The organism is Methylorubrum suomiense (genome assembly GCF_022179765.1).
Classification (GTDB): Bacteria; Pseudomonadota; Alphaproteobacteria; order Rhizobiales; family Beijerinckiaceae; genus Methylobacterium; species Methylobacterium suomiense.
The window spans coordinates 1-45,649 of the sequence record NZ_BPRE01000025.1 but is presented as its reverse complement, the minus strand read 5'-3'; the positions used below and the strand labels follow the sequence as shown (position 1 = coordinate 45,649).

At 62.4% G+C, this 45,649-nt stretch carries 42 protein-coding genes; 23 read left to right on the top strand and 19 right to left on the bottom strand.

Translation table 11 applies throughout. The features are described 5' to 3' along the window. Window positions 1-1,092 precede the first annotated feature (1,092 nt). Window positions 1,093-1,497, top strand: a complete 405-nt coding sequence (locus tag MFF26_RS25350) for a hypothetical protein (protein ID WP_238308843.1) — start codon at window positions 1,093-1,095, stop codon at window positions 1,495-1,497. Window positions 1,498-1,670: 173 nt separating this feature from the next. Then, window positions 1,671-2,081: a lysozyme inhibitor LprI family protein gene (locus MFF26_RS25345; protein ID WP_238308842.1), complete on the top strand. Its 411-nt coding sequence runs from the start codon at window positions 1,671-1,673 to the stop codon at window positions 2,079-2,081. A gap of 286 nt (window positions 2,082-2,367) precedes the next feature. Here the strand turns inward: MFF26_RS25345 and MFF26_RS25340 are convergent, their stop codons facing one another. Next, on the bottom strand, window positions 2,368-2,574 hold the full coding sequence (locus MFF26_RS25340) for a hypothetical protein (RefSeq protein WP_238308841.1): 207 nt from the start codon (window positions 2,572-2,574) through the stop codon (window positions 2,368-2,370). Window positions 2,575-2,807: 233 nt separating this feature from the next. Here MFF26_RS25340 and MFF26_RS25335 point away from each other — a divergent pair, with 233 nt between their 5' ends. Further along, entirely contained in the window at window positions 2,808-3,020 is a 213-nt protein-coding gene (locus tag MFF26_RS25335) for a hypothetical protein (protein ID WP_238308839.1), read from the top strand. Between the two features lie 17 nt (window positions 3,021-3,037). Here the strand turns inward: MFF26_RS25335 and MFF26_RS25330 are convergent, their stop codons facing one another. After that, complete coding sequence (locus tag MFF26_RS25330) at window positions 3,038-3,295, bottom strand: DUF6894 family protein (protein WP_238308838.1); 258 nt, start codon at window positions 3,293-3,295, stop codon at window positions 3,038-3,040. 218 nt (window positions 3,296-3,513) lie between these two features. Between MFF26_RS25330 and MFF26_RS25325 the strand changes: the two genes are divergently transcribed. The 4 genes from MFF26_RS25325 to MFF26_RS25310 all read left to right on the top strand — a co-directional run bounded on the left by MFF26_RS25325 (window position 3,514) and on the right by MFF26_RS25310 (window position 8,115). Continuing rightward, the gene (locus MFF26_RS25325; RefSeq protein ID WP_238308836.1) at window positions 3,514-4,305 is read left to right on the top strand and encodes a Crp/Fnr family transcriptional regulator; all 792 of its coding nucleotides are present in this window, start codon (window positions 3,514-3,516) and stop codon (window positions 4,303-4,305) included. A 49-nt stretch (window positions 4,306-4,354) separates the two neighbouring features. Further along, window positions 4,355-6,964, top strand: a complete 2,610-nt coding sequence (locus MFF26_RS25320; protein ID WP_238308835.1) for a PAS domain S-box protein — start codon at window positions 4,355-4,357, stop codon at window positions 6,962-6,964. Between the two features lie 68 nt (window positions 6,965-7,032). Then, window positions 7,033-7,413, top strand: coding sequence for a response regulator (locus MFF26_RS25315; protein ID WP_283207427.1), 381 nt, complete (start codon window positions 7,033-7,035; stop codon window positions 7,411-7,413). Window positions 7,414-7,569: 156 nt separating this feature from the next. After that, window positions 7,570-8,115: a YciE/YciF ferroxidase family protein gene (locus MFF26_RS25310; protein ID WP_238308833.1), complete on the top strand. Its 546-nt coding sequence runs from the start codon at window positions 7,570-7,572 to the stop codon at window positions 8,113-8,115. A gap of 214 nt (window positions 8,116-8,329) precedes the next feature. Here MFF26_RS25310 and MFF26_RS25305 read toward each other — a convergent pair whose 3' ends face one another. Both MFF26_RS25305 and MFF26_RS25300 read right to left on the bottom strand, forming a co-directional pair. Then, window positions 8,330-9,508, bottom strand: a complete 1,179-nt coding sequence (locus MFF26_RS25305) for a diguanylate cyclase domain-containing protein (protein ID WP_238308832.1) — start codon at window positions 9,506-9,508, stop codon at window positions 8,330-8,332. A 553-nt stretch (window positions 9,509-10,061) separates the two neighbouring features. Then, window positions 10,062-11,747 carry a methyl-accepting chemotaxis protein gene (locus MFF26_RS25300; RefSeq protein ID WP_238308831.1) on the bottom strand — a complete coding sequence of 562 codons (1,686 nt, stop codon included), beginning with the start codon at window positions 11,745-11,747 and terminating at the stop codon, window positions 10,062-10,064. 408 nt (window positions 11,748-12,155) lie between these two features. Here MFF26_RS25300 and MFF26_RS25295 point away from each other — a divergent pair, with 408 nt between their 5' ends. Next, window positions 12,156-13,304, top strand: a complete 1,149-nt coding sequence (locus MFF26_RS25295; protein ID WP_238308830.1) for an IS3-like element ISMch5 family transposase — start codon at window positions 12,156-12,158, stop codon at window positions 13,302-13,304. Here the strand turns inward: MFF26_RS25295 and MFF26_RS25290 are convergent. From MFF26_RS25290 to MFF26_RS25240, 11 genes are all read right to left on the bottom strand, one after another. Beyond that, entirely contained in the window at window positions 13,296-13,745 is a 450-nt protein-coding gene (locus MFF26_RS25290; RefSeq protein WP_238308829.1) for a PAS domain-containing protein, read from the bottom strand. The genes MFF26_RS25295 and MFF26_RS25290 overlap by 9 nt on opposite strands. Before the next feature lie 220 nt (window positions 13,746-13,965). Then, entirely contained in the window at window positions 13,966-14,361 is a 396-nt protein-coding gene (gene cyoD / locus MFF26_RS25285; RefSeq protein ID WP_238308827.1) for a cytochrome o ubiquinol oxidase subunit IV, read from the bottom strand. Beyond that, window positions 14,358-14,984, bottom strand: a complete 627-nt coding sequence (gene cyoC, locus MFF26_RS25280; protein WP_182556767.1) for a cytochrome o ubiquinol oxidase subunit III — start codon at window positions 14,982-14,984, stop codon at window positions 14,358-14,360. Before cyoC ends, cyoD begins: the two co-directional genes overlap by 4 nt. A gap of 3 nt (window positions 14,985-14,987) precedes the next feature. Continuing rightward, window positions 14,988-16,991: a cytochrome o ubiquinol oxidase subunit I gene (cyoB, locus tag MFF26_RS25275; protein ID WP_238308826.1), complete on the bottom strand. Its 2,004-nt coding sequence runs from the start codon at window positions 16,989-16,991 to the stop codon at window positions 14,988-14,990. 23 nt (window positions 16,992-17,014) lie between these two features. Continuing rightward, the gene (gene cyoA / locus MFF26_RS25270; RefSeq protein WP_231347168.1) at window positions 17,015-18,193 is read right to left on the bottom strand and encodes a ubiquinol oxidase subunit II; all 1,179 of its coding nucleotides are present in this window, start codon (window positions 18,191-18,193) and stop codon (window positions 17,015-17,017) included. A 141-nt stretch (window positions 18,194-18,334) separates the two neighbouring features. Continuing rightward, window positions 18,335-19,678 (bottom strand): MFS transporter, encoded by a 1,344-nt coding sequence (locus tag MFF26_RS25265; RefSeq protein ID WP_238308825.1) that lies wholly within the window; start codon window positions 19,676-19,678, stop codon window positions 18,335-18,337. A 405-nt stretch (window positions 19,679-20,083) separates the two neighbouring features. Further along, complete coding sequence (locus MFF26_RS25260; RefSeq protein WP_238308824.1) at window positions 20,084-20,935, bottom strand: Crp/Fnr family transcriptional regulator; 852 nt, start codon at window positions 20,933-20,935, stop codon at window positions 20,084-20,086. A 439-nt stretch (window positions 20,936-21,374) separates the two neighbouring features. Next, window positions 21,375-22,486, bottom strand: a protein-coding gene (locus MFF26_RS25255; RefSeq protein WP_238308823.1) for an IS3-like element ISMex1 family transposase whose coding sequence is annotated in 2 segments (ribosomal slippage) — window positions 21,375-22,237 and window positions 22,237-22,486 — 1,113 coding nt in all. Because the reading frame shifts where the segments join, the coding sequence is not laid out codon by codon here. Between the two features lie 30 nt (window positions 22,487-22,516). Further along, entirely contained in the window at window positions 22,517-23,260 is a 744-nt protein-coding gene (locus MFF26_RS25250; protein ID WP_238308822.1) for a GAF domain-containing protein, read from the bottom strand. A gap of 203 nt (window positions 23,261-23,463) precedes the next feature. Next, window positions 23,464-26,415: a MobF family relaxase gene (mobF, locus tag MFF26_RS25245; protein ID WP_238308821.1), complete on the bottom strand. Its 2,952-nt coding sequence runs from the start codon at window positions 26,413-26,415 to the stop codon at window positions 23,464-23,466. Next, complete coding sequence (locus tag MFF26_RS25240) at window positions 26,412-26,699, bottom strand: hypothetical protein (protein WP_238308820.1); 288 nt, start codon at window positions 26,697-26,699, stop codon at window positions 26,412-26,414. The genes mobF and MFF26_RS25240 overlap by 4 nt, the downstream gene beginning before the upstream one ends. Window positions 26,700-27,014: 315 nt before the next feature. Here MFF26_RS25240 and MFF26_RS25235 point away from each other — a divergent pair, with 315 nt between their 5' ends. From MFF26_RS25235 to MFF26_RS25225, 3 genes are read left to right on the top strand one after another with little or no spacing between them, the layout of a single operon-like run. Further along, window positions 27,015-27,548 carry a hypothetical protein gene (locus tag MFF26_RS25235; protein WP_238308819.1) on the top strand — a complete coding sequence of 178 codons (534 nt, stop codon included), beginning with the start codon at window positions 27,015-27,017 and terminating at the stop codon, window positions 27,546-27,548. A gap of 6 nt (window positions 27,549-27,554) precedes the next feature. Beyond that, window positions 27,555-28,364: a chromosome partitioning protein gene (locus tag MFF26_RS25230; protein WP_238308818.1), complete on the top strand. Its 810-nt coding sequence runs from the start codon at window positions 27,555-27,557 to the stop codon at window positions 28,362-28,364. Beyond that, window positions 28,348-28,941 (top strand): hypothetical protein, encoded by a 594-nt coding sequence (locus tag MFF26_RS25225; RefSeq protein ID WP_238308816.1) that lies wholly within the window; start codon window positions 28,348-28,350, stop codon window positions 28,939-28,941. The genes MFF26_RS25230 and MFF26_RS25225 overlap by 17 nt, the downstream gene beginning before the upstream one ends. Before the next feature lie 167 nt (window positions 28,942-29,108). Here MFF26_RS25225 and MFF26_RS25220 read toward each other — a convergent pair whose 3' ends face one another. After that, window positions 29,109-30,662 (bottom strand): type IV secretory system conjugative DNA transfer family protein, encoded by a 1,554-nt coding sequence (locus tag MFF26_RS25220; protein WP_238308815.1) that lies wholly within the window; start codon window positions 30,660-30,662, stop codon window positions 29,109-29,111. Between the two features lie 781 nt (window positions 30,663-31,443). Further along, complete coding sequence (locus tag MFF26_RS25215) at window positions 31,444-31,812, bottom strand: hypothetical protein (RefSeq protein WP_238308814.1); 369 nt, start codon at window positions 31,810-31,812, stop codon at window positions 31,444-31,446. Window positions 31,813-32,070: 258 nt separating this feature from the next. Between MFF26_RS25215 and MFF26_RS25210 the strand changes: the two genes are divergently transcribed. Both MFF26_RS25210 and MFF26_RS25205 read left to right on the top strand, forming a co-directional pair. After that, a complete protein-coding gene (locus MFF26_RS25210; RefSeq protein ID WP_238308813.1) occupies window positions 32,071-32,655 on the top strand; it encodes a recombinase family protein in 585 nt (194 codons plus the stop codon). Between the two features lie 5 nt (window positions 32,656-32,660). Continuing rightward, entirely contained in the window at window positions 32,661-33,101 is a 441-nt protein-coding gene (locus MFF26_RS25205; protein WP_231347163.1) for an HNH endonuclease signature motif containing protein, read from the top strand. A 147-nt stretch (window positions 33,102-33,248) separates the two neighbouring features. On the opposite strand, the gene MFF26_RS25200 is transcribed toward MFF26_RS25205, so the two are convergent. Then, window positions 33,249-33,755 (bottom strand): tudor domain-containing protein, encoded by a 507-nt coding sequence (locus MFF26_RS25200; RefSeq protein WP_238308812.1) that lies wholly within the window; start codon window positions 33,753-33,755, stop codon window positions 33,249-33,251. A gap of 635 nt (window positions 33,756-34,390) precedes the next feature. Between MFF26_RS25200 and MFF26_RS25195 the strand changes: the two genes are divergently transcribed. The 4 genes from MFF26_RS25195 to MFF26_RS25180 all read left to right on the top strand — a co-directional run bounded on the left by MFF26_RS25195 (window position 34,391) and on the right by MFF26_RS25180 (window position 38,383). Further along, window positions 34,391-35,389: a helix-turn-helix domain-containing protein gene (locus MFF26_RS25195; RefSeq protein WP_238308811.1), complete on the top strand. Its 999-nt coding sequence runs from the start codon at window positions 34,391-34,393 to the stop codon at window positions 35,387-35,389. Window positions 35,390-36,501: 1,112 nt separating this feature from the next. After that, a complete protein-coding gene (locus MFF26_RS25190; protein ID WP_373324534.1) occupies window positions 36,502-37,050 on the top strand; it encodes a YsnF/AvaK domain-containing protein in 549 nt (182 codons plus the stop codon). Next, a complete protein-coding gene (locus tag MFF26_RS25185; RefSeq protein ID WP_238308810.1) occupies window positions 37,019-37,963 on the top strand; it encodes a YsnF/AvaK domain-containing protein in 945 nt (314 codons plus the stop codon). The genes MFF26_RS25190 and MFF26_RS25185 overlap by 32 nt, the downstream gene beginning before the upstream one ends. Window positions 37,964-38,080: 117 nt before the next feature. Next, window positions 38,081-38,383: a hypothetical protein gene (locus tag MFF26_RS25180; RefSeq protein ID WP_238308809.1), complete on the top strand. Its 303-nt coding sequence runs from the start codon at window positions 38,081-38,083 to the stop codon at window positions 38,381-38,383. A 1,238-nt stretch (window positions 38,384-39,621) separates the two neighbouring features. Here the strand turns inward: MFF26_RS25180 and MFF26_RS25175 are convergent. Beyond that, window positions 39,622-40,032 carry a helix-turn-helix domain-containing protein gene (locus MFF26_RS25175; protein ID WP_238308808.1) on the bottom strand — a complete coding sequence of 137 codons (411 nt, stop codon included), beginning with the start codon at window positions 40,030-40,032 and terminating at the stop codon, window positions 39,622-39,624. Between the two features lie 545 nt (window positions 40,033-40,577). On the opposite strand from MFF26_RS25175, the gene MFF26_RS25170 reads away from it, so the two are divergent. The 6 genes from MFF26_RS25170 (at window position 40,578) to MFF26_RS25145 (ending at window position 45,379) form a co-directional block, all read left to right on the top strand. Further along, complete coding sequence (locus MFF26_RS25170) at window positions 40,578-41,252, top strand: hypothetical protein (RefSeq protein ID WP_182556781.1); 675 nt, start codon at window positions 40,578-40,580, stop codon at window positions 41,250-41,252. Window positions 41,253-41,866: 614 nt separating this feature from the next. Continuing rightward, window positions 41,867-42,076: a hypothetical protein gene (locus MFF26_RS25165; protein ID WP_238308807.1), complete on the top strand. Its 210-nt coding sequence runs from the start codon at window positions 41,867-41,869 to the stop codon at window positions 42,074-42,076. Further along, the gene (locus MFF26_RS25160) at window positions 42,073-42,399 is read left to right on the top strand and encodes a DUF3768 domain-containing protein (protein WP_238308806.1); all 327 of its coding nucleotides are present in this window, start codon (window positions 42,073-42,075) and stop codon (window positions 42,397-42,399) included. The genes MFF26_RS25165 and MFF26_RS25160 overlap by 4 nt, the downstream gene beginning before the upstream one ends. Before the next feature lie 733 nt (window positions 42,400-43,132). Next, window positions 43,133-43,795, top strand: a complete 663-nt coding sequence (gene parA, locus MFF26_RS25155) for a ParA family partition ATPase (RefSeq protein ID WP_182556789.1) — start codon at window positions 43,133-43,135, stop codon at window positions 43,793-43,795. Further along, a complete protein-coding gene (locus MFF26_RS25150) occupies window positions 43,792-44,097 on the top strand; it encodes a plasmid partition protein ParG (protein WP_238308805.1) in 306 nt (101 codons plus the stop codon). The genes parA and MFF26_RS25150 overlap by 4 nt, the downstream gene beginning before the upstream one ends. Before the next feature lie 49 nt (window positions 44,098-44,146). Further along, window positions 44,147-45,379, top strand: a complete 1,233-nt coding sequence (locus MFF26_RS25145) for a replication initiator protein A (protein ID WP_238308804.1) — start codon at window positions 44,147-44,149, stop codon at window positions 45,377-45,379. Window positions 45,380-45,649 lie beyond the last annotated feature (270 nt).

Below are 45,649 nucleotides of genomic sequence, written 5' to 3'. Positions count from 1 at the left end.
CAAGCCGTACATCATAAATCTGAGGGCCGTACTTCGCCAATCAAGGATGGCCTCAAGTCACTGATTTTAACCAATGATTTTTGTCAGAGGGGCAGGTCGCTAATGCCTAAAACTCTTAAAGTCTTTTAAAACACTCTAAAACACCGGCTCTGTGGATAACTTCGGGATTGCACCGTTAAGAAAACTGGTGCAGCAGCCCGATTCGACCTATCTGGCAAATCCGGTACAACGGAAAGGCCCCCCCTTTTTGGCTCCGCCAAAAACCCGCTCCCCCACCCAATGCGGAAGCCGCCTCCGGCGGCTGATTCCAAAATGGGTCCGCCTAACGGCGGACAAGAGGGGCTGCCGGGAGTGTGGGTGGCAGATCGGCCTCAGTGGCCCCTGGAGACGTTTTGGGCTGCTCAGCCGACAGAGAGCGGCAATAGGCTTGAAAAACCCGCTACAGCCCTCCTGAGAGGCTTTGTCCCGCGCCTTGCGTGTATCGAGGCACAACGCTTGTGCGGCCGGCGAGTTACCCGGTCCGATGAGGCTGAGCACCGCAGCGGCATTCCGCTCGGAACGACTATGAAAGGTGGTCGGCGGGGCCGAATTCGGCTCTATCGATGTGTAACGCTACAGCATGAAGTCCGGCTTAGATCATCTCCCAGCACCGTCTCACTCGAAGTAATAGAGAGCTGCCAGCGTGACGATAACAACTAGGGCTGCCCACCACCAGTGCCTGGACCGATGCTTGGTGTCCATTTCTGTCTCGTAGTCGTACCAGAGTGCGTGGTTGTCAGGAGGCATGCGTACAACTCGCTCAGATAGCCAGCCACTACTCCATATGCCTCTATGCTGGTGCATCCGGCTGTGAAGTTAACAGCTTGTCAAAATCGCGCGCCATCCCCAGTCTGCGCTCACATCTGAAGCCTAGGACTTGTCTCGTGCTGCCGCCCGCGGCGCGAGCAAGCGGTGTCCCACGGGTGAATGCCCTTTCGATAAAGTTTTATCTAATCCCGGCAGGCTGAGTTGACCGGTGCGCGCTAGGGAAGCGGGGCCAAAGACTAACAGACTGGCAGCGTCAGATGCATGAGCTGCCACGAGGTGTGTTCCATGGACCGTTTCTCAACGACAACAATCGCTTCATCCCTGATGCGGCTGAGCCTGATCGGCGCATGCGCAATCACGCTCTCAGCCTGTGTGACGGCCAAGGAGCAGCAGGCCATGGACCGCAACCAGTGCGCTGGCTTCGGCTTTGAGCCCGGTACCGACGGGTTTGCTCAGTGTATGATGGGTGTGGTGCAGCAGCGCGAGGTGCTGGAGGAGAACCGGCGCATGCAGCGTCAGGCGCAGCTGGCTGAGGAGAACCGCCAGCGTGAGCAGCAGCACGAGGTCTATAAGATCCTGAGCCAGCAGCGCAGTGGCGACAAGCGGTTTCCGGTCTGCGGGGCTTCGAGCTCGGGCGGCATGGATCGCAGGACCATGACTTGGTACGGCTCGGACTGCCGCGCCCGATGAAGCTGCACACACGCTAGCAAGCCAGCCCCGCAAACCACTCGGATGCATCAATCTTCATGAGCAGGCTCTTCGCTGCCGCTGTCCTCGGCGCTTGTGCCGGCATGCTGGCAACCGTGAACGTCGCGCCGCAGGCTATGGCCGCTCCTCGGGGGCCTACGCCTGAGACGTGCAGCATGGACGATCCGACAGCCTGCCTGGACCGCCACGGCGAGGTTGCGGCCCGCGCCCTGGACAAGGCCCACGCGGATGCAGCCAGCACGCTCAGCGCGGCCTGTGCTGAGGTTATCAGCCCAGGGATTGGGGCCTGCCTGGAGCGCGCCCGGCAGATCGCAGACAAGGAGCTAAACGACACCTACGCCCGTGCCATGAAGTCAATCGACAACGATGAGGCAGGCCGAAAATGGCGCGAGCAACTCAAGCTGGCACAGCAGGCTTGGCTGCGCTTCCGTGACGCTGACTGCGGGGATCTTGTCTTCTCCGAGTGGATGAACGGCACAGGAGCCGGCGCGGCCGCCGTGGCATGCCAGGTCGGGCATACCGTAGCCCGCACCGCTGAACTCCGCCGCCGCTATGATCGCAGATGATACAGCACGTGGGCTGAAGCCGAGCGCTCACTGAAGGCTGCGGATCAGGCTGTCGTCATCGACCACCAAAGCGCAGAGGAAGAGGACGAAAGCGAGCTCGTAACTTCCACAGCGGATCAATGCGCAACCTGCTGGAAAGGTCCCACCGCCCGAGTCATAGGCTGGCCCGTCTCCGGCGAGGCTAGCGCCTTCGTGATGCGGGCGAACACTCGCGTCTGAGTGGCCTGCATCGGGCATTACAAATGCGCCGCGGCGGCATCTTCAATCGCCGTCATTATCAGGGTGCTCACAGCTGTCCCGACGGATCGATCCGTAGCTTCTGGCGACGCAAGGCTGTTAGCGCTTCCAACTCACGCCACATCGTGATCTCGGCCTCGGTCGTGTCGAAGCCCGCTCCGGTTAGGGATAACACCGTCTGGATCCGCGCAGAGACACGGATCTCGCTGGCCCGGATCAGGCGTCCCAACTGCATGAGGAACTCGTCGTCTGTCATCGTCGTGCCTTCGCATGCACCTGACCCCAAATACGCCACTACTATCTCAGGTTCGTCGGCTGAACCAACCGGCCAGCGCCAGCAGGATACTGCTAAGTTGTTGTGCAAATAGGGCAAGCCCGAGTTGAGTTGGGTGCATCAGACATCCTCTTGTGAGGGGGACAGTCATCGCCACCTCCAGCACACCTCACTCCCTTAGACGGCGACAGATGCCCGATCGGCGCAGGCAGCGTATGGACGCGACCATCCTTGAAATCGTCGAACAGGAAGGCATGGCGCGAGAGATCGCTGAGATGGCGCACAGTCTCGCGCAGGACGGCCATCATGCAACTGCAGACATGCTCCGGGCGATGGGCCGCCGCCGCCGGATCATAGGCATGGAGCTCCGCGCTAACCTGGCCGTGCTCAAAGCCGAAGATCGTGAAGCCGCCGGAGACGGTGAGTAGTGCCCATACAACCGGGTTCAGCGATCCGCGTTCTGACGCTCAGGATGGCATTCTGCGGCTAGGTCCAGGCGCACGGTACAAAGTTCCGTGCCGTGCGTGTCGCGCACAAAGGCTACGAACTCGCGCCGGCCGTCCTGAGGGGGAACTTCGCGCCCAATGTCAGGCAGCGCCGCGATCGCAGCGTCACGTGCAGCTTGAAGGTTTTCGTACTCCTGGCCCTCCTCGTCCTTCAGCCACAGTGAACCGTCCTGAAAATCAAGAAAATAGCGAGGCATGGCAACGCGCGAGCTGAAACGGGCTGGTCTTCACAAACCTAGAAGCGCTTCAGATGCAGATGGTTGCATGGGCTAGCCCCCATCCGGGATGAAGTGGCGCAAGCTCATGAATTCCGCTGAATTTCTCAGCATCTGTGCAATTGTGGACAGACAGGCGGATAAGCGTCGCGATAAGGGTTGGGGCATACGCAACCCAAGACAACTCGCTGCCGCCTGTTATGCTCCCCGACATCGACGCCCTGCTTCGCGGCAACCTGCTCCTCAGCGCCCTGCGCCTGTCGGATCAGGCGGTGCTGAAGCCCCATCTGGAGGTGCGGGAGCTCCAGCGCGGCGAACTGCTGTTTGAGGCCGGCGAGGACGTTGGCTTCATCTCTTTTCCGCTCGGCCAGTGCGTGGCGGCCCTCGTCATCGGGCTGCAGGACGGGCGCGCGGTCGAAACCGCCACGGTTGGCCACGAGGGTGCGATCGGTGGTGTGGTGAGCCAGGGCTCCCTGCCCGCGTTCAGCCGGGCTGTTGTCCAAGTTCCCGGCTCGGTGCTGCGCATCGAGGCGGCAGTGCTGCAGCAGATCAAACAGACCTCTCCGGGCCTGCGCAATCTGATGACCCGCTACTCGGATTGCCTGCTCGCCCAGGTGCTGCAGTCGGTCGCCTGCAACGCCAGCCATACCATCGAGGCCCGCTGTGTCCGTTGGCTCCTGAGCTTGCAGGACCGCATCGGCAGCGACGCCCTGCCCATCACACATGAAGTGCTGGCGGAACTGCTGGGCGTGCAGCGCTCCTACCTGACGCGCACGCTCCGGACCTTGCAGGAGCAGGGCCTGATCCAGATCCGGCGCGGGCGCATCATCATCAAGAGCCGTCCGGCGATGGAAGAAGCGAGCTGCGAGTGCCACGGCGCAGTCAAGCGGCACTTCGAGGCTGTTCTGGGCGCTGTCTACAATGCCAGCGGCACTTTGGTGTCGCTTCGCTCAACGCCAGTCAAAGGCACACAGCTGTGTGAAGCCGTCTAGGCGGCATAACCCGAAGAGTAACCGTACCCTGATAGCAGCCTGACGAAAAATGCCCTGGTCCGACGATCCTCTCGACACGGTGTCGAAGCAAAGCTTCGATGATGTCGTGCGTCTGGCTGCCGAACTCTGTCAGGTCGCGCATGCAGTGACCTGTTTGCAGGCTGGAGAGCGATTGCAAGTGCATGCCTCCTACAGTGCTGCCGGTAGCTCCACAGCGCTGGATCCGGACGTGTGCGCCGATGCTGCCGTGCCGGAAGATCTGCTCATTGTCCCGGACCTGTGCGAGGATCCAGCGCAGCAGGGCTTGCCGCGGCTCGCGGAAGGTTCACAGGTACGCTTCTATGCGGCCGTACCCCTGCAAGCGGCGGATGGGACGGTCCTGGGCGTACTGTCCGTGTTTGACCCGGCAGTGCGCCCGGACGGCCTGACACAGGTCCAGCAGGACTGTCTGCGGAGCCTGGCCCGCCAGACGGTCACGCTGCTTGAGGTGCGGAGCGCAGCCCGAGCGCACCGCGCGCAACGGATCCTGCACGAGCGCATCCTCGACAGCGCGACGGACTACGCGATCATCGCGATGGATCGGAGCGGGCGCGTCACTCGCTGGAATGCCGGGGCCGAGCAGATCCTCGGCTGGCGTGAAGAGGAGATGCTGGGCGATCCCGCCCACGTGTTCTTCACGCCTGAGGATCGGGAAGCTGGTCGACCGGAGACCGAGATGGCGCTGGCGCTGCGGGACGGCTTCGCGCCGGACGAGCGTTGGCACCTGCGCAAGGGCGGTCAGCGGTTCTGGGCGACCGGTGAGCTGATGCCCCTCAAAGCCGAGAACGGCACCGTGCAGGGCTTTCTGAAGATCCTGCGCGATCGCACCCAGCAGCGCGTCGAAGCAGCAGAGCGTAACGCCAGCGAGCTGCGCTTCCGCTCGCTCGTCGAGGTCAGCCCTCAGGTGGTCTGGTTCGGTGATGCCGCCGGCAACATCACCTACTGCAACCCAATCTGGTACGAGTTCACGGGACTACCGTCCGGTGACACAAACTGGGCCAGCGTGATCCATCCAGACCACCAGGAGCGAGTGCTCAAGGTCTGGAGGCATGCGGTTGAGACCAAGGGACCCTACGAGGTCGAGATCCCGTTCCGCCGGGCCGGCGATGGCCAGTACCGCTGGTTCCTGGCGCGCGGCAAACCCATAAGCGATGCTGCCGGCGTACCGGATTGCTGGATCGGCATCGCCATCGACATCCACGACCGCAAGGAGGCTGAGATTGCCCTCCGCAGCGCGCAGGAGCAGTTGCGCCTTGCCGTCGAGGCGACCGAGACGGGCGTGTTCGACTATGACCTCGTCTCGGACGAGCTGAAGTGGGACAACCGCATCCGATCCTTCTACAGCCTGGCGCCGGACGCCCCCGTCGACCTGGCCGTGCACCTGGCCCGCGTGCACCCGGACGACCATGCCAAGGCGGATGAAGCGGTGCGCGCCGCGATCGATCCGGCCGGCGACGGCATCTACGACATCACCTATCGTACGGTGGCCCCGGAGGACGGGACCGAGCGCTGGGTGTCGGCCAAGGGTCAGACCCTGTTTGAGGGCGGACGACCGGTGCGCCTCATCGGCACTGCGCGCGATGTTACCGGGAGCCGGGGCGCGGAGCAGGTTCTGCGCGAGACCGAGGAGCGCTACCGACTCGCCTCGCGCGCCACGAACGATGCGATCTGGGACTGGAACCTCGCCACCAACCACGTGCTCTGGAACGAGGCACTGCAGGTTGCCCACGGCTACGCGCCTGATGCGGTCGAGCCGACCGGTGACTGGTGGATCGGCCACATCCATCCCGATGACCGCGCCCGCATCGATGCCTCCATCCATGCCCTGATTGAGGGGACAGGTACGGCCTGGAGCGACGAGTACCGGTTCCTGCGGGCAGATGGCTCGTATGCCGACATCCTCGACCGCGGTTACGTCATCCGCGACCTTCACGGGAAGGCCACGCGCATGATCGGGGCGATGCTCGACATCAGCGAGCGCAAGCAGGCGGAAGAGCACCAGCGCCTGCTGACGGGTGAGCTGCAGCACCGGGTCAAGAACACGCTGGCGATGGTGCAGGCGATTGCCAGTCAGACGCTGCGAGGGGCGGCGGACATCGACGAAGCGCGTGAGGCTTTTGCCGCCCGCCTGATCTCACTCGGCCGCGCACATGACATTCTCACGCAGGCCAGCTGGAAGGCTGCCCCGATCATGGAGGTGGTCCAGGGGGCCCTGAGTGTGCATGCCCAGGCCGGACCTGCACGGATCCGGGTTAGCGGCCCGAACGTGCTGCTCGGTGCGAAATCAGCCCTCTCACTGGCTCTGGCTCTGCACGAACTGGCCACCAACGCCGCCAAGTACGGCGCTCTTTCGAACGAAAGCGGGGTCGTGGAGCTGCGCTGGCACATTGTGCACGAGGGCGAAGCGCCCCGGTTCTGCCTCACCTGGTCCGAGCAGGGCGGGCCGCCCATTCTCGTCCAGCCTGCGCGGCGCGGGTTCGGCTCACGCCTGATTGAGCGCAGCTTCGCCGCCGAGGTTGGTGGCGAGGTCAAGCTGACCTACGCCCCGACCGGGCTGATCTGTCGCCTGGAGGCGCCCCTTGCCTCGATGCAGGAGCAGCGCAGCGAAATCGCAGCATAGCGGTAGGTTTTGGTGATTAGGCTTCAGCCAAGCTGAAACCTTTCCTGCAGCTTTCCCCTTCTGTTTGGATGGAATTGCATACTGCGTCGCCTCCCGCTGTCGCCTTGGTTGCCGAGGATGAGTTTATTCTACGTATGGAGGCGGCCGACACCCTGGCCGATGCCGGGTTCAAGGTCTTGGAGGTCGCCACCGCTGACGCAGCGCTGCGCTACCTCCAGGAGAAGGACGGTGTCGACTTGCTGTTCACCGATGTGAACATGCCGGGTGACCTCAATGGCTTCGACTTGGCCCGTGAAGTTGCTGCCCGCTGGCCAGAGATCCTGATCGTTGTCTGCTCGGGTGCGACCAAACCCGGTCCCGGGGACCTACCTGCCAAAGCCCGCTTCATCGACAAACCCTACTCCTCCGGGCTGGTCGAGCAGGTTCTGCGCGAGCTGCGGACCGCTTGAGGTTCCTTGAACGAAGAAACTTTCCCCGCCATGCACAAGGGTTTTTAACAGTTCAATTTATGGACCCCTGCCCGCTCCTGCACGTTCTTACGGACACGCAGGGAGCTGCCACGCTGCCGGCGAGCCGATTGAATAGCACACGGGAGACGGGACTACATGGCCACCAAGCAGAAAACCTTGCATGATGCGTTCTACGAAACCCTCAAGGACGTCTATTACGCGGAAAAGCAGTCTGTCCGGGCTTTGAAGAAGTCGGCCAAGGCGGCCGAGCACGATGAGCTGCGCCAGGCCTTCGAGACCCATGCCGAGGAAAGCGCCAATCAGGTCGAGCGCCTGCAGCAGGTGTTCGAGATCATCGGCAAGCCGGCGCGTGCCAAGACCTGCGAGGCGATGCAGGGCCTGACCTCGGAGATGGAAGAAGATCTTGAGGACTTCGAGGACAGCCCGGCGGCGGACGCTGTGCTGGCGGCCTGTGCGCAGGCGGTCGAGCACTACGAGATCGCCCGCTACGGCACGCTGAAGACCTGGGCGAGCCAACTCGGCTACGCGGACGCCGCCAAGCTGCTGGATGAGACCCTGCAGGAAGAAAAGAAGACCGATCAGCTGCTTTCCGAGATCGCCGAGCGGATCAACGTCGAAGGTTCAGAGACGGACGCTGAGGAAGGCACCACCAAAGGCAAGGGCGGGCGCAAGGCTACCTGAGCCCTGAAGAATCTGAGGATGCGGAAAGGGCGCCATGGAGCGCCCTTTCTGCTGTCCGCGCCGAGCAGCATGTCGTCGGTGAGGTCAAGGAGCTCGGCGCGCATCAGTATCAGATGGGTCTTTGGGCGTTTTCCGGCAACTCCATATGAGCATCCGGCAGCCAGCGGTTCCAAGTCAACCGGCAGGGCTCATAAGAAGTTGACAGTCACCTGCTTTATACAATGCTGAGGCGTGGTCTCGAAGGGTTGGCACGTATTTGGCGCAGCTGCCCCTTCCGCTTGTACATGGCCGTATCAGCCACCTCGAGGAGGCGTGCAGTCGAGGAAGCATCCTCCGCGCTGTGGGCTACCCCAACGCTTCCGCCAATCCGACGACTGCTCAGTTCAGGTAGCTGGATCTCTTCAAGAGCAACCTCCACACGCCTTGCCAGGGTAAGCAGGAACGAAGGTGAGGAGCACCGTTCTACCACCACTACGAACTCGTCACCGCCGATGCGCGCGATCGCATCGACCGGACGCAACGTCTCCCGGAGGCACTGTGCGACTGCAACCAAAAGGCGATCACCGACAGCGTGGCCTAAGCTGTCGTTGACAGCTTTGAAGCCGTTCAAATCTAGGTAGAGCAGCCCAACTTCGGAAGGCCGGCGGAGCAGTGCAGCGTCTAGCTGATCAATCAGTGCCGAGCGGTTGAGCAAGCCTGTCAGTGGGTCGTGGCTTGATGCGTGGGCTAGACGCGCGCCCTCACGCCGACCTCGCCGCGCGTCACGAAAAGCAAGCAGCAAGCAGGAGGCAACCGGTAGCAAGATCATCGGGGCCATCCAAACCCAAAACGTGGCGTCGCGTTTCGCGGCGTCGCGCTGCCACAGAGCGCTGCGATTAATCGCAGTTCTCTCGGCCTCAAGGAGGTGACCCACATCAGTGTGGACAGCATCCATGAGGCGCTTACCCGTATCTTGCTGCACAATTGAGAGGGCGGCTTCCAATCCATCTCGTTGTCGCGCCTCGATCGTAGATTTCATCTCGGAAAACTTGGCGCGAACCTGCTGATCGATGCTGATTATAACCTGCTTCGCGAGATCGTTGTGGGTGTAATCTTTCTGCAATGTGAGAAGGCTCTGATCAATCTGTGAAATCGCCTGAACATAAGGTTGCAGATATTCATCTCGACCCGTCAGAAGGTAACCGCGTTGTCCAGTTTCAGCATTTTGCGCAAGCGTGAGTAGCTGCACGAGGTGTCGCGCGCGGAGATTGCTGGCGATGAGGTTATCGGTTCCAGCGCGAACGGTGTTCACGTGCTGATAGAACCCTAGCGTGGCTGCAATGCAGAGGCATGCGATTAGCGCTGCCAGGAAGACCAACTTGGTCTCAATGTAACCGGTGAGGCGATGTATCATGAGTCGTATGCCCGCTATCGCGCGGTCATACCTTGTGCGCCTAAAATGTTGCCTTACAGCATCGAGCTGTAGGGAGGGTCGTGGACTTTCTATCGCGTATGGAGAACTGCGAATTAACAGGCTTAGCCGGTCGTGGTTCAACTTAGAGTGATAACGCTGCGGCCTCTGCTTTCTTTTTCTACCGTTGTTAGGTGGGAAGCTTCAAACAGGTGTTTCCGGAGAAGGCCACAAAGCCTTTTCATCAAAGCTCGATGGTGCAACAGGGATACTTTCCACGAGCAGGCGGATCATCTCGGATCGACTCTCCAGCATAAGAGCTGGGGGCTCACCTACAATGGCGCACCAAGCCAAGGTAAAATCCGCGTGCGAAATGTGAGCGAGTGTGTCCGAACCTAACGGCTCCATATGCTGTGGCATGTCCCGTCTCCCGATTGGCGTAGAGATAGTGAACCGATCGGGGGTTTGGTTCGATAACCTATTGGTAAGGTAAACAGAAGCTTAATCGAACGACCTCCCGAGCGCGCCAGGGCGCTCGGGCAGGCTGGTTCTCAGATCAGGCCGCGCGGACCGTCGTCAGAAACCGGTTCACTTCGGTTGAGAGGTGCTCAGACTGTCGCGACAATTCGGAGGCTGCGCCAAGCACTTGGCTCGCCGCTGCACCTGTCTCCTCGGAAGCCTGAGCTACGCCAGCGATGTTCGCTGTGACCTCGCCCGTGCCGGTTGCCGCCTGGGCCACGTTGCGCACGATCTCCTGCGTGGCTGCGCCCTGCTCCTCCACCGCCGCTGCGATGCTGGTCGCAACCCCGCTGATTTCCTTGATGCGTTCGGCGATGCCAGCAATGGCTGCTACGGCCTGACCGGTCGACCCTTGGATCCGCGCAATGTGACCGGAAATTTCGTCGGTGGCTTTAGCGGTCTGGCTGGCAAGCTCCTTTACCTCGGTTGCAACGACTGCGAAGCCACGGCCAGCTTCGCCAGCACGGGCTGCCTCGATCGTAGCGTTCAGGGCGAGCAGGTTAGTCTGACCGGCGATTGTCGAGATCATTGTCACCACGTCGCCGATCTGGGCCACGGCACCGCTCAGTTCTTGTACGAGAGCTGCGCTGTGATCAGCCTCGCTTACCGCGACCTGCGCAAGGCTGGCCGACCCGTCGACTTGCCGGCCGATTTCATGCACCGATGAGCTAAGCTCCTCGGCGGCCGCTGCCACTGTGCTGACATTGCTTGCTGCTTCCTCGGCCGCGGTCGCGACAGTGATGGACTGGTTGGCGGTCTCGGTTGCGGTGCCAGCCATGCTCTGAGCAGTCGCCTGCAACTCGGTCGCGGCCGCAGTGACTGTCCCGATGATGCCGCCTACGGCACGCTCGAAATCATCAGCCATCTGGCGCATCCCAAGCTTGCGCTGCTCCTCGGCTGCGAGCCGGGCCTGGGCTGTTTCCTGCTCCAGCTCACGGGTGCGGATCAGGTTGTCCTTGAACACCTGAACGGCCGCAGCCATCGCACCGATTTCATCCTGCCTGCCGGTGCTCGGCACAGTCGTTGCCGCGTCACCGGCAGCAAGTCTGCCCATGGCAGCCGTCATACGCTCGATTGGACGTGCGACTCCAAACAGGCTGAACAGGATGGCACAAAGACCGATCACCAATGAGATCGCTGTCATCACGTAGGCTGTGAGGATGGCCTCTGCCGCACTCTCAGCAGCGGCGGTTCCGCTTGCATTTGCCCCACGCTTATTGAGCTCAACGCCTTTTGTGAGGGCTTGCATGGCAGCTCGGTTGAGGCTTCCCATTTCCGCGCTGGTAAGCAGGGCAAGCGCTTCCGCCTTGTTCCCCTGCTTCATGAGCGTGCGAACATGTTCCTCCTGCTCGACATAGCGAAGCCAGGTCGAAGAAAAAGCATCATAGAGCGCTTTCTCCTCGGCCGAGCTGATCAGCGGCTCATAGAGGCGCTTCAACGCCTCGAGGTTGTGATTAGCCTCAATCAAAGCGGCTTCATTCTTGGAAAATTCTTCCGCCGTGTTGGACGCAACAACGAAGCGGTAGAGTTTAACTCTTACATCGCGCGTTGAGGTATTTATCTCGTTGATTATGCTTACTGAAGGAAGCCAATTTTTTGTTACGGCTGATGAGCTTTGCTCTACAGACGTAATTTTGCTGATGCTGGCCGCACCTTGGCCGACGGCGGCCAGGGCCAGAAGGCCAATGGAGCCAATTAGAACTGTTTTGAGGGTCAGACGCATTGTCGGCTTCCGTACAAAATCTCCTGCTCGCAAAAACGTGATCGAGGCCTAACTAATGGTTAATGGTGTAAGCCATGCGGTTGTAGCGGCATCGATTTTGTCGCAGGCATCCGAACTCATGCGCGGGCACCGTACTCTCATTGGGGAATGCCCATGGCTGGCGCCGGCGTGCACCGAGTACCAGATGTGTCGGCGGTGCAGTCAGGACTACATTACCGTTCCGAAGCTCAATCTTGGGTTTAATTCTTGATGCGCGGCATGCACGCTATGCCCGCGATCGTGTCTACAGGAACTTGCCCTTCGTCACAGTGCTTCGCAGGGGATAGCACCTCGATCAACATAAGTATGGCCTGCTGCCGGTTTCACGGACACCCTGTTTAGGTGTGAAGGTGAAGCCGGAGGTGCTCCATGCAGCGTCGCAAGTTCGGACGTGAGTTCAAGATCGAGGCGGTTCGACTGATTCGGGAACGTGGTGTCAGTGTCGCGCAGGCCGCGCGCGATCTCGATGTTCACGAGACGATGCTGCACCGGTGGGTGAGGCAGGCGGCGGCCGATCCCCAACACGCTTTTCCCGGTCAGGGGCAGATGAAGCCCGAGCAGATCGAGATCGACCGGCTGCGCAAGGAGGTCGCTCGTCTAAAAGCGGAGCGTGATATCCTAAAAAAAGGCCGCCGCATACTTTGCGAGGGACGCGATATGAAGTTCGCGTTCATCGCAAAGCATCGTGCTGTCTGGCCAGTTGCCTGGATGTGCGCGGCGCTGGGTGTCTCGCGCTCCGGCTTCCACGCTTGGCTCACCCGGCAGCCTAGTCGACGCACACGGGACGACGAAGCTATCCTGAGCAAGGCCCACGCGAGCTTCGTGGCCAGCGACCGCACCTACGGCGCGAGGCGCGTCTGGCGCGATGTGCTCGCCCAGGGCGTGTCATGCGGGCTGCACCGCATCGAGCGGATCATGCGCGAGAATGCCTTGCGAGCGCGACCGCGCCGACGGGGCCTGCCAAAGGATGAAGGTGAGCGGGCCGCTGCCTCGCCCAATCTCCTGGAGCGGCGGTTCGCGGCCGACGCTCCGAACCGGAAGTGGATCGCCGACTTCACGTATATCTGGACCGCCGAGGGCTGGCTCTACGTCGCCGCCGTCATCGATCTGTTCTCGCGCCGTGTCGTGGGCTGGTCGATGCAGGCCAGTATGACGGCTCAACTCGTGACAGATGCGCTCGTCATGGCGATCTGGCGCAGAGGCAAGCCGGATGCCTTGCTGCATCACTCGGACCAGGGCTCGCAATACACGAGCGAAGCCTTCCAGCGTCAAATGACCGAGCACGGCGTGACCTGCTCGATGAGCCGTTCGGGCAACGTCTGGGACAACGCGGCAATGGCGAGCTTCTTCTCCTCGCTGAAGACCGAGCGCACCGCCCGACGGACCTACCGGACGCGGGATGAAGCCCGTGCAGACGTGTTCGATTACATCGAGCGCTTCTACAACCTGGCGCGGCGGCACTCGACCTTGGGCTACCTCAGCCCCGTCGAGTTCGAAAACCGAACCCAATTAGCTTAGGACGGTGTCCAACAAACCGGCAGCAGGCCACTCTGTTACGTCACGCTGCGCCGAGACCCAGTGCGTGATGGAGCCGTTCTTCTCACGCACTGGCGTGATGAGCCACTCCACCACGTAGGTTGATCCGTCCTTGCGGTAGTTAATGGTCTCGCCCTGGAAGGGGTCACCAGCCCCAAGAGCCATGCGCATCCGGTGCAGGACCTCACCGTCGGTCTCGAGCCCCTGCAGCAGCCGCGGTGATCGCCCGAGGACCTCGTGCGCTTCGTAGCCGGTCATGCGGGTGAAGGCCGAATTGGTGTACTCGATGCGCGGTCCGGGCTCATCGAGATCGGCCGAGGTGATGAGGATGGCTTCCCCGGCTGCTTCGACGGCAGCAAGAAGCACATCCGGATCGGGACGAACCTGCGCCGCTCCGTGATCCTCGCGCAAGTCCTTCTCCATGCAAGCCGCCGCTCTAGACGCCTCCCATCAACCTCCACACCATTTGCCGGTTTCCTACTGTTGCGCTTTCCACCGTGCCTGGTGTGCTCATGATGAGAAGCAACCGCTATCAGATCGACACAGCAAAGCTTGGATAGGCGATAGCACTCATGTCAAATTCACACCCATGCGCTGCATCACATAGAGCGTCTTGCGCCTTGCTTGCTTCGGAAGCACGCGATCATGGCTTGTGCAGAGCCTCGTTGGGCGACATGGGCATCATGTTCTGATCCATGTGATACATCACCCATATCGATCCAACCAAGGTAATCAGCACAAGCGTCAGCGTGAAAACGAGGGCGAGAAAGGTCCATCCGCCCTCGGATTTCATGTTTAAGTGCAAGAAATAGATCATGTGGACGAAAATCTGCACGACGGCAAAGCCCATGATGACGATATCGGTCTTAAGCTTGCTGTCGAGAACATCGGCCATCACGAGCCAGAACGGTATTGCCGTGAGGATGACTGAGAGGATGAACCCCGTCATGTAGCCCGACCGGGTGCCATGAGCAGGGCCGTGGCCGGTCCCATGCTTATGTGGACCAGTGCCGTGTACAGGGTGAGCCGGAGCACTCATCGCGTCGCTCCCATCAGGTACACAAAGGTGAAGACGCCGATCCACACCACGTCGAGGAAATGCCAGAACATCGAGAGGCATAGGAGGCGACGCTGGTTGTCAGCGATCAGCCCGTGCTGCCGCACCTGGAACATCAGCGTCACGAGCCAGATGATCCCGAATGTTACGTGGAGTCCGTGCGTCCCGACCAGGAGGAAGAACGAAGAGAGAAAGGCGCTCCGCTGGGGCGTGGCGCCCTCATGGATCAGGTGCGCGAACTCATAGAACTCGATGGCGAGGAACCCAGCTCCGAGCACGCCTGTCGCGGCGAGCCAGCGCAGGACCGCGTCCACCTGCTCCTCCTCCATCTTCAGCATGGCAAAGCCATAGGTAATGGAGGACAGGAGCAGGAGGCTGGTGTTGAGAGCAACGAGCTTGAGGTCGAACAGCTCGGCGCCGGATGGACCTGCCGCGTAGTTCCGGCCGAGCACGCCGTAGCAGGCGAAGAGCACCGCAAAAATGAGGCAGTCGCTCATCAGGTAGAGCCAGAAGCCCAGGAGCGTGCCCCCGTCACCGTGGGCATGCTCCTCCTGCTCGTAGAAGACCGGAGCCGTAGCGCCGGGTGGGGCGGTCACTTCATGCATGGCTCAGACCCGTCCCACCAGTTGCGCCGCTCTCTGGGCTTCGAGCCGGTTCACTTCCGCGGCCGGGATATAGAAGCTCGTGTGGTAGTTGAACGTGTGCCTGATCGTGACCGCAATCAGGGCAATGAGCGACAGGGCGGCGAGCCACCACACGTACCAGACCAAGGCAAACCCAAGCACAGTGCTCAGAGCGGCCAGTGTCATGCCCATCGCCGTGTTGCAGGGCATGTGAATGGGCCTGAAGCCTCCTGCTGGCCGCTCATGGCCGCGCTTCTTCATGTCCCACCAGGCGTCGAGATCGTGCACCACGGGTGTGAACGCGAAGTTGTAGGGGGGTGGGGGTGAGGAGGTGGACCACTCAAGCGTCCGTCCACCCCAGGGATCACCGGTAAGGTCACGCAGCTGCTCGCGTCGCAGGATGCTCACGAGAAGCTGCACGACAAAGGCCAGGATGCCAGCCATGATGATGAAGGCGCCGAACGCCGCAACCATCAGGTAGGGCTGCACCGATGGATCGTCGAAGTGCTGAGTCCGACGCGTCTCGCCCATCAGGCCGAGAGCATAGATCGGCGTGAACACGACCCAGAAGCCAACCAGCCAGCACCAGAAGCTGACCTTCCCCCAAAAGGGATCGAGGCGGAAGCCAAAGGCTTTCGGGAACCAGTACTGCACGCCGGCGAGCAGCCCGAACACGACGCCGCCGATGATGACGTTGTGGAAATGCGCGACCAGGAACAGGCTGTTGTGGAGGACAAAGTCGGCCGGCGGCACAGCAAGCAGCACGCCGGTCAGGCCACCCAGCACGAAGGTCGGGATGAAACCCATGACCCAAATGAAGGGGCCCTCGAAGCGGATCTTGCCCCGGTACATGGTGAACAGCCAGTTGAACACCTTGGCCCCGGTCGGGATCGAGATGATCATGGTCGTGATGCCGAAGAAGGCGTTGACGTTGGCGCCGGCACCCATCGTGAAGAAGTGGTGGAGCCAGGTCAGCCATGACACGAGCGCGATGACAGCGGTGGCGTAGACCATCGACGTATAGCCAAACAGCCGCTTTCCGCAGAACGTCGAGACGATCTCCGAGTAGATGCCGAAGGCAGGCAGGACGAGTACGTAAACCTCCGGATGCCCCCAGATCCAGATTAGGTTCATGTACAGCATCGAGTTGCCGCCGTAATCGTTCGTGAAGAAGTGTGTTCCCACGTAACGATCACAGGCCAGAAGAGCCAACGTGGCGGTCAGAACCGGAAAAATCGTGACGATGATTGCATTGCTAGCGAGCGTGGTCCAGCAGAACACCGGCAGCTTCATCATAGTCATGCCGGGCGCGCGCATCTTCACGATGGTCGCGATCAAATTGATCGCAGACAGCGTCGTGCCAACGCCGGCGATCTGTAGGCTCCAGATGTAGTAATCGACACCGACGCCCGGGCTGTAGGCTGCTCCGGAGAGCGGCGGGTAGGCAAGCCAACCCGTACGGGCAAACTCGCCCACAAACAGCGACAGCATCGTCAGGATGGCGCCGCCTGCCGTCATCCAGAAGCTGAAGTTGTTGAGAAATGGAAAGGCCACATCGCGCGCTCCGATCTGGAGCGGCATGATGTAATTCATCACTCCGGTCACGAATGGCATCGCCATGAAGAAGATCATGATCGTGCCGTGGGCGGTGAAGATCTGATCGTAGTGATGCGGTGGCAGGTAACCCTGTGCCTCTCCGACCGAGAGAGCCTTTTGTGTAACCATCATGATTGCGTCGGCAAAGCCGCGCAGCAGCATTACGATGGCGAGGATGATGTACATGATGCCGATCTTTTTGTGATCGACGCTTGTGAACCACTCACGCCAGAGATAGCCCCATTGGCCGTACCAAGTGACGGCGCCAACGAGAGCCAAGCCGCCCAGCGCAACAGCTGCAAAGGTCACGAGCAGGATCGGCTCATGATAGGGGATAGCTTCGAGCGTCAGGCGCCCGAAGACAAGCTGCTGGAGATCGATGTTCGAGAACATGGGAATGCCCGTATCGGTCGATGCTAGCGGCCCTGGGGGGGCGCAGTGTTGAGCTGGGCCGGCGCAGGTGTCCGGTCGGCGCCCGGCAGGGCGTTGCCCTGGCCCTGATCAGGCTCGGTTTTTGGCTTGTTGACCCCGTCCCGGCTCAGGGTCTGGTCGCGGGGATCCATGCCTTCCGGCTGGACTGAGCCTTGCGGCGGACGACCCGAGGCCGGGAAGGTGGCGCCCGAAGGCTCGGTGCCGGACTCCAGGCGACGGTTGTCGTAGTCGAGCCGCTTGCGGTTCTCTTCGCTGGCTCGCCCCCCACCTCCAGCTCGGTCGATCTGGTGCATCTCGGTGACGCACATCAGGCCGGGTTCGGGGCACATGCCAAGGATGACGTCATAGATGCCGGCCTGCACGCTGCTGAAGAACCGAACCGGATCAGCCTCGCTCGGCTTCTCAAGCGCCAGGTAAGCCTCGCGGTTGAGGTTTGTGCCGGACGCTTTGGCCTTCGCAACCCACTCGTCGAAGCCTGCGGCCGGCAGGCTGCGGAAGCCGAAGTTCATCCGGGAGAACCCGGGTCCGCTGTAGTGAGCCGATAGCCCCCGAAACGTTCCTTCCTTGTTCATGACAGCGTGGAGCTTCGTCTCCATGCCGGGCATGGCGTAGATCATACCGGCGAGCGCTGGGACGTAGAACGTGTTCCAGACAGAGGACGACGTGATCCTGAACGTGATCGGCCGGTCGACCGGCGCCGCCATCTCGTTGACGCTTGCAACCCCGTACTCGGGGTAGATGAACAGCCATTTCCAATCGAGGGCGACGACCTGCACCTCGAGTGGCTTGGTGTCGGCCGGGATCGGGCGGTTAGGGCCAAGGCGCGACAACGGCTTGAATGGGTCGAGCGTGTGTGTGGAGATCCAGGTGATCGCGCCGAGTGCCATGATGATCAACAGCGGCACCGTCCAGATCACAACCTCGAGCTGGGTCGAGTGGTGCCAATCCGGATCGTAGGTCGCGTCTGGGTTCGAAGCACGATACCGGCGCGCGAAGATGAAGGTGAGCGCAATCACCGGCACAATCACCAGCAGCATGAGCGCGGTGGACACGATAATGAGGTTGCGCTGCTGTGTTGCGATGTCCCCGGACGGGTTCATGACAACCATGTTGCACCCGGCCAGCAGACTGGAGGCGGCTAGCACGGCTAGGCTTCGCAGCATGCTGCTCACCCGCGGGCCTTGCGAGCGGCGGAGAGCAAAGGAAGGGCGAGACGGTGAGACCATGGGGCTTGCTTCATCATCTCTCGCCGGCGCGCGGGCTGGACGCGGCCGGATGGCGCGAGGGTGACCAGGGAGCACGGTTCAGACCTGCCGGATTTCTGAGCGCGAGCTGCCAAGCGCCAGCAAGGTCGTGATTGCACCGGACAGCAGGTACAGACCCACGCAGGCGAGGCCGTAGCGGGCTGACAGAAACAGCACGATCAGGGGGGCGAACCCCGCTCCCAGCAGCCAGGCCAGGTCGCTTGTGAGAGCCGCTCCGGTGTAGCGGAAGCGCTGTTCAAGCCGGGACGTGACCGCTCCGGAGGACTGGCCGTAGGACAGCCCAAGCAGGGCAAAACCCGCGTTGACATAGATCGTCTGCCCAATCGCGTTCTCTTCGACGAGCAGCGGCGCGATGATGCTGCCGAGAGCGAAGACCGCGATCAGGCCTGCCGTGATCATCAGCAGCATGCGGCGACCGATCTGATCGGCGATGAGCCCAGAGGCCATGACCGCACCCGCGCAGATAAAGGCGCCCGAGCACTGGATCATGAGAAACTCGCCCGGCGAGCGCTCTGTGAAGAGGTTGATCCAGCTGATCGGGAACACGGTCACGAGATGAAACAGGGCAAAGCTCGCCAGCGGTATCAGCGCGCCGATGAGAAGCTCTCGTGAGTGGTTGCGGATCAGCGGGATGATGGGCGAAGGCTCAAGCCGCCGCTGCTCAAGGAGGCGGGAAAACTCGTCCGTCGCAACGAGCCGCAGGCGTGAGAACAAAGCCACAACATTGACGGCAAAGGCGCAGAAGAAGGGGTAACGCCAGCCCCAATCCAGGAACTCGCCTTCTGTCAGGTTGAGCAGGAGGTATGAGAACATGACGGCGGCCACGATGAAGCCGAACGGCGCACCGAGCTGAGGGATAGCTGCATAGAAGCCGCGTCGTTCGATGGGCGCATTCAGCGCTAGCAGCGAGGCAAGGCCGTCCCAGGCGCCACCCAGCGCCAGGCCCTGCCCAATCCGCAGTCCAGCTAAAAGGTAAAGCGACCAAACCCCAATCTGCGCATAGCCGGGCAGGAAAGAGATCGCCATCGTAGAAAAGCCGAGCAGAAACAGCGCCGTGGTTAGCTTTACGCCCCGGCCATGCCGACGATCGATGGCTGTGAAGACTGCTGTTCCAAGGGGCCTCGCGATGAAGGCGAGCGCGAAAATCGCGAAGGAATAGAGCGTTGCGGTCAGGGGCTCCAGGAAGGGCAGAAACACCTTTGGAAACACCACCACAGATGCGATCGCGAACACAAAGAAATCGAAATACTCGGCTGTCCGGCCGATAATCACGCCGATCGCAATCTCACTAGGTGCAACCTTGTGATCAGTGTTCGCTAAACGGGCGTCGCGCTCCAGCGGCTTGGAGGATGGATAAGGCCCTTCAACGTGATCGATCGCCATCCGAAGTGTTGCCTGGGATAAGGGTTTTTTAGGGAATTTCGTCCAGAAACTGATTGCGCACATAGGATCGCGCATCGCCGTTCGCAGACGTGATGGAGCGGATGTCTATCCTTAGGCCTAGTCTGCTCTTGCTGACGTCGCCATCTTGCCGAGCGTGAACAGATGGCCGCCGTATCAACGGTAGTGTTCTGATGCAGCAAGCATGGTGATCCCCCTTAATCTGGCACCATGATCCTGCGAGCCAATGCGCGCATTGATCTGAGTCAAACGGGGCGGAAAACCTACAGCGAGGGCAGCAGTTGGGGGGCGGCCGACCGCAAGCTGGTAGTGCGGCAGGCCTGCTCACCCACCTCATGCTGCCTTGCCAGTGCGGCGTAGCGCTTCTTCACAAAGATTGTTTTTTGGCTACCCGCCTTCGCTGATCGCCAGAAGACCCGGTCGATCCTGGAGAGTGACCGATCTTGCCGTCTTGTAGTCGATGAGCTCCTTCCGGCGCAGCCTTGTGAAGACACGGCTCACGGTCTCGATGGTCAGGCCAAGATAGTCGGCGATGTCAGAGCGCGTCATCGGCAGCTCGAGATCCTTGCTAGAGCCCCCCAGCCGTTGAGATGCTTCCGCTCGCGCCAGGAGGAAGCGGGCAACCCGCTCGTCCGCAGTCAGACGGCCAAGCAGAGTCATGTGCTCCTGACCAGCTGCAACCTCGTCAGATGCTACAGCGAGGAGACGACGCTCGAGCTTTGGATAGGTCTCCAGGAGGACGCGGAACTTGCCGCGCTCAAACCGGCACAGCCGAACGTTCGTAAGGGCTTCGGCACTGCAGGGCACGGCATCAGGGCGCCCAAAACCGATGAAATCGCCCACCGTCAGGAACCCAATGACCGCGCGACGACCATCAGCCAGGAGCTTGAACAGTTTCACCGACCCCGAGATGATGTTGAACAGGTACTCCGGTGAAGCACCCTCGTTCCGGAAGACCTCACCTGGCGCGAGCTCGACCACCGTGGTTGCCCGGGCCAGTTCGCTGAGCTGATCCTCCTCGATTGCGTTGCAGATGCTGACTGCACGAGCTTCGCAGAGCCCGCAGCGCTCAACGCCACACCCCTGACCGCGCTCGATGCGAGCGCACGGTTCGGCTTTTGTGCCAGGAGGAACGGTGGTCACAGTCGTGTTCCTGATGAGACGGTGAAGGCTGAAGGGCGACCCATAGCCTTCCTGGATGTTTCCAAGCCCAACGGTAATCTGCGTTTCTGCGTTCAAGAAGGCTCGGTTTATGCACGCAACCGCCGAGCTAGCGTGCCTGCCTCTAGCAAGACGTGTGCGCCTCGGTTGAGAGCGAGCGGTCAAGAAGCCGCTGAGCCTACGCCGTCAGTCGGCTCGGGCCGGAAAACCGCCTTGTGATCAGCCTTGCACACATTAGGCTGCGCAAGGATCGCCTGCAGCCTGTCGCTTTCATGCACGGGGAGGCAAGTACAATTCTAACCAGCGTGCCCTTCCGCAAATGCCAGGCTCGGGTGCCGCTCGCGAGATTTCGCCACGGGACATTCCGTTCTGACTTGGGTAAGTAGGGCGGAGTCAGACATCGAGATACCAGGGGTAATCATCTTGGAGAGCAATACGATCGGCGCCCTCTCTCGTGAGGATCTGCTCGAGCGCGCCGCCGAAATCGTCACTGACCTTGCCCCCTGTTTGCCCCCGTTCATAACCAGAGTCCGTTCTGGTTCTGGTCCTGTCGGGACCGGGTTGCAAACGCGTTCGGGGTGAGCCCGCCGAGGCTCGTGTGGGGGCGGCAGGTGTTATAGTCGACCCGCCACGCCTCGATGATGGTCCGGGCCGCCGGCAGGCTCCGGAACAGATGCTCGTTCAGGCACTCGTCGCGCAAGCGCCCGTTCAAGCTCTCGACAAAACCGTTCTGCTGCGGCTTGCCGGGCGCGATGTAATGCCACTCGACCGCACGCTCCTCCTGCCAGCGCAGGATGGCGTGCGAGGTCAGCTCGGTGCCGTTGTCCGAGACGATCATCAGCGGCTTGCCCCGGCCCTTGATGATCCGGTCGAGTTCACGCGTGACCCGCCGCCCGGACAGCGACGTGTCGACCACCAGCGCCAGGCACTCCCGCGTGCAGTCATCGACCACGACGAGGATGCGGAAGCGCCGCCCGTCGTCGAGCGTGTCGGAGACGAAGTCGAGGCTCCAGCGCTGGTTCGGCTCCTGCGGCACCGCGGCGGGCGCTCGCGTGCCAAGTGCTCGCTTGCGACCTCCGCGCTTGCGCACCGACAGCCGCTCCTCTCGGTAGAGCCGGAAGAGCTTCTTGTGGTTGAGAGCGAGGCCCTCCCGCCGCAGTAGGATGAGCAGGCGCCGGTAGCCGAACCGGCGGCGCTCGCCGGCCAGGCTGCGCAGGCGCACCCGCACAGCCGCGTCGTCACCACGGGTCGAGGCGTAGCGGTACGTCTTCGGCTCAAGGCCGATCAGCCCGCAGGCGCGACGCTGCGAATAACCTTTCTCCTCGATGGCCCAGCTCACGGCCGTTCTCCGTGCGCCGGGCGTCAGAAGTTTTTTCCCAGCGCCTCACGCAGCGTGGCCACGTCGAGCATCGCCTCGGCCAGGAGCTTCTTGAGCTTGCGGTTCTCCTCATCGAGCGCCTTCAGACGCCGCGCGTCCGAGACCTCCATGCCGCCGAAGCGCGGGCGCCACGTGTAGAACGTCGCGTCGCTGATGCCGTGGCGGCGACAGATCTCAGCCACCGGCAGCCCAGCCTGCTGCTCCTTCAGGATGCCGATGATCTGCTCTTCGCTAAACCGGCTCTTCTTCATCGTCCGTCTGCTGCTCGACGGACCCTAGCTTCAGAATGAGGGCAGGCCAGGGGGCAAGGTCAGGCCAGTCTCGATCCGTTTTAGAAACCGAGCGTAGTCGCTGACTTCATCCGGGTGAACGAAGGCGAGTGGGTGAGTCCCGAGAAGCTCCTGGGGCTCGTAGCCGAGCAGGTGGCTGGCTGCTGGCGAGACGTAGCGGCGCGTGCCATCCAGATCGCAGCGGATGATCACATCCTTGGTGTTGTCGGCCAGCAGCCGGTAGTCGGCTGCGCTCTCCCGTGCATCGCGCTCGGCCCTGTTCGAGCGCAGCAGAGCGATTACAACCCGGGCCATGTCACGTAGCTGCTCCTGCTGCTTGGCCGGGAAGGAGCGGGGAACCGTGTCGATGATGCACAGGGAGCCGAGGTGAATGCCCGGTCCGAGCACGAGGGGCGCGCCTGCATAGAAGCGGATGTGCGGCTCGCCCGTAACAAGCGGGTTGGCGGCAAACCGCCTGTCCTGTGCCGCGTCCTCGACCACCAGCACCTCGTCTGAGAGGATGGTGTAGGTGCAGAAGGAAACCTCACGCGGTGTTCGACCCGCGTCCAGGCCGCACTTGCCCTTGAACCACTGCTCGGTCTCGCCAACAAGCGACACCAGCACGATCGGTACACTGAAGAGCCCTTGTGCAGTTCGACAGATCGCATCGTACTCTGGTTGAGGATCCGAGCCGAACACCTCCAGATCGTGCAGCGCCTTCAGGCGAATCCCTTCGTTCGGGTGCAACGGGAACATACACGGCCTCACCGGGCCAGATCCCTTACCGCGGGAGCTCCGCCTGCCCTTGGCTCAGCCTAGGCAGTTGGAGGTTAACGTGTTCACCCAAAATGCCGGCTTCTGACCCTGAACGGTCTATCGGTTGTACCATCGCTCGTGCCTGGAACAACGACAGTGTCCCTTACACTTGCGAGGTCTCTGCCGAGCGTATGCTCTGCTCCTCAGCGTTCGATCCCACCACGCTCGCGGTCTGGCCCGGGTCGCCCCAGAAGGCCTGCAATCCGTGCAAAGAGGCGCCGCGTGTGGGCGGTGGGGGCACGGGAGAGCCGACGACGCCCCTCAGCATCGAGGAGCCGCCAAGCCGGCACCGTGAGCCGGTCTGGCTTCAGTTGGGCGAGCGCCGCGCGCAGAGCCCGGGCCGCTCGCACGGCGCGGGTGACGTCGATGCCGCCATGGACCTGCTCGCGCAAGCCTAAGGCTCCGCTGCGCATGAACGCGATCCGGTCAGCGGCGTAGTCGGCGACGTTGATTTTCTCTCGGTAGACCCGCGCCTCGGCAAACAGCCGCTCCAGCACTATCGTGTCGCTCGCCGGCAGGCGTGGGTCGGTCTGGCGCTGCCGGCACAGGGCATCGAGGCGATCGCGTTCGACCACCACTCGCGCATCCGACCGGTGCCGGGTCAGGCCGACATACACCTCACGCGCGTCCGTCGAGGCCGCCACAAGCATCACCGCCGCGGCGCTCGTCCGCCCCTGGGCGGCGTGCACGGTCCCGGCATAGGAATGCACAAGCTTAGGCTGGGGTGCCCTGCCGCCGAACCGCGGCTCTCGCGCCAATCGCCGCCAAGGCTCGTCGAGCACGCGCCCATCCTCCAACCTCAGGCGCAGGCGGATCTCTCCATCCGGATCCCGGGTGATACTTTCCACCCGGGCGCGATTGCCGTTGCGAACTGAGAGATGCGGCAGGCTCTCACCGAAGCGTAAGGAGTCCCCGACCGCCAGGGCGAGGACGGCCGGCCTATCCGTACGATCCCGCGCCGGCAGGCTGACGAGGTCGGGGCCGAGTTTTTCCTCTGCCCGCAGCACTGCCCGAGCCTTCAGGTTCAGCAGCGCCGCATCGGCGTTGCGGCGCGTCAGCATCAGCACGTCCCCACCGTGCCGTGCCCGCGCCTCCGACCACACCGCGATTGCCCGCGCCTGAGCGGCCTCGGTCCCGGAGATCAGCTCGATCCGGTCGTTGGCAGCATAGGCGCGCAGACCCGCTTCGGCATCGCCGCCCGCCATGGTCATCGAGGCGGCTCGTTGCCACTTCACCTCCTGGCGCCGCACCTCTCCGAGCACGCCTGCGCGTCCGACCACCTCGGAGACTGCCCGCAGGGCAGACGCCCCCCCGACCGAGGCGAGCTGGCGCCGGTCTCCGATCAGCACCACCTTGGCGCCCGCCTGTCGCGCGGCACTCAGGACCGCCTCCAGGTCGCGTGTCGAGACCATCCCGGCCTCGTCGATGAGCACCAGGGTGTCTCGATCGAGGGAGGCGGTCCTTGCTCCCGCAGGGTCGGTCCTGGTCTCAGCCTGCTCCTTGGCAAAGGCGTAGCGCCAGCGGGCAATCGCCTGGGCCGGGATGCCGGCGGAGCGGGCGAGTTCGTCGGCGGCCACCCAGGACGGTGCAAGGCCGATCACGCGCAGTTTGCTGCGGGTTGCCGCAAGAACCAGGGCTTGCGCCGTTGTGGTTTTGCCTGTGCCCGCGCCGGCCTCAAGGATCGAGACGCCATCCGATCCGGCGACCTGACGCACCGCCTCGGCCTGCTCCGGGCTGAGATGGGGGGCGGCAGCCAGTGCTGCCGCCACCGCCTCGGGCGCGATCCAAGTCCGCTCTCCAGGCCGCTCGGCCGCACGCAGCAGGGCCGCCTCGCAGGCGGCGATGCCGGGGCTCGTCCAGCAGGCATGCTGGCTGTGATCGAGCGCGACCGAGCTCAAGGGCATGAGTCGGCCGTCGCGTTCCAGCTGCGCGAGCTCGGCCTCGACCGCCTCGATCCCGAGCCCGCGTAGAGATGCCTCCTCCAGGGCTGCCTGCAGCAGGGCCGCTCGACCCAGCACGTTCTCGTGCCGGAACAGGGCCGAGGCGGCACGGGCGACGGGCGTGTTGCCGGCGATCTCGGGTGGGTCGAAGGGTTCTACCGCCTCGCGCCCGGCGCGATCCGCTTCGTGTGCCCGGTTCGGGTCAGGCTCCTGCGCCACCCGTAGGGCCTCCTGCCAGGGATCGATGCCGGCGGCTCCAAGTTCGGCCTGCCAGCGTGCCTCCAGCTCGGATCCGCTTGGCAGCTCGGCCTTGTCGCGCCGCGTGGCCAAAGCCGCCACCTCGCGCTGGGCGCTCGTTGCGCCCGGCCCCGCCCGCTCCAGGATCTGGGCCGAGCGCTTGGAGAAGGCTGCGAGCAGCGCATCCGGCACACCAGCAACCTCCCACTGGCCCTGGCCGGCCGGGCGGTAACGCAAGCCGAACCGAACACGCAGCTCGTGGCTGAGCGCGGCGCGGTAGGCGGCACCGAGTCCGCGCTGCTGCTCGAACAGTCGCGCTGGGTCAATTGTAAGATGTGTAAGAGACTTGTATCGCCCAGAAGCCGAACTTCGCGGTGCCCCAGCGACGTTGAGAACCACGCAGTGAGTGTGCAGGTTGGGATCGCCCTCGCGGGTGGTGAAGTGATCGAAGCGCGCCACAATCAGGTCGCTCGGCCGGTGCCGCTCGACCCCGCCCGCTCCGGTGCGCACCTCGACTAGGCCCTCGCGCGTCAGGAAGCTCAAGGCCTGTGCGACCGCGGCGCGATGCGCCGCCTCGATCCCGGCGCGCTGCTCCGGTGTTCCAGCGGCCCAGAGCACGCTCACCGCCTTGGCTGGGGTCAGGGTGCAGTCGGTCCCGGACTGATGCTGCGCGCCGGCGCCGCGTACCAGCGGCTTACCCGTGCCCGGATCGAGTCCGGCGCAGAGGTTGCGGAACGAGGCGCCGGTGACCGCCGCGCCGTGCCGCACCACGCTCTCACCCGATGACCACCAAGTCCCCTCGCCCTCCGCCTGGTAGTAGGCCCCACGCCGGTCCGGCCGGGCCTCATCCTGGCTCTCGGTCAGATAGTAGGTTGCCGCGTCCGAGCCTGGCCGCAAGCGCTGCAGCGAGGCCGTCACGGCACGGGCGTCTCAGCGGGCCGATAGCGGCACAGGCTGCCCGCCTCGAACTCGTCCGCGGCCGCACCGAGCTCGCCGACCGCCTGCGCCATCGCCAGCAGCGCGGCATCGACATGCTCCATCCGCTCCACTAGCACTCGGTGGCGCAGGGCGATCTCCAGCTGTTGCGCCACGCAGTCGCCGATTAGGCTCTCCGGTGTCCAGCCCCGCTCGGCCGCGGCTCGGTGCAAGGCTGCGGCGAGTTCGGGCGGCAGGCTGACGCTGAAGCTGACGTCCTGGGGCATCGCATCACTTCTGAGGATCGCAGCACCCTCAGGCAGGGCTGAGGCCGGCGGCTTCGTTGCCGCGGCCGGTCCTGGCATGCGAGGGTGCGGCTCGGCGAGTGCCGTGCGACTCCAGGGTTAATGAACCTTGGGCTGGGGCACTTCAGTGCGTGTGGTGTGATCCCTCTCTTCTGCCGTAGCTGTTACCGTACCACTGCCGCCTTCTACCGTGCCCTGCCGTCAGCAGCCGTCGACTAACGGAAGCTTGCCGTTCCACGGGGCTTTCGAGCGATCGGCCACACGGGGTGGCAAGCTGCACCCTGCTAGGGCGGCGCCATGGCCCCGCGCTCCCGCCTCGACCTGCGCCGCCTCGCGCGCGACGCCGCTGCCGCCCCTGGCAGCCGCCGGGAGGCACGCGCGCCGGGTGGCCGACCGGCCACGGGCTTGATGGAGGCCGTGCGCGCCAATCTCGACGCACTCGTCGCCCTCCAAGCAGGCGGCCTGACTTGGGATGCGGTGGCCTCCGGCCTCACCGCGCAAGGCTTCACCACTGCAGATGGGCAGCCCGTCACCGGGCGCAACCTCACCGGCATCATCTCCAGCGTGCGCCGCCAAGCTGCCGCCCGCGCGGCCAGGATGGCGGCCCGCGCGGCTCGCCTCGACCGGCCGGAGCCTGCACGGGCCCTCACCGATCCATCCACCTCTGCACCACGCCCATCCCGGCTGGCGCCGGAGCTGAGCCGCGATCACCCGACGCTGCGCTCCAACCACGAGGCACGGGCTCCCACCAATTCGGATGCCCCACTCAGCGAGGCGGAGATCCGCCGGCTGCAGGCCGAGAAGCACAGCCACCTGTTCAAGAAGGACTGAAGATCCATGCCCCGCATCCTCCTCGTCGCCCAGGAAACCGGCGGCATCGGCAAGTCGACCGTGACCCGCGGCCTCGCCGAGGCGGTCCCGGACGCGCCGATCCTGGAGATCGAGTCGGTGCCCCGCCTGACCGAGTTCAAGACGGCCGACGTGTCCAACCAGCCCGGCAGCGTTCAGCACTTCCCGATGCGGGCCACGCGCGAGGCGATCGAGGCCAGCGGCGGCAAGGCGGCACGCGCCGAGTTCGACCCGGTGATCAACGCGCTCTACGCCGTCACGACAGCCAGTCTCGTCGATATCGGCGCCAACACCTCGGCGAGCCTGCTCGGGATCCTGCGGGAAGAGGCGCCGACGCTGCGGGAGGCCGGGATCGAGCTCGGGCTTGTGGTGGTGGTGGCGGCAGAGGCGGGCGCACTCGCCGATGCAGGCAAGCTGCTGCAGGGTACGCCTGCCTGGACCGGGGCCCGCTTCGTCGTGGCCAACGGTGTGCGCGGGGCAGTCGACCCGGTGATCCTGAAGCGGGTGGTGGGCGATGCCACCGTGACCCAGCTGCGCGGCTTCGAGCTGGAGGACGAGACGCGCGAGGTCCTGGCGGCCGGTCAGCTGCGCGGGGTCGCTCGGCTCGACCGGGCGAGCCTGGTCCAGCAGACCTCGCCGGCCCAGGCCGGGCGCATCCTGCGCGATCTCACCGCCTTCCGGCTCGCCGTGATGGAGGCGGTCAAGCCGGCGGCTCTGTGGCTGGTCGGAGAGGACGAAGCTGCTCCAGCATCGGCCGGCGCGCGCAAGGGAGGCCCCAAGCGTGCCGGCAACACCTGACGACGTTCGCGCTCGGATCGCGGCGGCAGATCGCGCGGCCCGTGAAGCCGCCACAGCGGCCGAGCAGGAGAGCCGTGCCGCGCTCGACCGGCTCAAGGCGCGGCCGCCAGCGGAGCGCTTTGCCGCGCTGGAGGATGGCGCGCCGCAGCTCCTGCCCGAGCACCGGCGCGAACTGCTGCGCTCCATGCGCGAGCAACCCGGCCGAGTCGATCCTTCGGTCCGGCCCACGGCCCGCCACGCCAGCGCCTTCGCGGTCTGGCGCGGGCGCTTGCCCTTCCAGGCGCACCAGCTCACGCGCGACGCTCTCCTCGCCCTCTGCCTGCTCGGTGGCGTTGGCCTAGCCTATCATCGTACGCCCACATCCTGGGTCGAGGTCCAGAGCGACCGGGACGCGCCCGCGGCATGGGTCATGCCGGACGGGCGGCCCGGCGGTGATCGCCTCGTGGCGGGCCGCGCCTACGCCCTGATGCGTCTGGTCGGTGACGAGGCCGAGCTGCGCGATTGGCATCCGGGTGTGGGCTATGCCGTGGCGCGGGTGCCAATCGCGTGGTTGCGGACGCGCTCGGGTCCGCGCTGAGTACCGCAGTCAGCGCGACTGGGCCCGTTCAAGCGGGTGGCACGAGCGCGTCCCAGCTGCCGGGTTCGATCAGGCTTGTGCCGCCGCATGCACGGCCGCACTCCTCACCTGTTCCCCGACAAGCATCTCGACGACCGGGGGACAGGTGAGCCTTCCCTGGATGAAGTTCAGCGAGCCCGGCCCACGGGCGCCACCGGCGCGATCAGCTTGCGGAAGCGCGGGTCGGTGTGCGCCACGGTCTTCTTCAGGCGCAGCGGGTGGCGTGCATGGCCGCCGCTGTTGGGGAAGACCAGGAGCTCGTCGCCCGGCATCGCGATCAGCGCCTCCTTGCTCATCAGCCGCGCACCCTGAGAGGTGCGGGTGGTGGAGGGGCTGCCCTTGGCCTCGCCGCTCGGCGCCGTGCGGCTCTCCACGAAAGTGGTGTAGTCGCCGATCGCCCGCGACCAGCGCTCGCTCTCGTCCGGATCGACGGCCGGCACGTCGAAGACGGTGACGACCTCGGCCGTGTTGAGCAGCACGTCGGCGCCGGCCTCACCGTAGAGGCCGACGAGCTGGGCGCGATCCTGCCACATCGTCCACAGGCTTGCGCCGTAGCCCGGCAGCTCACCGGCCGCGGTCAGGAGTGCGTCGAAGCGGCCGAGCACCGCCGCCTCATCAATGAAGACCACCAAGCGCTCGACGGGCCGGTTGCGGCGCACTGCGGTGAACAGGTCGGACAACAGCCAGCGCAGGAGGGGGGCGAGCACGGCCTTGTACTCGGTCGGCACCGCCACGAAGAGGTCAACTGTGCCGGAGGAGAGATCGGCGAGCTCGAAGGTCGAGGCGCCGACGAGATCGCGCAGGCGCCGGTCGGCGAGCCATTGGAAGGCTTGCAGGGCGGTGGACTTGATCGGATCCTTGGTCTTGGGATCGGCCTCTAGGATCTCCATCGCCGCATAAGCCGCCGGCTCCGGCCAGCGCTCGACATACTGTTTGAGGAGGCCGAGGAGGCGGCCTTCGTTGACGATCAAGTCCTGCACCTGCACCACCGAGCGGTCCGCAGGGAGGCGGAGCGCGACGAGCATGGCGCCGACGATGAGATCGACGGCCCGGTTGCGGAAGTAGGCCGAGGCCTCGCTGTCGCCGCTGGCTTCGGGCAGGAGGGCGAGCGCCGTGCTCTGGAGGTAGAGCACATCCTCCGGATCGCGGCCGTGCAGCGGGTTCCAGCGATCGGTTCCGCCGGCGAGTCCCAGCGGATCGAGGCAGACGACGCGCCGGCCGAGTGCTCGGCGCCGCGCGGCTACGGCGCGGTAGACCTCACCCTTGGGGTCGAGCACGACGGCTGGGCCGCCCCACCCCTGCGGTTCGGGAAAGGCGAGGTTGGGGATGAGCAGGCCCGAGGTCTTGCCCTTGCGCGGGGGCGCGATGGTGACGAGCGTGCCTTGCACGGCGACGCGCACCGGCCAGCCCGTGTCGGGGTCGCGGCCGAGTTCAAGGCCGCTGCGCAGGCGCGTACGTTCGGCCACGCTGGCGAAGCGAGCGGAGCCGAACAAGTCGGAGACGTCGCGCTTTGGCTCGGGCTTGCTGCGCCATAGAAGCTCGGCCCCGAATAGAACGAGGAGAGGTGAGAGTGCGAGGAGTGGTCCTGACGACCAGCCACCGTTGGCAAATTCCGGCGCGCGGCCGATCAGCACGCGGTAGAGCAATGCGGGCGCATCAGTGACTTGCCACGAGGGCAGCATCCCAAACCACGTGCCAGGACGCATTACTTTTTCGGGCCACAGTGATGGATCGATCCCGTGCTGGACTAATCCCGCTACTGGGTATGCTAGGGCTACTGTGATGAGGACGGTTAGAAAAAGGCGCATGAATTGTTTGCTGTAGGTGGAGGGTGTTGATCGCTAAAGGTGGTACGGAGAGAAAACTACTCGTCTATTATTGTTATGTTCCCTTTGTGATTTAAAATTGGCGGATTGAATCCGATTTCATTATCGTTTCTGCGCTTCATCTCAGCTGATCCATAGTGACATCTAATTATATGGATAATCTCATCTCTATTCAGCCGATGTAGGGCCCTATATGTTGTCTGTGTGTGTAGCTGTTGTTGTTGCAGTGTCGGATCATAGCTAATGTTATTATCCTCGACCCATGCATGTCGAACAAAGTCTGCGTCAGATGGCAGCTTCGCTAGCCCTAGAACATATGTTTCAAAATACTTGTGTATAACTGCGGCAGAGCAGTTGGCATAACACTCTTTAGGCTTGGTCATCCCACCTTTGCGAAGCACATTATATAAATTGTCAGGGATGTTTTGCATGTCTTTCTCCTTCGTCATGTCGGATAGATTTTGCATCATATTTGCTTTGGAAAGAAATCCCTAATAAATGAATCAAAAACTCAGATCTAACCAAGATGCAGGTCGATCTTCGTTTATTTTGAATTCACTAAAGATGATGTTTTACGCTGGTGTGCATCCCGCTCCATAGTGAGCTGGCGCACAGCTCAAATTTTGGCGGTATTGGTTCAGGATGTCGTTTTAGAAAGGATGGCCAGATCACGGCCACTTAGCTTCGCCTCTTCGTGAAGAATGGCCTCTATATATGGTCTAAAATCTTCAAAAGCACGATGGTCCTTTAGCTCCGAGCTATGATTGTACGCGTTCCAACAGAACTGAGCAGGATTCTTGTTGTGTCTTAAAACTAACAGAGCTGAATTCATGTCCTCGTCTGCTAAAAGGTTTATTTGCATATCCCCGCTGATCTTGGCTCGTCCCGCTGCAACAACGTCGCGAATAAAAGCAATATCGTCCGGCTCTAAAACGCGTAAGTTACGGCTTCCTTGCTCAGAGCGATTTCTGTATGTCTCAATGTATTCCGTGATCCTATAGAGCATATCAGCTTATCCCAATCCGTGTCAGCCATGGTGTTAGTAGGTATGAGATGATATATAAAGAACATAATGAATAAGCTTTTATCTAGCTGCGCGAAGCGCTCTCAAGGGAAGCAATCGAACACGGCGTATGAAAAACGTTCGTTTTTCTAACACTCAGTCGGAGCGGCTCGCCAAAACCCTGAAACAGCCCCGTTTGTGTAACGAAAATATGGTAGCAAATCTATTGCCAGAAAAACCCTCTTGTGGGACTATCGTGACATGCTTGTTGGCTATGCGCGTGTCTCAACCCAGGACCAGAACCTCAACCTTCAGCGCGATGCGCTTCTGAAGGCAGGTTGCGAAAAAATTTTTGAAGAGAAGAAGAGCGGTAAGGCTGGGACCAAGCGCCCGGAGTTCGAAGCCGCCCTCGCCTACCTGCGCCCGACCGACGTCCTGGTGGTGTGGAAGCTGGATCGCCTAGGCCGTTCCCTCGTCGAAATGATGCGCACGATCGACGGCCTGCGGCTCAAGGAGATCCACTTCCGCTCCCTGACCGAGCAGTTTGACAGCGCCACGGCCCACGGACGCTTTGCCCTGCAGATGCATGGCGCCATGGCCGAGTACTTCCTCGACCTCAACCGCGAGCGCACCATGGAGGGCTTGAAGGCCGCTCTGGCCCGTGGGCGAAAAGGGGGGCGACCCAAAATGCTGAGCGAGGCTGATCTAGAAGTAGCCCGGACTCTGCTCGCTGCTGGCAACATCTCGGTGGCTGCGATCGCCAAGCGCCTGGGGGTGAGCCGCTTCACCTTCTACCGGTACTTCCCGCAGGCGCGCACGCGCAGCCAAGCGCGTGCAGGGGGCTAACCGCCGTGCCCATTCGCCCGGAAAATCGCTTCTTCTATCCTATCGATTGGTCACAGCTATCTGAGGTGATCCGCTTCGGGCGCGCCAAAGGCTGCTGTGAGGAGTGTGGTCGACCGCATGGGCAATTGGTTTTCCACCTTGGCGACGGACGCTGGTGGGATGCTGCGACGCAGACTTGGCGCAGCGGAAAGGGGCGCCCGCTTAAGCTGACACCCGTGGAGTCCATGCCGGCAGGCACAGCGCTACGGACCACCCGCGTCTATCTGGCCTGCGCTCACCTGGACCATGATCCAGGCAACAACGATCCCAAGAACCTACGGGCGCTCTGCCAGCGCTGCCACATCCTACACGATCGGGCGGAACACCTGCGTCAGCGCTGGTTCACCTACAGATACCGGAAGGCCCTCGGGGACCTGTTCCTCGGCCCTTACCCGTTCCGGTACTGACCTTGGGGCGCACACCGGAAGCTGCCCTGCTGGCTGTAAGGAGGGCTGCAGTTCGTGAGATGACTCTCGTCGAGCTTCTAGGGAAGTGGCACCGTTGGGATCGGGGGCAGCTTTTGTGGTCAGCAGCCCCCACGCAGAGCGCAGCTCTTAACGCGAGCGGCATTTGCCCGTGCGCGTGCGCTCACGGTCAGCGTCATCGTAGTCAATGTTCAGCATATCACCGTTCAATGATGTGATGCGACCTGAATGCCAAGTTCCACTGCCCTTCCAGTTGCACTCGATCCGCGTACCAACAGACCACGTGTAAGAGCGGACGCGGCTGACGTGCGCGGTTTCTCGATCGCCGTCATCATAACGGATGGTCACTGTAGCGCGTGCGGCACTCTCGACGATGCCGGGGTACCAATGCTCGCCGTTCCGCCATCTGCCGAGAACCCAGTCGCCAGGCCGGTATGGCTCGCTTACAGGTTCAAATTCAGCCTGCCGATTTGGCACACGCGGTACATATTGAGGCGCACCCGTGTCACTTTCAAGCCTAAGTCTATCGTTCAGGACGTTGATTACTGCAAGTCCGCAGAAGTTGACCGGTTCTTCGATAACCCTCTCGTTTGACATGCCGCGGGAGCCAAAATCAATGATGACACGGGCTGTCATCATGCAATTCGAGGGGCGGTCGGCATTGAATGCGAGGTTCCGGCCCCCTCGCCCTGGGATCGGTATCTTTAGCCAGTTCTCACTCCATCGCCTGCCAGGTGCCAGAACACGGAAGTCGATAATTGCACCAGGCGTGTGGTTGCTGACCACAAAGCGCTTATCGGCGACAGTCTGTGCTTGAACGGGCTGAACCAGTGCAGATGTAATTCCACATCCTGCGAAGACCGCTGCCCCTGACAATCTGATTAATGACGCCACTATGCCCCGCCGACAAGTGCCGAGATTGCCCATACCACGCTCCCTCGATCCACGAGGAGACGTCTGATGCTTCATCGGGCCAGCGTCTCACTCGAGCAGCTCTTCGTTCTGCCGATCGCCGCGGTAGCACGCATCTCTCAAACCGGTCTTGAACGCATGTACCACCGGCTTGAACATGTGTATCAAGCCCGGAACAAAGTGGAACGCAGGTGTAGAAGCGCATCAAGAGCCGGAGAGCATGTTAGACCTGCAGTGCAACTAGACGTCATCGTAAATAATGTTTCCATGGATTTAGCCTGCCGAGCCTGTCGCGACTACAAAGCCTGTCTGAAGCGCCTGTTTTTACAATTTATGTCGTTGCCTGTGGGGGAAAGGCGATGCTGAAAGATAAACCGGAAACTGAGGTGCTCAAATTGGGGTTGCAGCGGTTTTCTACCGCTGCCCTACCACTTCGGGACCGGCATGAGGCATGGCTGCATCAGGATTGGCCAAGCTTCGCGCCGTTCTACCGTTGTGTTCCGCTAGAGCCATTCGACGTCACTGCGGATCGCCTCTATCTTGATAATCTATTAATCATATACTCCAAGATCACGTCGCAGGAGTGGGCGCGCGACGTCAGCTTGATAAAGTCCTGGAGCTCGGACTCTCTTGTTGTTGCTTTGACAATCCAAGGGGAGGCAAAGGGAACATGGGGCGACATCGACGTTAAAACCCGCCCTGGAAGTCTTCACCTGGCTGATCTTGCAAAGAACTCGTCCCACGTTTCTAGCGCAAGTCAGACAATTATCCTGATCGTGCCTCGCGCCCTTGCTGCTAGCCGTGGGCTTGACGTTGCCGCACTCCATGGAGTTGCCATTGCCTCGCATACAGCATCGTTCCTGACCACGCATCTGCTCAGCCTTCGGAGTGCCGTGCCGGAGCTCCCGAGGAGTAGTGGGATGATGCTGGCACGTGGAGTCATCGATCTCCTTGTTCTGGCACTTGCAGGAACAGGAAGGGCATCCCAAGCCCTCGTTGGCCGACGCGGCCTCGCACTGCTGGCACGGGGGGCAATCGATGAAGGACTCGGCTCTCCCTCTCTCAATACGGCAAGGCTCTGCCGTACTCTGGCAGTTTCGCGCGCTACACTCTATCGCCTATTTGAGGAAGAAGGCGGAGTTCAATACTATATCCGTCGCCGCCGTCTTGAAGTCGCACGGGCAACTCTTGAGGATGCGACTTCCGCAGAGCCAATCTGTGCGATTGCGGAGCGGTTTGGCTTCAGCGATGCTGCCCACCTCAGTCGGCTGTTCCGTAGACAATATGGCATGACGCCAAGCGATTGCCGTGCGGAAGCTCAACGAATTGCCAAGCAGAAGGACGTGCAGCTGCGATGATCATACCGGCAACGGTACTGGCTAGCTTCGTTTGCGCTTTTCTCCTGACGATGCTGACGCGCCTTTCCGCCCTCAGCGTCGCTTGTGGGGTTCCGCTAGCGGGAGCGGCAGGCGCTTTTCTTGCGATCACGCTTTTCCCCTCAGGAGGATCAACCGAGCCTGTCGTCGTCCCGCTGCTTCTGATCATTGTCGCGCTCGGTGCTGTTCCTGGCGCAGGAATAGCCGCCCTACGCCGGCGGGGTCATACCGAGGTCTAATGGGCCACTATTTGCAACGCGTTAGCTCGAAGGGTCCATCCGCCGTATTGAGCCTCATCCGGTTCGGTCCGAGCTGTTCGACGACGCTCTCCGTCCGCGTGCCCTGTTCGACGACCACAAGCTGACCGCCTTTGAGGCTCCATCGAGCAGAGCCTCCATCCATTGTCCCATCTTTCGAATAAACAACAGCGGGAGGCTTGCAGCCGTCCGTACCCCAGCTTCCTACAAGATATTCACGAGTGCCCGGCGAGGATCTATCTTTGGCGTTGACTGGCGTGTGGTAAGTTGTTGACGGCAACAGCATGACCAAGGCTGCGATTGAATTCATTATCAATGGATTGGGTTTTTTCTGCTGTAGGCTGAGCGGCACCTGATCACCAACATTTTGTGCCACCAGGTTGCGCTTGTGCGGATGATATCGCGCCATAAGGTGGGCTTAGCCTGACTTCGTGGATGACCTAACCATCAGGATGTCCACTGTCGGCTGAACGGGTAGCACGTTGCGGAGCCGCCGTGCTTGTACACATGTCTCAGCAGCTTGTCTGGGCGCCTCATACTGCGCCTTTCGCTCGTCGAGCCCAGGTGGCCCCCATAGCGGATGCGCCCTGATTTTGGTTGTCAATGGCGGCTTCCGTTCAGCGGCTCAAGGCCCGGTTTGTGCCCAGATGACCACCACTGCAGCTTAGCCGCACTGGGATCTTCACGGAGTCCGGCTCAGGTTCGCACCTCCGTCTTCTCGCTTCGGATGAAAGGCGCCGTCTCAGCAAAGCTTAGCCAATGTGATCGGCTTTAACATTCTGCGGAACTGCCCCTGGGCATGGACCGTTCTCGTGCTGCAGAACAGGTCAGGCCACAATGATCAAAACACCTCCTGTGGCAAGTGACGGCGATGCTTCCACGCAAGTGCCGGCGCAGAACGACGGTACAGGCGAAGATATGACCCCGCTTGAGCTGCAAGCAGGCGAAGAACTTGTTCTTCCCGTCGTCGAGGAAACTGCTCACATCGAGAAGCGGTTGCGCGAAAAAGGTCGCGTCCGCGTCAGCACACAAACAGAAACCATCGAAAAGGTGCTCCGCGAGTCGCTGCACGGCAACACCGTGGGCGTCAGTCGGCTGCCCATCGGCCGCGTCATCCAGGAAGGCGAGCCTGTTCCTCAGACGCGCACGGAAGGCAGCGTCACCATCATCCCAATCCTCGAAGAGGTCCTCGTCGTCGAGAAGCGCCTGATCCTCAAGGAGGAGGTTCACATCCGCGAGACGAGCACGAACGAGGACGTCGAGGTTCCGGTCACCCTGCGCAAGCAGCGTGTGGTGATCGAACGCATAGGTCCGGAGGGGGCTGAACCCACCACACCTACGGAGGAAACAGACCATGACTCAGACGATCACAGCCTTGTACGATAATCGGCAGGACGCTCAGAACGCGCTCAGCAAACTCGTCGCTGCCGGCATTCCCGAGTCCTCGGTCCGCCTCGTTCAGGGCCGCGAGGGCAGCACTGCTCAGAGCACCGGAGTTTACGACCACACCCGGGACGAGGGCGGCTTCTGGGGTTCGCTTAAAGACCTCTTCCTGCCGGAGGAGGACCGCTACTCCTACAGCGAGGGCCTGAACCGCGGCGGCACGATGCTGACGGTCTCTGCCGACGACAGCAAGATCCGCACGGTCGCCGACATCCTCGAACAGACCAACGCGGTCAACCTCGACGAGCGCGAGTCGTCCTGGCGGCAGGAGGGCTGGAGCGGCTACACCGCAGGTGCAACGGGTGCCGAGGCTGCGGGCGGTATTCCGGCAACCGGAGCGTCGGCCGGCACCACCGGTCTGCATGCCGCGGGTGGGGCCAGTTCCACAGGTTCCTATGCTACTGGGGTATCTGATGTCACTGGCGCGGCACATGATGCGCAAGTCGGCAGCCGGGAGACCATCCCCATCGTCGAGGAGCGTCTGAACGTCGGCAAGCGGGTCACCGAGCAGGGCCGGGTACGGCTGCGCTCCTACGCCGTCGAGACGCCGGTAAACGAGCAGGTGAGCCTCCGTGAGGAGACGGTCCACGTCGACCGGCAAAGGGTTGATCGTCCGGTAACGGCCGCCGACGAGGCACTGTTTGCCGAGAAGACCATCGAAGCGACTGAGCGTGTCGAGGAGGCTGTGGTCTCCAAGGACGCCCGCGTCGTCGAGGAGGTGGGCCTGCGCAAGGATGCGACCCAGCACACCGAAACCATCACCGACAAGGTGCGGCGCACCGAGGTCGAGGTGGAAGACGAGCGTGGGAACGTCACACGTACCGGCACCGGCGGGACGACAACCGACAAGCGCTAAGCGCTTGTCGCGGCTGATATACCACAGCTCTTAAGCATCCTGCGGCTCGCTTGTGGGATGCTAGGACTTCCTTAACCATGAGCGCGTTGCGATGCAGCCTTTCGAGGTTGTGTCGCAATGCGCTTCATCCATGTTGAGGACGGCCTACGTCTCCGCTTTCCCGGACGCGATGCAGCGTTCAACGAGGGTGTCGAGATCGGTATCCTGGCCGTCAACTTGGCCAGCGGACGTGGCGAGTTCACGCTGCAGCTCTCCAGCGGCACCCTTGAGCAGGCTCGAGCCCTCGCCGCGCAGATGGGCTACCGGGTGCATGTCGTCTGGTGCGACAAAGCCTGGGCAGGAGTGACGTTTCTGACCGGCCGCAGGCGACCCAAGCTGACGCTGATCCACAATCCGCCAGAGGCTCAGGCTGCAGGCTGACCGACGGAACGCCCGCTGCCGTGTGGTTCAACCATTCGGAACAGTGGCGATCTGCTTCTCGGTGACATTCAGAACGAGGTCGGCAACCACAGCCGATCGTGGCGGTTGACCCAAGCAGCTAAAGCCACGGAGAGCGTTGTGGCCGTTATTACGATCACGATCGGACTGCGCACCGGCACCCGGCTTCTCGCAGCCAACTCAGAACGCAGCGCCGCTAGCTACGCAGAGGCGGTTGTCTACGCCATACCGCGTGAAGCTCTCCCGGTGCCTCTGGCTGTCTCTTGCCTCGATCCAGGCGTCCGCCACCGGCTGACCGAGTATCTGCTCGATCTGCAGACCGAATGCCTGCGTATGCCTCTGCCAAACCAGAACGCGTCTGGGGCTTTGGGCTGATTGAAGGGCTTTCCATGCCGCTTCAGTCCTGCCTACATCTCACCCCATGCTTCTGATGAGCGCCAACTCGAATACGCCGCTGTCAGCGGCCTCTGCGCCTGACCATGGGCCAATCCTGGACGCCCGCACACGCCTGCGGCTCGGGCTGCAGCTGCAGGCCATCTACAAGCCGGTGCTGAATGACGTTCTAGATCCACGTCTGGCCGAGCTGCTGCGGCAACTTGAGTGCGATCGGGATCAGACACAAGCCGGCTAGCTACCTGGGCTGTGGTGTGCCCACGCACTTGAAGTGCAAGCTATGCCGTACACGCAACGTCGCAAACCCCTCGAAGGGGGTTGCCTTGTGCGACGCACCATCTAATTTTGGATTATGCGCAGCCGCGATGGCGTCGCGGTCATGCTGCTCTTCTTGAGCGTTTCCTCCCAAGACTTCGGGCCGTCCCCTCACCGGGGCGGCCTTTTTTGTGTCTTGTAAGTGGTCATCTATCCATCTCCGCCGAGCGCAGCAAGCAAGATTTTTCTTAAACGGCCTTCACCCATGTGGAATTTTTTATCCAGTTTGAACTTGGCAGCAAAAAATTGGCGATTTGACCAAGCGCGGCAGCGTTCAGCGATCATAGACTGAAGGCACGTACGGCTGCGGCCAGAGCAGCAAGTCCGCCAAGGGCGACAGCCGAAATCAGCCGGGCACGCGCCCAGGGCCTGAAAGGATTATCGTTACAGGGCGTTGGCGCGCGACCGGGCCACCTCCGCCATTTACGCTCCGCATTATGAGCATCGAGCATGGCCTGAAGACCTTGCCTATCAGGCTGAAGGAGGCATGACATGAATGACGTCCTTGGCGGCTATTCGCCGTTGGAGCTCTGAACGAGTTGAGCTGTGCTGCGGACGATCGCCAGAACCTCACGACGCATCTGGTCGTCTTCGATCTCGGCGTAAGCACGCAGCAGCTCAACAGCCCCCTTGGCATGCAGGAAGCCGAGCAGCTCGGTTTGCTCCCGAGCAGTGGGGTTATCGCTATCCTCGAAGAAGGTGGAGACCGGCACTTCGAGCAACCGGGCGATCTCGCGCAGGCGTCCCGCGCCAACGCGGTTCTGGCCCTTTTCGTACTTTTGAACCTGCTGGAAGGTCACGCCTACTGCAAGTCCGAGAGCGGTCTGACTCAATCCACGTGCCTTACGCAGCGCTGCAATCCGAAGCCCGACAAGCCGGTCTGCCTCCGTAACCCGCTTCGGCGGCCCGCTGGAGATGTCCATCCTGCTAATCCTAAAATCTTAAATTCACGCTTGTTGTCGAATGTTAATTACAGCTTAATGGCGCTGCAATTTCAAGCGGCCGCCTTAGCTGCAATAAGGCCATCGGTAGCTCGAAGCTCGTAGATTACCCTCAGCGCGAACTTCCTTTGACTTCGGCATAAGGAACAGCAACGGCCTTCTTGCCCTCAATCCGCAAATAATGAAATACGATTTTACAGAAATGCGGGTTTGCAGCCTCTTACTAGGGTGCAGCCGCAGAAAGCAGCGTTCCACCATGTCGTCACAGGGCTGGAGGCGCCCTTGTCGGCCTAGCCGCCGAAAAAATGTAAAATGGCCAGTGGTTTGAGTCCCGACCATTCTGCCAGTTGCGCTGCTGCGACTGATGGCACAGCAAAAAGGCCGCCGAGCAGGTGCTCTAGGCGGCCTAATGGGAAAGCGGTCCAGAAAAAGCTTGCCCCGGCGGTATGCTAGGCAGGGACCGACCGGGGGTTACATGATAAGTTATGGGGCAACCGACCGAAAAATTCAAGTGAAATCCGCTTTTCGTGCCCACCTTCGTTGACGTCCTTTCCAGCGACCGCTTCGCCACCTACCAGCACTGGGCCGACGGTGATGATGCTCTGGCGCTCCGGCTCTACACCTTCAACGTCCAGCTCTCGGCGGCCCTCTATGGGCCGCTGCACATGCTCGAGGTGACACTGCGCAACCGGGCTGATGCCCAACTGATGACGGTGTATGGCCCGGACTGGCTCGACGACCCAGTCGCCCTTCCCGGCCGCTATCAGCGTGACTGCGTGATCAAGGCCCGCGCCACGCTGCTGGGCGAGCGCAAAGCCGCCAGCCACGGGCAGATGGTGGCCGAGCTGACGTTCGGATTTTGGACTTCGCTGTTTGGCCGTGACGGGACGCACCTGTGGCAGCATCTTCGGCCTATCTTCCAGGCCAAGGGCATTCAGCGAGGCCTGATCGCCGGGCAGCTGCGCGACCTCCGGCACCTGCGCAACCGGGTCGCCCACTACGAGCCGATCCTCACCCAGCCCCTCGCCCAGCGCTACGGCAATCTCACCACCCTCACCGGCTGGCTCTCGCCGACCGCCGCGGCCTGGATCGCCCAGACGTCCGCCTGGGGAGCGCTCTACCCGGCTGTACCGGTGCTTGTGCCGAACGCTGCCGGTGACCTGCGCGTCGAGCCAGCTGTCATTCCCTTCCTGCCAGCCTGATATCCGGAAATACGATTTTCCTGTTTTGCGGCGACTGGCTCTATCCTGATGCCGCACGGGCCAGCCGGCCGTGCCGGCGTCAAGGCACGCTGCGCTCTCCGGCCTTGACCCCATCCCGTCCGACCGGCGGTGGGCTGCCAGTGGGGCAAAGCCCCAAACTGACCAGCAGAGCTGATCCGCTTCTGCAGAAATCCGCTTTTACGACGGATCGGAGTGGCTTGGGACCGGGCCGCAACCCGTGCCCAGTGCGGAGCGGACGAGCGCGGCCCTAGGCGGCGTCGTGATCGCAACTGAAACCATCTCCATCCCGGGCCTGGCAGGAGCCTGATCGGGTCCGGGGGCGCCCTCCCCTACACGATGGCCGGCAGCTGTGGCGGCACTGTGTGTGAGCGGGCTGGTGTGCCTCTCCCGGCAAGCCAGCCTCTCCCCTGCGGCCAGGCGGTTCGGGAGATGCGCCGGAGGCTGTCCCGGTCAAGCGGCTGCCCGCTCCGTTCGCGTGCGCTCCCGTGTTGCCGATGACCAGGACCGGCCGGAGGCCTCAGCCCCGCGGCGCAGCAGAACTCCCGACCGGCCGCGATGGGCGTGGCCGGTACCAGCAAAGGGAGATCCACACCATGACCCGCACCACTACCAACAACCGTCCGAGCCACGCCGTCTACGTGGTCGAGGGAGAGGGCGAAAATGCCTTCTGGACCCGGATCGGCGCCGCCTGGGCACACGAGGATGGCGACGGCTTCAACCTTCAGCTCAGCTGCCTGCCGCTTACTGGCCGCTTGGTCATCCGCAAGCCGCGACCGAAGGCTGACGGGGAGCCGGCCCAATGAGCCGCACCGCCGCGATCCGGCGTCTCAACGACGCCCTACGCTCTCAGCTGACCGGCGGTCGGCTGATGCTCACCCCAGGAGTCAGCCAACTGGCTCCGCTCGACCGGCTGGCGGTGCTGAACCTGATGCGCGAGTTCAGCGCGTTCACGCCGGACAACGATCCTCACGGCGAGCACGACTTCGGCAGCGTCGAGCACAAGGGCACGCGCTACTTCTGGAAGATCGACTACTACGACCTCCAGCTGGCGATGCACTCGCCGGACGCGGCCAACCCGGCGGTGACCGTCCGGGTCCTCACGCTGATGCGCGCCGACGAGTACTAACCGGAGGCGCTGCCTGAACCGCCCTCTGGGGCGGTTTCGTATGGTTGCTGCTCACCGTGACCGCCGGTCAAGCCGCCGCTGGCCGGTTCATCAGCGTCTGTAGACGTTCCTTCCATCCACCATGGGTGAAGGAACCCGCGCAGGACGCTGTCTGAGGCCTCCATATCACTCCCCTGCCCGGTCCGGCCCCTCGACCAGGCTTTTGGGCGTGTGCCGCGACGGCGGGCGCGGCACACGCCAGTCGCGCCCCTGCCTCGCTGGAGTGGGATCAGGACCAGTGCTTTGCGATTGAGCCACTGCCAGGGCGCAATGCCGCCTTTCCGGAAACCCGCTTTTACGATTATACGCTGATGAGCAGCTGTCAGGTGCGCCAGGTGCTGGCGATCATACAGGGGCAGAGACAGGTGGCCTCGGCTCATCCCCGGACGACGTCGCTGCGGAACCAGGCCCTACGGGTACGGCCGCCGACATCCCAGAGGGACCCTGCCTCAGCGGTTCGGCCGCGATGGTGATCCCGCTTCTGTGCGCCGCCTCGAGGGCGGCGCTGCTGTATGTTTAAATACGATTTTGCGACTCTGCGGTTTTCCGGAAATGTGTCCCAGAGGTTACAGGCATTGTGCGCAGCGTTAACGAACCGTTGGCAGAAGCGTGTTTGTGTGAAATCGTGAACCTACAGAAACGGGTTTGCAGAAAATCGTAAATCCGACGATACGCAAATCCAGAAAGGCGGCGCATGATCATCGGGGTGCTCAACCAGAAAGGCGGAGTCGGTAAGACGACCCTCGCCACCAACCTGGCGGCGGTCATCGCCAAGGCCGGCTACCGTGTGCTGCTGGTCGACGCCGACCCGCAGGGCAGCTCTATGGCTTGGTCGTCCGTGCGCGAGGCCGAGCCGCTGTTCCCGGTGATCAGCATGGCCAAGCCAACCCTGCACCGCGACCTGCCGGAGATCGCGGCCGACTACGATGTGGTGATTATCGACGGCGCACCCAGGGTCAACGACCTCGGCCGCGCCGCGATCCTGGCCAGCGATGTGGTGCTCATGCCGGTGCAGCCGTCGCCCTACGACGTATGGGCCTCGGCCGACACGGTGCAACTGGTCAAGGAGGCCCAGCAGTTTAAGGAAAACATCAAACCCGTTTTTGTGGTGAACCGCAAAATCGTAAATACGGCGATCGGGCGCGATGTGCATAATGCCCTGTCCCAGTTCGAATTTCCGATCCTGCCGGTGGAGATCTGCCAGCGCGTCGGCTTCGCCGAGAGCGCCAGCCAAGGCATGTCCGTGATCGAGACGGACCCCAAGAGCGATGCCGCACAGGAAATCAGCCAGCTGGCCGCCCAGCTTGTCGACATGAAAGCCAAACCCAAGACCAAGAAGGAAAGGAAGGCCGCATGAGCAAGGGAGCCAAGCAGGTCTCGTTCAAGGTGCCCGCATCCAAGCTGGCGCCGGCTGCCGACGCCTGGATCGCCAACCGCGGTGCCGAGCCCACGACTACGGATAGGGAAGGGGGCTCCGTGACCGCCCTCAAGGCTGTTGAAGCCGCTCCGGCGCCGGAGCCGAAGGAGAAGATGTCCCGCTTCACCGTCGACGTGCCGGAGAGCCTGCACCGCCGTGTGAAGATGCAGTGCGCGGCACGCGGTCAGAAGATGGCCGACATGATGCGGGATCTGCTCGAGCGCGAGTTCCCGACGTCGTAAATCCGCTGATGCAGAATTCCGCTTTTACGACCTTTCCGGAAATCCTGGTGTGAGTGATCCCGTCCGTCTCGACCTGATGCCTCTCGACGCGTTCGGGGCCCTCGGGCTGCATGAGAAGAACGCCTACCTGCAGGCGCTGGCGGACACGTTCTGCGCCAGGACCGGCCGCGAGACCCTTGTCCTCAACAAGGACGCGCTGAGCCGCCTCCGGCGCTTCTACAGCCGGCGCAGCCTGGCTGACCTCAAGGTCGGGCCTGAGCCGACAGACTCGATCGGCATCGCGCTCAAAGCGCTCGGTGATGCGGTCAAGCTCAACGAGCGCCAACCCGATATCGTCGGCGCGCTGGTCTCTGAGCTGCCGGCGCCGGTGATGCGTGAGGCGCCCGACGACGACGCCCAGCTCGCGTTCTTCGTGCCCAACATCTACGACGCGCCGCTCAAGGACGACGTCAACCTGATGGATGTCGCGCCATTCTCGCTCGGCAAGGCCAAGCGGGAAGGGGTCATCCGCTACGAGCTGAAGGACTGCATCATCACGATCGATGGCAGCGCCTCAGCCGGCCTCGCCACCGTGTTCGACTACGACATCTTCCTGCACATGGTTTCGAGCCTTGCCGATGAGGCCAACCGGTACCGCCGGGCGTTGGAGAAAGGCCTGCGTATCGATGTACCGGCGCGGGTCTACCGACCAAATGCTGCGCACATCCTCAAGTTCTGCCGGCGGTCCAACGGCGGCAAACAGTACAAGGACCTTGAGGCCGCGCTGGACCGCCTCAAGGGCACCAGCGTCAAGGTGGTCAACCTCGGCAACGGCAATCGCCGTGAGATGATCTCGATGTCGCTGATCCAGGACTACCGGACGGTCAGCCGCACCACGACAGGCAACGTCGACCAGGTCGAAATCGAGATCCCCGATTGGGTCTACGATGGCGTGGTGCGCCAGAAGGGAAACCCGCAGATCCTGACCTTGAACGCCGATTACTTCCTGATTTCACAGGGGCTTGGCCGCTACCTTTACCGGCTATCCAAGCGTGCTGCCGGCAAAACCGTCGCCCGCTACGGAATGACCGAAATCCACAAGCGCAGCGGCTCCAAACAAGCTCTGCCGCAGTTTGCCCATCAGGTGCGCAAATTCGTTGAAAGCACCAAGATCGCGCCGTTGCCCGAATACGACCTAGAGATCATCCCTGGCAAACGCGAAGACGTGCTTGTCATGCGGGCGCGCGGCACCGAAACCTTGCACGCAGGTGCCGTGGTCGCCCCCGAGCTTCCGTTCGACTGACTCCGTTTTTGTCAGCGATTTTTGTCAAAACCGTACTTCGCCAATCGGGGCAGCAGCGGGCCGAAGGCCACAGCCGCGCTGTGGATAATTCTTGTCAATGCCGTACTTCATCAACCAAAAACCGTACATCATAAATGTCAAACCGTACTTCGCCTATGACAAGCCGTACATCATAAATCTGAGGGCCGTACTTCGCCAATCAAGGATGGCCTCAAGTCACTGATTTTAACCAATGATTTTTGTCAGAGGGGCAGGTCGCTAATGCCTAAA

Bases quoted from the DNA above. Each gene is read 5' to 3' on its own strand.
- MFF26_RS25335 (WP_238308839.1), top strand. From the start codon at position 2,808: ATGGACGCGACCATCCTTGAAATCGTCGAACAGGAAGGCATGGCGCGA.
- MFF26_RS25230 (WP_238308818.1), top strand. From the start codon at position 27,555: ATGCCCCGCATCCTCCTCGTCGCCCAGGAAACCGGCGGCATCGGCAAG.
- MFF26_RS25320 (WP_238308835.1), top strand. From the start codon at position 4,355: ATGCCCTGGTCCGACGATCCTCTCGACACGGTGTCGAAGCAAAGCTTC.
- MFF26_RS25150 (WP_238308805.1), top strand. From the start codon at position 43,792: ATGAGCAAGGGAGCCAAGCAGGTCTCGTTCAAGGTGCCCGCATCCAAG.
- MFF26_RS25195 (WP_238308811.1), top strand. From the start codon at position 34,391: ATGCTGAAAGATAAACCGGAAACTGAGGTGCTCAAATTGGGGTTGCAG.
- MFF26_RS25165 (WP_238308807.1), top strand. From the start codon at position 41,867: ATGACCCGCACCACTACCAACAACCGTCCGAGCCACGCCGTCTACGTG.
- MFF26_RS25220 (WP_238308815.1), bottom strand. From the start codon at position 30,662: ATGCTGCCCTCGTGGCAAGTCACTGATGCGCCCGCATTGCTCTACCGC.
- MFF26_RS25315 (WP_283207427.1), top strand. From the start codon at position 7,033: ATGGAATTGCATACTGCGTCGCCTCCCGCTGTCGCCTTGGTTGCCGAG.
- MFF26_RS25290 (WP_238308829.1), bottom strand. From the start codon at position 13,745: ATGGAGAAGGACTTGCGCGAGGATCACGGAGCGGCGCAGGTTCGTCCC.
- MFF26_RS25305 (WP_238308832.1), bottom strand. From the start codon at position 9,508: ATGATACATCGCCTCACCGGTTACATTGAGACCAAGTTGGTCTTCCTG.
- MFF26_RS25345 (WP_238308842.1), top strand. From the start codon at position 1,671: ATGGACGATCCGACAGCCTGCCTGGACCGCCACGGCGAGGTTGCGGCC.
- MFF26_RS25180 (WP_238308809.1), top strand. From the start codon at position 38,081: ATGCGCTTCATCCATGTTGAGGACGGCCTACGTCTCCGCTTTCCCGGA.
- MFF26_RS25215 (WP_238308814.1), bottom strand. From the start codon at position 31,812: ATGCTCTATAGGATCACGGAATACATTGAGACATACAGAAATCGCTCT.
- MFF26_RS25175 (WP_238308808.1), bottom strand. From the start codon at position 40,032: ATGGACATCTCCAGCGGGCCGCCGAAGCGGGTTACGGAGGCAGACCGG.
- MFF26_RS25310 (WP_238308833.1), top strand. From the start codon at position 7,570: ATGGCCACCAAGCAGAAAACCTTGCATGATGCGTTCTACGAAACCCTC.
- MFF26_RS25295 (WP_238308830.1), top strand. From the start codon at position 12,156: ATGCAGCGTCGCAAGTTCGGACGTGAGTTCAAGATCGAGGCGGTTCGA.
- cyoA (WP_231347168.1), bottom strand. From the start codon at position 18,193: ATGCTGCGAAGCCTAGCCGTGCTAGCCGCCTCCAGTCTGCTGGCCGGG.
- MFF26_RS25340 (WP_238308841.1), bottom strand. From the start codon at position 2,574: ATGACAGACGACGAGTTCCTCATGCAGTTGGGACGCCTGATCCGGGCC.
- MFF26_RS25160 (WP_238308806.1), top strand. From the start codon at position 42,073: ATGAGCCGCACCGCCGCGATCCGGCGTCTCAACGACGCCCTACGCTCT.
- MFF26_RS25300 (WP_238308831.1), bottom strand. From the start codon at position 11,747: ATGCGTCTGACCCTCAAAACAGTTCTAATTGGCTCCATTGGCCTTCTG.
- MFF26_RS25250 (WP_238308822.1), bottom strand. From the start codon at position 23,260: ATGTTCCCGTTGCACCCGAACGAAGGGATTCGCCTGAAGGCGCTGCAC.
- parA (WP_182556789.1), top strand. From the start codon at position 43,133: ATGATCATCGGGGTGCTCAACCAGAAAGGCGGAGTCGGTAAGACGACC.
- MFF26_RS25185 (WP_238308810.1), top strand. From the start codon at position 37,019: ATGACTCAGACGATCACAGCCTTGTACGATAATCGGCAGGACGCTCAG.
- cyoB (WP_238308826.1), bottom strand. From the start codon at position 16,991: ATGTTCTCGAACATCGATCTCCAGCAGCTTGTCTTCGGGCGCCTGACG.
- MFF26_RS25210 (WP_238308813.1), top strand. From the start codon at position 32,071: ATGCTTGTTGGCTATGCGCGTGTCTCAACCCAGGACCAGAACCTCAAC.
- cyoD (WP_238308827.1), bottom strand. From the start codon at position 14,361: ATGAGTGCTCCGGCTCACCCTGTACACGGCACTGGTCCACATAAGCAT.
- MFF26_RS25325 (WP_238308836.1), top strand. From the start codon at position 3,514: ATGCTCCCCGACATCGACGCCCTGCTTCGCGGCAACCTGCTCCTCAGC.
- MFF26_RS25200 (WP_238308812.1), bottom strand. From the start codon at position 33,755: ATGACAGCCCGTGTCATCATTGATTTTGGCTCCCGCGGCATGTCAAAC.
- MFF26_RS25330 (WP_238308838.1), bottom strand. From the start codon at position 3,295: ATGCCTCGCTATTTTCTTGATTTTCAGGACGGTTCACTGTGGCTGAAG.
- cyoC (WP_182556767.1), bottom strand. From the start codon at position 14,984: ATGCATGAAGTGACCGCCCCACCCGGCGCTACGGCTCCGGTCTTCTAC.
- MFF26_RS25265 (WP_238308825.1), bottom strand. From the start codon at position 19,678: ATGGCGATCGATCACGTTGAAGGGCCTTATCCATCCTCCAAGCCGCTG.
- MFF26_RS25235 (WP_238308819.1), top strand. From the start codon at position 27,015: ATGGCCCCGCGCTCCCGCCTCGACCTGCGCCGCCTCGCGCGCGACGCC.
- MFF26_RS25190 (WP_373324534.1), top strand. From the start codon at position 36,502: ATGATCAAAACACCTCCTGTGGCAAGTGACGGCGATGCTTCCACGCAA.
- MFF26_RS25350 (WP_238308843.1), top strand. From the start codon at position 1,093: ATGGACCGTTTCTCAACGACAACAATCGCTTCATCCCTGATGCGGCTG.
- MFF26_RS25240 (WP_238308820.1), bottom strand. From the start codon at position 26,699: ATGCCCCAGGACGTCAGCTTCAGCGTCAGCCTGCCGCCCGAACTCGCC.